We start from the raw sequence: 42,113 nt of genomic DNA, 5'->3' as shown, positions 1-42,113 counted from the left end.
CTCCAGGTTCTGATAACTATTTTTAAACAGATTAATCCAAGCTACTTGTTTTAATAATAATTTATGTCTTTCTTCTTTACTGATTTTATAATGAAACTTATCATTTTTTATATTTGCAAACATTTCTAATGTAATTGTATCCAAATTTAGCGCGTTTTTTAATTTGTCTAGCCTATTTAGTAAATTCTCTTTTTTATAAAAAAATATGTGGTCTTTATCTTCAATAACATTATGTAAATGAATATGTTTTATATTTTCTAATTTTAAAAAATTGTTAAATTCTTCTTCTGATATTTTCAATGCATGACCTACATCAAAAGTAATGTTTGAATTAGGAATATGTTTTATTAGATATTCCATTTCCTCAGCTTTATTAAAAGGCGCTTCAGAAATATTTTCAATACACAAAAGAATTTTATTATCTTTACAAATATCAGTTATTTTTGTTAAGTTTTTAATATTATTTTCTCTTAATTTATCTAAAGTTAATGTTTTATTAACAGAAGGATGAACTGTCAATTTATTTATTTTTAATTTTTTAAATATTTCTATATTTTTATTTATTTGATTAAATTTTATATTTTGTTCTGATAAATCAATTTCCCAATGCAAATGACCTAATATTTCAAAATTTCCTAATGCTTCTTTTATTTTAACAATATATTCTTGTGTATATATAAATAAATCATCTTGCAAAGTTAGTTCAAAAAAATCAAAATGTTTTTTAGCAAATTCTATTTCAGAAAATAAATCTTCTCCAAATTGGGGCATAAAACCAAATTTCATATTAAAAATAAGCAAACTTAATATTAAAAATCTTGTTTATTTAATTAATTTATAAATTAAAGGATTGAAGTGATTTTTATGTTTATGGAAAAATTAATACAGGAAGTAAAAGGCGCTAAATGTAAAATAGGTTTTCCTGAAGCAGAAGATGAACGAATATTAAAAGCTGTTAATAAAGCGCTTAAAGAAAATATGATTAAACCAATTTTAATTGGAAATGAAAATAAGATTAAACAAAAAATTAATGAATTAAATTTAAATGAATTAAAAGAAGTAGATATAATAAATACTGAAAAAGATACATTAGAAATTGCATGCAAATTATTAAATGAAAATAAAATTGAAGGTATTGTTGCTGGTGCAGTTTATACATCTAAAAAAGTTTTAATTGACACAATAAAATTAATTGGAGTAGAAGAAGGAAATAGAACCATCTCAAGCTTTTTTTTAATAAATCTTCCTAATTGGAAAGGGGGAGAAAATTCACATTTAATATTAGCAGATTGCGCAGTAAATATTAATCCAAATGAGGATAGATTATCAGATATAGCAGTATCAACTGCAAAAAGTGCTAAAGAATTATTTAACTGGGATCCAAAAATAGCTATGCTCTCATTTTCAACAAAAGGAAGTGCATCACATGAAATGATTGATAAAATAAGAAATGCAACAGAATTAGCAAAATTAAAAATGCCTGAATTAAAAATAGATGGAGAAATGCAGGCAGACAGCGCTTTAGTAATGTCAACAGCTAAAAGAAAAATGAGAAATATTGGAGATGTAGCAGGAAATGCAAATATTTTAATTTTCCCAGATTTAAATTCTGCTAATATTTCATACAAATTAATCGAAATTTTATGCCAGGGCGCTGAAGCGTATGGTCCTATTTTACAAGGAACTAAAAAACCAATAAGTGATTTATCAAGGGGCGCAACAGAAGAAGATATTTATGGAACAATTGCTGTTGTATGTAAAAAAATATTAATAAAAAGAAAAAAATAAAACAAAGATTTCTAGTCTGTATGTGTGTATTCAGAATTATCTGAAATACTAAAAATGAAATTCAAATCTTCTATACTTTTAATTTCATTTGTATTATATTGTACATTACCAGTACAGAAAAAATTTCCTTTTATTTCTATATATGAATCTTCTTTTGGGAACGAATGAATAATTAATTCAAAACTCCCCAAATCTTTCTCAAAACACATAGTAAATTTATTTAAATCATCATCTCTACACTTTCGTTTTTCTACTGAAACCATTAATTTATTTTCATCTTCATAAAAATAAATTCCCTTATTGATATGCATCTGTCTTTCTCCTGTTATTCCATAAAATTCTTCAATTGCAGTGCGAAGAAGATCATGGGATAGATCATTTAATTCAATTTTTTTGGATAAATAAAAATACGCAAATATTTTTAATAAATCAACATTATTAAAAATTGAAACTAATTCATTATTATAAATACCTAATTTTTCCCCTTCAAATAAATTTGAGTATATAATATTTATTGTTGGGTTTCTAGTGACGCTTAAAAATACTTCTAATTTATCAATTACGCTTTTTCTCAAATTTTTGGAATATTCTTCTTTACTTTTTTCCAAAACTTCTTTTTTATTATTTAATTCATCTATAAGCACCTTAACTGCTTTTAATGCAGATGTGTCTCTAATTACACTTTCATTCGCTTCCCTAGAATCAATTGTTGGAATTTGAGTTGGAACACCCCAAACAGAATTTTCATTAGTCATTTTATCACCAAATAATTAATATATAGACATGTTTTTAAAGATATTGAAACTTAGGAAAATAAAAAAATATTAAATGAAAAAGTCTTATTTAATTTGATCTTTAGCATTCTTAATAAGTAGGCTAACTGCTTCATAATTTTTCCTTGATGCCTCTTTAGCTTCTTTAAAAGTTATTTTAATATTCCAATCTCTATCTATTTTTTTATCTAATATTTTAATCGCCTCTTCAAAAGAGTCTGTTTCTTTTAGAAATATATTAAATAAATTCAAAAAACTATCAAAATGTGCCATAGCATCAGCACAAACAATAATCTCTTCTTCTAATGTTTTTGGTTCATATCCTTTAGATCTTGTATGAGATAAAATACAATTAGATACTTTTTCTATAAACTCTTCAGAATAATCAAATTGCTTTAATATTTTTCTACTTTTTTCATAACCTACAATATTATGTTCTTTTACAAAATCAAAACCTTTCCAATACTCGGCTCTTCCAATATCATGAAGATAAGCAGCAATCTCAAGTACCTCTAAATCTGCATTTAATTTTTTTCCAAGAAACAGGGCATTTTTAACAACAAGTAAAATGTGATAATTAAAATCTTCTTTTGTGTGTTCTTCTTTTACAATATCTATTATTTTTTTCTTCATACATATCCTTTTTATAGTTAAGAATAAAAATCTTGTTTAATGAATTAATGTATTGATATCTATGAAAATATTAGTTTTAAACTGCGGAAGTACATCAATTAAATACAAATTGTTTAATTTCTCAGAGAAAAAAGGCGCAGAACCTAATGTGATTGCACATGATTATATTGAAAATATTAAAAACCAATTAAGTTTTGAAACATATTTGAAAAATATTTTAAATAATCTATTAAAAAAAGGAAAAATCAAATCATTAGATGAAATAAACGCAATTGGCCATAGAGTAGTTCATGGAGGCGATTTCTCAAAATCAGTTGTAATAACTCCTAATATTCTTGAAAAAATTAAGAAAAATAGTAATTTAGCGCCTTTACATAACCCTTCAAATATAAAAGGAATAGAAATAATGAAAAAAGAATTGCCTAAAGTAAAACAAATAGCTGTTTTTGACACTGCATTTCACCAAACAATGCCTGAAAAAGCATTTATGTATGCTTTACCCTATGCTTTCTATTCAAAGCATAAAATACGAAAATACGGCTTTCATGGAACTTCACATAAATATGTTGCTTTAGAAGCTTCTAAAAAACTTAAAAAGCCGTTAAATAAACTTAATTTAATTACCTGTCATTTAGGAGGAGGTTCAAGCATTTGCGCAATAAAACAAGGAAAATCAATAGATACAAGCATGGGATTCACACCTTTAGAAGGTTTAATAATGACAACAAGATGCGGAGATATTGATCCAGCAATAATTTTCTATTTAAACAAAAATCTAAAAATATCATTAGATGATATAGAAACTTTAGTTAATAAAAAATCAGGTACTTATGGAATTTCGGGTATTTCTGCTAATTTTAAAGAAGTTTTAGATAAAGCTGAAAAAGGCCATAAGAAAAGCAGATTAGCATATGATATGTTTATTTATAGAATACAAAAGTATATCGGCGCTTATTCAGTAATTTTAGGAAAATTAGATGCAATTATTTTTACAGCAGGAATAGGAGAAAAATCTAAAAAAACAAGAAAAGAAATAATGAAAGCCTTTCCTAAAGTAAAATCTCTTGTTATCAACACAGATGAAGAAAAAATGATTGCAATTGAAACAAAAACTTTAATTTAATAATAAATTTTCAACTAGAAAGCTTTAAAAACACAAAAAGAATAAAAGGATAACATGAAAAACCAACATAATCCAAAATCGGAAATAGATACACATTTAAAGCCTAAATTAAAAAGAGAGATTAGTATTATATTAACAAGTTTAGTTTTAACAACGGGCATATTTGCTGCAAGAAATGAAAATATAGATATAATTAATAATAAACAAGACATAGAACTTAAACAACCTATAAAAAATCCAGAAACAGTATCAATAAATTTCGATAAAATAGATTTTAATAAAATAAATAAAAATATTGGAAAATATATAACTTTAAATTCTTTAGCCTGTAATGAAATAATTATTGAAAAAAATGAAAATGAAACAAGAATTAAATTTAAAATATACGCGGCAAAAGGAGAAAAAAATAATGTTGTATACTTAGATGGAACAGTAACAGAATGTGAAACAGAAAAAACAATATTAGAAATGAAAAGTTTTATTGAAAGGACTGGAAAAAATATTTTATTTTTAGAATTAGAAGGGAAAGTTATAGATAGTTCAACAATTGATATTTATTTAATAACACTAAAAACAGAAAATGAAACTCTTGTTTTAATATTTAAAAATATTGAAATAGAAATAAGTAAAAATTAATATAGTTTTTAAATGTTGCGTTTTTTTTGCTTTTATAATTACTCTAAACTAGGAAAAATTAGTGCAATAATTTTACAAGGCCTTAATTTCTACCAAACGAAAGATATTTAAATATAAACGGACATTTAGTAATGAAAATAAAAATAAGGTGATGTTTATATGGCTAAACTGATCATTGCAAAACAATTGGCAGGAAAAAGAATAGTATCTGGAGATGGAGAAGAATTAGGAAAATTAATTGACTTAACAGTAGAAGAAGCAACAGGAAAATTATCAGAATTAATGATTGAACCAAATCCTGACAGCATAACTGTAAGACAATTAAAAAGAAGTGATGGATTAGTACTAGTACCCTATTCTGCTGTATTAGCAGTAAGCGATTTTATAATTATTGATAAAAGAGCTATGGGTAATAGAGGATCCTCTTCTATTTTAGAAGGATACGATTAAATCTACTTTTTCTTTAACTTTTATCTAAAGTTATTTAAATTCCTAATGAGAATTAAATTATATGATATCTGGTTGTGATGAGGCTGGGAAGGGCTGTGTCCTAGGACCTTTAGTATTATCAATAACATTAATAAATGATAATAAACTTATTGAAAATCTTGGGCTAAAAGATTCTAAACTCCTTAATCCAAAAAAAAGAGAAGAACTTGATAAAGAAATAAGAAAATATTGTAAAATATACTCATATGCTATAACTGCACAGGAATTAAATCAATTAATGGAAAAATATAGTTTAAATGAAATTGAAGCTATGAAAATAGCACATTTAATTGAACAAGCATATAAAGAAGGCAATAAACTAAACACATTATATATAGATTCACCAGATCATATTGCATCTAATTTTTCAAAAAGAGTATATAAATATTTAAAACCAAAAATAAAAAAAGAAGTAATTCTTATTTCAGAACACAAAGCAGATTTTAAATATCCTATTGTATCTGCTGCTTCTATTATTTCAAAAGTAATGCGCGATGCTGAAATAGAGCGCATTAAACAAGAGTTAAATTATGATTTTAATTCAGGATATACAAGTGATAAAAAAACAATTGAATTTCTAGAAAATAATCATTCAAGACCAGAAGTTAAAAAATATATAAGAGAGCATTGGGAAACATATAAAAGATTAAAAGAAAGCACAAAACAGAAAAAATTAGTCTAAACAAAACCTTTTTAAACGCAAAACTATATATAATAACACAGAAGGTGATGAAATGAAAAAAGGATATGTTAAAGAACCAATTAAATCCATAAAACCAATTTTTAAATACATTAGACCACTTGTTTGTGGAGTGATTTTAATTGCATCAAGCTGTGGTACAAACAATAAAACAATTGAACATACAATAAGAGACAATAAAGGAAATATATTTGAGTTAGAAAGACCAGATTTTAGAAACTTAGGAAATTTACAAGATGACATGAATCTTGCAACAGGATTTTTAATGGATGGAGCAGATACGGTTAAAATCTCAATAGACCACCCAGATACAACAGAAAAAATAACAATTATTAAAGAAAAAATCCCAAAAAATTAAAAATTTATTTAAAAAATTAATACTTTAAAAAGTTATATTATTGTTTCTTTTACTAATTTTTCTACTTCTAAATTTTCTTCATATTCTAAAATATCACTTAATCGCGCATAAGTTTCTGGATGTTCTGAAATTAAAAAAGAACAGCATTCTTCATAAGGCAGTATTGAAATCAAATATGTTCCTATTTTATGCGCTTCTTGAATTATTTCTTTTTTATCCATACATAATAATGGCCTGCATACAAGTATTTTATTTGCTATTGGTTCTGCGCATACAAACATATTTTTCATAGTTTGAGATGCAACCTGGCCCAAGTTTTCGCCAGTACACAAACAATTTGCTTTGTGTTTTTTAGCCACTTCATAAGCTAATCTAAACATAAAACGCCTATAAATTAATAATCTATATTTAGACGAAACTTCCATTATTATTTTATCTTGTATTTGCTTAAAATTAATAGGCATAAATTCTATGTGTGGATCATATACTTTAAGTATTTCAATAAGATCATATATCTTTTTATCAATACTAGAAGTTCTATAAAAATGAACTAATGTAATTTTGCAACCTCTTTTCATCATTTTATATGCAGATACGGGAGAATCAATACCTCCAGAAAATAAACATACACATTTTCCTGAAACACCAACTGGTAATCCACCCAATCCATAATATTTTTCTGTATATAAATACGTTTTTTCTTTTTGGATATTTATATATAAATAATAATCTGGAGAATCTAATTCTGCAATTCCTCCTTTTTTTTCTAAATATTCTCCTAATTTTCTATTAAAAACTGGGGATTCATAAGGAAAAGTTTTATCAATTCTTTTTGTTTTTATTTTAAAAGTTCCTTTTTTTGATTTTATTAAAGATAATGTATTTTTTTCTATTTCTTCAACATCTGTTTTTGAAATATAACAAAAGGAAAAATTTTCTATACCAAAAATTGTTTTTAATGAATTTACTAATTCTTCTTTATTTGAAGTTTCTGTTAATTTAATTTCAAAATAACCTCGGTATTTTGTTATTTTTTCTTGTATTTTTTCTTTAATATTTTTAATCAAAATATCTTCAAAATAGGATTTATTTTTTCCTTTAAGAGCTATTTCACCATAATGAATAATTATTGAATCATACATAAAAACACCAAATTACTTTTTAGCTATTCTAAAATTGAAATCTCTATTGAAAATAGTATTATAATATTCTGTAATCTCTTTTGGCCCATTATTATCTCTAATTTTATATGAAAAATAAAGACCAGCAGAATTGCCTGTTTTTATTGTTTCTGAAATTGCATCATCTAATACTGTTTCGTTCATCCCAGAATATAAAGAATAAACAATCATGTCAAATACTCTTTGCAATTTTAGATCTTTTAAAGAATTAGACCCTATCTCTTCTAAACTGCAAAAATTTTTAGGTGATTCATAATAATATTTATATTTTTCAATTAAATTAATAGCAGACTGCGTTGCATTAACTAGTTTATTACTATCAATATTTTTAATATCTAAGGAAACACGCTCAATTGATCTATTCTTGATTAATTCATATTTTTTAATCCTTAATTCAGATTCATAATCTATTGTTGGTTTTTGAATATTTTGAATTCCCATATTAAAAATTAGAATAAAAAAATATAAAAAATAGGAGGTTTAATTTAATTCTATATATTTTAAAAATAAATCAATTACATAGGGGGCATTCCACCTGGCGGCATTCCTCCACCAGATCTACCTTTAGAACTTATAATATCATCAATTCTTAATATCATATTTGCTGCTTCTGTTGCTGCTGAAATTGCTTGTCTTTTAACTCTTGTAGGTTCTATTATCCCTTTTTTATTCATGTCTTCCACTTTTGCTGAAAAAACATCAACACCAAAAGCAGTTCCTTCGCCATTTTTGTGTTTTGACCTTAAGGAAACTAATGCATCTATTGCATCCATACCTGCTGATTCAGCTAAGGTTCTTGGTATAATTTCAAGTGCGTCAGCAAATGCCTGAATTGCTAATTGTTCTCTACCACCAATTTCTATTGCATATTCTCTTAATCTTTGAGCTAATTCAATTTCGATTGAACCCCCACCTAATACATAGGATCCATCTTCTATTGCAGAAGAAACTGCCCCTATGGCATCTACAATTGCCCTTTCTACTTCATCAACAACATGCTCTGTTCCTGCTCTTGCAAAAATAGTAACTGATTTTGCATCTTTGCAATCTTCTATAAATACCATTGCATCTCCTGCTATTTTTCTTTCTTCAACTTTACCTGCATTTCCCAAGTCTGTTTCAGATAAGTCATCTAATGAAGATGCTACTCTTGCATGTGTAGCTCTTTCTAATTTTTCTATATCAGATTTTTTAACTCTTCTAACTGCAATAATTCCTTCTTTTGCTAAAAAGTGCTGTGCTAAATCATCAATACCTTTTTGACAGAAAACAACATTAGCTCCTGTTTTTTTGATTTTAATTACCATATCTTTTAACATTTTTTCTTCTTGTGTAAGGAACTGCTGCATTTGTTCTGGAGAAGTAATTTCAATTTTTGCATCAATTTCAGTTTTATCAATCTCTAATGCTGCATCTATTAAAGCAATTTTAGCATTATTTATCAGTTTTGGCATACCTGAATGAACTATTTCTTTATCAATTAATACTCCTTGAATTAATCGTGTTGAACCTACATATTCACCAGGTTTCTTTTCTATTTTAATTAAATCATGATCTATAATATATTTTCCATCTTTTTCTTCTGCAACTTTTATTACTGCATCCACTACTAAATTTGCTAAATAATCTTGTGCATCTCCTAAACCTACGTTTTTAGAATTCATTGAGATAGTAGCAATTTCTCTTAATTTATCTTTATCTTTTATTGTAATTTTATTTCCTACTTTATTAAGTATCTCTGCTGCTTTTGTTGCTGTTAATTTATATCCCCTAGTAATTATACTTGGATGAATATTTTGGTCTAATAATTCACCTGCATTTTTTAACAAAGCACCGGCAAGCATTACTGCTGTTGTTGTTCCATCCCCAACTTCTTTATCTTGTGTTTTTGCTATTTCAATTATAATTTTAGCAGCTGGGTGGTCGATATTCATTTCTTCCAAAATAGTTGCTCCATCATTTGTAATTACTACATCACCTAATTCAGAAACAAGCATCTTATCCATGCCTCTAGGTCCTAAACTAGTTCTAACTGCATTCGCTACTGCAAATGCAACATAAATATTAATTCTTTGTGCATCTCTACCCAATACCCGATTTGAACCTTCAGGCAATAACATATTTTGTTGATTTTCTACATTTGTAGTCATATAATTCACCTCTTAAACCAAACAATAGAAGATATATATTTAATATTATATAATAAGTAAGGAAGTATTTTTAAAACATATGTAAGTTTTATACTAAGATTAAAAAACTTAGAACCTCAATTATTATTATGTTTAATTTCAGAAAAATACCCCTACCTATATTTATGACTATTATTTTTATATTATTATTCATTAGTGGATTTATGTATTATATATTAACTTATCAAAAACCAGACTTTAAAATAGAAAAACAATTCATTGAAAACCCAAATTTAGAAAAAATAGACTTACAAATAAAGGAAGGTGAAAAATATGTCTATTTGATAAATTCATTAGAAAAATTTAATGCAACATATGAAATTTTAAAACAAGAAGAGTGTTTATTCATAAAAGAGTCTTATTTAGATAAAGAAAATATTATTTGTTTGGATGAAAAAGGATTATATCCAAATAAACTTGGTTCAAATTTTATTTATGAATATCCAATTTACATTATAAAACCTTGGATGCTTGCTGTTAAAGATAATTGGACTTGGGGAATTTTGTACATTTTAAATATCAAAGATGGAACACAAATCAATGAATTCAAAGAACAAAGTTTTATTAATTTTAAAACAGTAGATACTGAAAAGGTGCTTGGTAGAGATACATATAAAGTAGAAGTAAGCACAAATAATACTAAGGAGTTCTATTGGATAGATAAAGAAAAAAGAATATTAATTAAAAAAGAAGGTTTTGAAAATATTATTTTAGTTGAAGCTCCGTTTTTAAATTCTAACAACAACTAAAGGAATTATACCTAATTCTAATTCTTTTTCAGCTATTTTTAAAGTGTTATCAAATTCTTTTACATCTATTAATGGTGGCGCACCAAATTCTAATTGTAATGCTCTTGAACCTATAATTCTTGCTCTTTCATATTTTGTTAAATCTTCCATCTTGATCACCTTTTTTTACTATTTTTTGTTTTTTTCTTAGATGCTTGTTCTGCTAATATCTTCTCGAATTCTTTAATATCCATTAAATTATTTACTTTTTTGTTTTTTTCAGATTTTTTTTGTTTTAAAGCATCTTTTATACTTTTTAATTCTGTTAAGATATCTTTTAAAATTGGTAGGGTCTCTTCATTTCCTTTTGGGTCTTTTTTTTCAGAATTTCCTTTTGCTATTTTCATTCTATTTAATAATTCTTTAATAACAGACTCAGTATCTGCTACTCCGGGAATTAACCCTTCTTTTGAATCTCCACCTGCAGTATCAATTACTACTGTACCTAATCCGAATATCCTTTCATAAAGGTGTTTTTCAACAGATACATTTTCAATTGAAGTATATGGGATATCAATTCTTTTTTTATGAATAATTCCTGTTCTTATTAAAACTTCGTTTTCTCCCATAGTATATGTAAAATTTTTGTATAAAATTTTAACCCAAACATATGCTGGAATCCCAATGAATAAAATCAAAACAAATAGAATAAATAAATAAGACACAACAGGCAATTCTGGTATTAATAAAAGGAATTTTAAATCTGGAAAAAAAACAGAATAAATTACAGATAAAATAATCCAAAGAACAAAAATTCCTATAATATACTCCATAGCCCATAATATTTTTATTTTTGGGCTTAATCTATATGTTTCTTCTTCCATATTATCACTTAATTAAACCACCAATCGCTTTTAATAATTGCGGTCTGCTAGTTAAAACTTTTGTAACTACTGGTGCAAAATTACTATCTAATAATTTTTCAATATCTTCGTCAGTTATAACTTCAATTACTTTATTTAAATCATCATCATTCAACATTTCTAAAGCTTTTCTTAATTTTAATCTCTTTTTTAATTTTGCCTCTTCTTTTTCATTCCAGTTATCTTGAAATTCCATTAATCTTTGTTTTGAATAATCTTTATCTTTTATCGCTTGCGCTGCTGTTTCTCCAGCTAAAACTCCTGCTTTCATTGCTAATGCAATTCCTCCCCCATGTATTGGATCTACTTGGTGTGCTGCTGTTCCTGCAACTATAAATCCATCTAAAACTAATTGGTCTTTCGATGCACCAACAGGAATTAAACCTCCTTTAATGGCGACTGGCTGTGCATTTTTGAATCTTTCTTTCATTGGCCCGTTTATCCAATCATCTAAATATTTTTTTGCGAATGGTGCTTCTGCTCCACCTATTCCTACTCCAACATTAGCTACATCTTTACCTTTTGGAAAAATCCACAAATATCCTCTTGGAGCATATTCTTTTGAAAAATATATTTCTATTAAATCCTCACAAGGTACATTAACCATTTCATATTCATAACCAGCATCTGAATTGTATAAATCTGAAGTAGTGTTTAATCCTGCCATTCTTGCAATTGTTGATTCTGCACCATCCATAGCTATCACTATTTTAGAATTAATTTGTATATCTCCATTTTCAGTTTCTACTATTACCCCAATTACTTTATTTTCTTCTTTCAATAATGATTTAACTTGTGATTTAACCATAATATGGGCTCCTGCTCTTCCTGCTGCAATTGCTAATTCTTTATCAAATACTTTTCTATCTAAAACATATCCTTTTGTTTGTTTTGTTCTTAAAACGACTTCATTTTTTAAATCAGGAGAAACTAATTTTGAACCTCCGATTTGAAAAGAATAAGATTTTTCTGGTATAACAACATTAATCCCTTCTAAACTAGCTAACCCAATTCCTTCACCGCATCTGACTGGCGCACCAATCTCTTTTTTTCTTTCGATTAATAAAACTTTTGCTCCATGTTCTGATGCAGTCTTTGCAGCCATTGAACCCCCAGGACCTGCACCAATTACAATAATATCATAATTAGAATTATATTTCATAAAAACACCTCATTCTTTAGATACTGCGTTTGCTGGGCATATTTTAACACATGCTCCGCATTTTATACATTTATTTTTATCAAATGTTATTCCTTCTTCGGTCAATACCAATGCTTGAACTGGACATACCCCAACACATGCTCCGCATTTTATACATTTAAAATTATTTATTTTTACCATATTATCACCAAATAAGTTAATCTTCATTTTTATCCATATCAATATATTCATTATCATTAAAAGCGTATATAAATGTTTTTGAATCAAAAATTTCTTTTTCAGAACCTGTATTAATTATTCCCTCATCACACTCCACTAAATAATTAATATTATTTAATAAATACATAATATATGGATGTTTATTTTCATCCACCAATATTTTAGAATCAATTTCTAAAGCTTTTAATAAAGAACACAACAAAAGACATTTATCCATATCGTCCCCTAATTTATATTTATTTATATCAATAAAAGAAAGCCAAAATGATACTGGCCATCTTATTGTTTCAATTGTTTTTATATAATTTATTGCTTCAGTTATTGCTAGTTCATTTGAATAATTTTCTAATTTACTTTTAATTTCTTCTATTTTTAAACGCACAAATTTATCTTCTGGATTTATTAAATACTTTAAAGCCGAAATTGATTTCTCCTCTTGTTCCTCAATTAAATCTCTGTATTTATCAATTATTATAGAGTATAGAATATTTTTTTGCTTTATTCCTTTTATTTCTTCTTCTAAATCAGTAATCTCTTCATCACATTTTTCTTTCTTTTTATCATTAACTGTTATAAAAGGAATATCAATTAGATAAATTAAAGGAAGCATACTTTTATATTAAATAGAACATTAAATAAACATTACTCACTGGTTATATTTTAAAAAAAATAGAATAATCAATATGATTGATTCTAATATTATAATCACAGAAAAAAACAAGATTATTTTATTACATTCTACTTTTTTTATTTCTTCATTTTCATGGTCTGATTCCGTAATAATTGTATCATTTAAGAGTGATATTGTTATCTCATTTGTTGCTTTTTCAAATTCATTTGATAATTTAAAAATAGTATATGCATCTTCTTTATCTCCAGATTCATAAATATATTTTGCTTGTGTTAAATAAACCTGCCCCCACAAACTTGATTTATTATTATCTTCATACATATCATCTATAGTTTTTTCAAAATTAATATTATAAAATATATCAGAAGTCGATTCTTGAAGTGCATGAGCAAATGCAACTTCATATATTGTAGAAATATATTGTTTTTTATTAAATGCTATTTGTGCTGTCCTTAAATGCCTTACTGCCTCAGAATTTATTTCTGGTTGTGTAGAAATATATTCTTGTTCTAATAATAAAGTATTTCTTGCATAAATTTCTAAATTAGATTCATTAATTTTATTCTCTTTTCCTTCAACATTTAAATCATTTGCAATTTCACACCAAGATTTTGCATATAATATTTCATATAAATATGGATATTCTTCTCCTTCTGTTCTTTTTACTGATAAAGAAGGCAATTGATCTAATTTATCCTGCGCCCAATTCAAGCGCATTTCACTTCCAGATAACCATTCCCAATTATCTATTGTTTTTTCATTTAATTCAAAAGAATCTAAACAATTTTGTGCTTCTTCTTTTTCGGTTTCTAAATTAATTTCCCCGATTTTCTTTAAAAATTCAAAATCTATTTTTTGTAAAAAAATATTATTTGCAGAAGTAAAACCATATCCTTTATTTAAAATTCCTTTTTGGATATCAATTTCTTCTTTAAAATACTCTAAAAATTCATATCTACTTGAATCAACCCCAACATAATTTATATATTCATTTATTTCATTTTCAAATTCATCAGCCATTTTATATCCGATATTTACAAACATTTCTAAATTCTTATTTTTTATAGTGGTGGTTAAATTAACAGGTATCTCTGTTTTCTCTATTAAATTAATTTTACTTTCAACTTTAGTTCCTTTTGTCTGAAAAAAAATATTATTTGCTTCTTCTAATGTTCTTACATCAATTATTTTTATATCTCTTAAATCCTCCAAAGCCGAAGCTATTAATTTATATCTAACAGAATTTAAAGGAGTTAAAAAATATTTTTTACCTGATTCTACTGCTGCTAAAGATTTCTCAGATATCCCCCCAACAGTACCTATATTACCTTCTTTATCAATAGAACCTGAAATTATAACATCATTTCTTAATTCTTTATCATTTAAAACAGATGAAACAGCAACAGCCATAGCTGCACCCGCACTTGGTCCATCAACAAATTTACTATTTAATGTATTTACTACATCAAAATAAATATTACATTCATCTAAATTTTTATTATAATAATTAAATGCAGAAATTACTGCGTTTTCTTCAGAAGATTGAGTTGAAATTCCGGTTTTTGGAAAAATAGAAGTATATATATTTCCATTTCCAGAATCAATATTAATTTTAATTGCTAAAGAGCCGCCATTTTCCCCCCCAACTACTGCTGGAACATCAATTTGTACTGACCCACTTTGACAAGTAGAGAAAATTAATATAGTTATAAATAATAAAATAAAAATTTCTTTTTTCATAAATATAATAAAACAATTAAAATTTTAAATCAGACTATATTTTTAAAAAATAATAAATGGGGATTTAACCCCAAAAACAAAAACAGAAGACGAATTAATTTATCTACTTATTTTTTCTTTTTTGCTTTTGCTTTACCTTTTGTTGCGGGTTTAGCTGCTGCTTTTTTCTTTTTTGCGGCCATTTTTTAGGCACCTCCAAAATTTAACAATTAAAATCCTACACTAATAATTAAAAAGCTATGTGTATTTTTTGCGATTATTTGTTTTCAAAATCTTTTCTTTTATCAAAAACATTTTTATCCCTACATAACAACGCAACACGAGAGGGAATGTGTTTATCCACATACATATAATTAGTCAATTCACCAATTTTTTTTGTGAAATTTTCTATTTCATCCATAGTAATCATTTGATTTAATTTTAAATTTCTTTTTGGATTTCTTGCACCACCAACAAAAACAAATGATTTAACCTCTACATAATCTGGCTGTGCTTTTTTTATTAATTTAGAATATTCTTCTTCATTACAAAAATTATAATTTTTAATTAAAGTCATTCTTAAAACAGTTCTTGTCTTACCTTTTATTTTTTTAATAAAATCTAGTGTATTTAAATACTCCTCCCATAATTTTTTGTTATTCGGTCTGCATGTTTCATTATATATTTTTTCATTTGGTGCATCAAAAGAAATATATAATTGATCAGGCAATGAATCTTCTTTTTCTAATTTTTTTAATGCATCTGGAAAAGTTCCATTAGTAACTAAAAAAGTAATCATTCCTCTTTTCTTTGCTAATAAAATTAATTCTGCTAAATATGGATATATGGTTGGTTCACCAGCTAAAGATAAAGTTAATAATTTTGGTTTAGACGCTTCTTCAAATATTTCTTTTTTTGTTTTCTTGTTTCCTTTATAACCCGAAACAAATCTTAATTGTTCTTTTAATAAACCATCTAATATTTTTTCGGGGGGATCCCATTCAAATTTATTTGAAGGAAGTTCATTAAACTTTAATCCTAATTCATCAGCCATTGATCTCCAGCAAAAAATACAAGATTGAGAACAAAACTGCAGAGAACAAGTTGATTGAACACATTGGTGAGATTTTATCCCATAAAATTTATTTTTATAACATGTTCCATTTCCAATTAAAGATTCTCTAAACCATTTACATGTTTTGACCGCAGAATGATTTCCCACTATGTGATACCTTTGTTTTTTTAATAAATCTAATATTTCCATTCAATCTCCTTTAACATATTTAGTTATTTTGCGTTGATTTTTTAAAATGATTTTAATTTGAATAATTTTTTCTGCACACAATCTTTTCATTTCAGATTCAATAATAAAATTAATAATCTCTTTTTTGATCACACTTGGAGCTTCAGAAGATAAAATATTCTTTGAATGTTTTTCCATACATAAGTTTAAGGAATTTATTTTTTCTTGTAAAGCATTCATTATATAAATTAACTCTTCAGTAGATTTTTTACTTAAATCTTTATAATGTGGAAAAAATTTTGTTTTTTCTCTTAAAAATATATTAATTCTTTTACTATTTTTAAAATAAGGAAATAAAGTTAAAATATCTTTTTTATCCATATATAAATATCTTAGATAAGCTTAATAAAGATTATTGCAAACTTCTTCTTTTTTCTTTTGGATATATTTCTAAAACCTTATATTTACCATTAGTGTGTCCACCACCTACAGTATATTCCAAAATGGTAACCAAACCAATAGAAATCCAATCTTCATCAACAAGTTCTATTGGTGTATCAAGAGGATAAACTCTATGATCTTTTTTGAAAAATTCATATATTCTATTCTCTGCTAAAGTACTCTCATCTAACCCCTGTTGTTTAGTCAATTTTAATATCCAATTAAATTCTGTTTTAAATCCCATATTTTAATTATGATAAGTAGATTTAAAAAAATAGTGGGAGGTAGATTTGAACTACCGACCTCCGGGTTTCTCTAAAATTTATCTTTATTGCTGTAAATAAAGACAAACATATGAGCCCGGCGGGCACTCCAGGCTGCCCCATCCCACTTTATAATTTTCTTTTTTCTTTATATGAAAGAGGTGTGCTACATACAGGACATCTAAATTTAAGATCTACTGCATCTTCAAATGGAATTTCTTCATCTAAACTACAGTGAGAACAAAAATATAATTCCTGATTTGATTCTTGTGTTTGTTTTTCTTCATTCATTTTTTGTTCTAATAATTCTGCAATTTTGTTTTGGTGAAAAGTCCATACATAAGAATACCACCCAGTTTCAGAATCTTTACTTCTACAATAAGTTACAATACCTTTATTATGTAATTTATTTAAAGTTGATCTTATCTCGCTTACTTTAACTTTAATTTTTCTAGATAAATCATCATCACTCATTTCATATGTAAATTCTTGTACTAATGCTAAAGCATGTTCACCAGCTAAATCTATTAAATTTTGTCTAATAACTGGGTCTTTAAGCAATTGTCTTCTAACTTCTTTTATTTTTTCTTCTTTCTTTTTACTTGGTTTTTGTCGTTTTGGTAATCTTGTTTGTGCTAATTGTTTTCTTTGTTCAGAAGACATTTTACTAATTGGAACTTCAATAACTTCTTCTTTATTATTAGTTATAATGCTTTGTTTTTTCTTTGTTAAATTAGGTTTTTTAAGTTTTAATATTTTTTTACTTAACTTTTTATTTTTAATATCTTTTTTGTTTTTATCTTTTGAAGATTTAATTTTTTTAGTAGATTTTTTTAATAAATTTTTATTAATCTTGTTTGACTTTTTAATTTTAGTCTTAACCTTTTTAGTAATATTAATTTTGGTTTTGCTTTTTTTGACTTTATTACTTTTGGTGGTTAATTTTTTCTTCATCGGTCCTTTCATAATAAAACCTCTGTTTGTTTGTAAAATAATTGGCTCTTTATTAGTTTAAAAAGCTTTTGTTTAGATTAAAAACTCTTTTCCTGCTTTACATGGCTTTATTTTTAATTTTGCATTGTTAAAATTTAAATCAAATTCTTTTGAATTAGAATATTTATCTAAAAAAATTGCTAAAGCTGCAACTTCTGAATGCGGCTGATTTGTTATACTGATATTATACGTTGCTTGTTTATAAATTTCTGATGGTACTTTCTCTCCACCAACCACAATTAATAAATTTTTGTTTTTTTGCAATTCATAAATTTTATCCTGAATTAATTCACCATACATAGTTAAATGAACTATACAAAACTCCTGTTTTATATGCTCTTTAATAACATCACTCCATTTTTTTTTATACTCGATCTCAAATTCTCCTCCCCAATTTTCATTAACTTTTTTTATTGAATTTAAAATACTAGGATCATATTCTCCAGATAAAATTATTTTATTTGCACCAAACGCTCGTGCAACTAAACAAATATGTGTAGTTATTCGTTTATCTCTTACAATTCTATGACCAAGGCGAAGTATATTAATAACCATTATTTCATTATTTGCAGCAAGGTTTTTATAATGCTTTATATAGAAATTTTAATATGGGCTCGTAACTCAGCTTGGTAGAGTGGCTGGCTCTTAACCAGTAAGCCAAGGGTTCAAGAAATTTTTTCTTTCTTGTAAGAAATAAAAACTTTCATTAAAAAGAAAGAACCAAGAAAAAAGAAAAATTTGAATAAATCCCTTCGGGCCCGTTTTTTACTTATTTATTTAAATACAAACCTTTAAAAACACAGAAAATTATTAAATATAACATAAATATAACATAAACATAACATAAACATAACATAAATAATGTAAATATAATATAAATTTAAAGGTGATTAAATGGATAATACACAAATAATAAATATTGGACAAACCGCAATACACATAATTAAATGTGGTGGAAAACAATTGTTTCTTTTGACCAATTTAATACCAATAGATTACCAAAAATAATTGGAGAATTAGATTTTAGAATGGGGATGGGAGAAATTCAAAAAGTTTCTAAAGAAAAATTAGAAGGAAAAATTCAAATACCTGTTGGATTAGATATTTTAGTTATAACTCCATACGACACAAGAGAAAAATTTGAGAATTTAGATCCATTTGAAAATTAAAGTTTTGAAATAAAGATCTCTTTTTTATTTTTACCCTTTTTAATATTATTATGGAATTAATACTAGTACCAACAGCGCATGTTTCAAAAAAAAGCATTGAACTTGTTAAAAAAACAATAAATGAAGAAAAGCCAGACCTAATTGCAGTAGAATTAGATAAACAAAGAGCAATGTCTTTATTATCAGGAAAAAAACCAGACCTCCTTACTTTATTAAAAAATCCGGGTTTTTTATTTATGTATTCTGCACAGCAGATAATTGGATTTATTTTAAAATCAACACCTGGAGAAGAGATGAAAACTGCACTTTTAGAAGCAGGAAAAAATAATATTCCTATTTTATTATCTGATTTACCTATTCAATATACTATGCAAAATTTAAAGAAAATACCATTTAGAGAAAAATTAAAACTTATAACACCTATGAAAATCAAAGGAATAGATTCAATAGAAAAATTAACAAACCCAAAGGAACTAAGGCCTTTATTAATACAAATAAAAGAGAGATATCCAAACACATATAAATATTTAATTGAGGATAGAAATAACTTTATTTTTAATAAAATAATAAATTCAAAACAAACTAAAATTGTTGGAGTCTATGGAGCAGGACATATTCCTGGACTAGAAGATTTAATAAAAGAATATAATTTAATTAATTTAGAAAATAAAATTCAGTTAAAAGTGATTGGATGAAAAACAAACCAAATATAAAAAATATTTTTATGCACATAAAACCTGTTAAAATGCTAATTTTACTTAAAGAAGAGGAAGAAACTTGGTTTTTATCAAAAATCGCTAGGCAAAGTAATTCTACTTATGTGTACACAAAACAAATAATGGATATTCTTAAAAAAGAAAATATTATAGAAATAAAAGAAGAAGGAAGAATTAAAAAATTGAATATCACACCAAAAGGTATGGAAATCGCTAATTTATTAGAAGAACTACTTAAAAAATGTGAATCAAAAGAAATTATACTGCCCTTAGAGTAACTATCTTTTTTGCTGCATTTTCAATATGCTCATAATCTCTAAAATGAGAATATACTAAGAGCCCAATTGGATAATCATTTGCAGATGTATTTGAATTTCCTTGTACTTTAAAGACAACTGTTCTTTCTTCACCTGGATTTAATTCCCCTAACTTTTTTTGTTCTGTTTTGCTTAAGCCCGGAGAACCAAAACCTAACTTATCAGGACATTTACCTACAACAGAAATTAAATTTTTCTTTGAATCATTATTTTTAACAATGACAATCAAATCAACTGTTTCATTTTTATGTGCATTTAATCTGTATGGCCTGAATTGTGTATTTATAGTTAAGGGCTTAGATCCATCACTTTCATTTTTACCTATGTTTTTTATTAAATCAAAAATTCCCATACTTTAATTTAATAGCGTTAAATATAAAAAGGATATTGTAATGATAGTAAGTATGTGTATAATTACCTTTGAAGGCAACAAAGCAGTAATGGATTGTGTAAGGTGCTCTTTAGGCTTGGGTTCCTCAACTTGTTTAAATAGCCACCTAAAAGCAATTGCTGGGCTTGAAAAAAGACCAAAAACCCATAGATATGAGGAGGAAGTGTTAGTTGAATTAAATGAAAAACAAACAAATATACTAAATGAATACATTTCATTAATAAGAGAGATAGAAAAAATAATAATTAAACAAGATATTTATGGAATTAAAGAGGATGATAATTTTTATTATAGAAAAGAAATAATTAGAAAATTTTATGAAGAAATGTTTATGGATCCTTTAATTTCTTTAAGAACATTAGAAGAATATAAAGAAGAATATCCTAAAAGACAAATGTTTATAAAAGACCATCAAAAATTTATGAATTGGAAAGACGAAATGAGTATGAATATAAAAAAAACAAAACTATATATCTTATGTAAAGAAAAAGAAGGTTTACAAAATGCATTTATGTCTTTAACAAATCTTAATACTTTTGAATATTTATCTACTTCTAATATGCCAATACCTGAAAATGCTAAAAAAATAGATTCTTATGACTTAGATTTTGGTATTAAAGTTGAAATTTATGATATTTTAGGCAAAGAAGAAAAATTATATGTTCAATCTAATTTAAGAATAGAAAAATTAGATAAAACACTCAAAAAAATATTAAATAAAAAAATAACAAGTAGATTAAAAGAATTTGCAATTGAAGGGGATTTAAGAACAATACATGAAGAGAAATTAAGAGAATTTAGAATTGAATTCATGGATGAAAGCATGATAGAAGGAAAAACAATAACAAATGAAGAAGCAACAGCAATGGGAAGAGAAACTGCAAACTGGTTAATTGGTTTGGGAGGACCAATTGAAAACATAAGTTTAGATAAGGAAATTACTGATATTTATATAGACAGCCAGAATTCTCCAATTTATATTGAACACCAAAAATATGGAGTATGCCATACCTTATGGAGATACAACGAAGAAATGCTTGAAAAAGCTTTTTTAAATGTTATATTTGAATCTGGACACTCTAGAAAATTTGATAAAAATAATCCAGTAATAGATGTAGTACTCCCTAGATTAAATATGAGATGCCATTTACAAAGACCGCCAGCAACATTTGGTGATTTACAAGCAGCTCTCAGATTAATGAGAAATCAACCATTTACTTATCCATTATATTTAGATTATAAATCTTTAACTCCTTTTTTTGCTGGTTATGATGATTTTATGGTATCAGTGGGGTCATCAGAAGCAGTAATGGGATTAAAAGCATCGGGTAAAACTTCTTTTATAAGTGCAAAAATATCTGCAATTGGAACAAAAAGGAGAATATTACCAATTCAAGATATTGAAGAAATACCAGTAGCTGCATATAGAAAAAGAGGATTTCATATAGGTGCAATAAGAGTTCAATCTTCTGAAAAAGAAGAAATGTCAAAAACAGAATTAGATTTAGTTACTATGGCAAATGTATCTTTAAGAATGGGGGATGCATGTGTAATTATTAATGAAATAAGATCTAGATTAGCTATTCAAGGAGTTATTAATTTATTAAATACTCAACCAGGGGTTTTCTTATTATACAATCTACACGCTGAATCATTACAAGATGTACAAGATAGATTAGAATTAGTGTTTGGTATGCCTTCTGCTTCTATGTTTTCAACAGATAGATATACAATATTAAAAAAAGCAAGATTTGGAAGACAAAGTAGGATTTATAGGATAATTGGAGAGCAATATGAGGTTGATCCAATAAAACATAAATTTATTGAAGTATTTTCATTTAATAAAGAAGATTCAATTGAAGAATGCAAATTAAAATGTAATTTTATAGGTAATCCAGAAGCAAGTGCTTGGGATTTAAAAGATTTAGATTTGATTAAATTAGAAAAAAATTTAAAAATTATTTTTGTGCCCCCCACACTAGCAAGAAGGAGTGAAGAAAGTGGATTAAGTATAGAACAATGCATTATGCAGGCCTTTTTCAAAGGAAAAATGTATTTTGATATATACAATATGAGTAAAAAATATAATGACCCTCAGTTATTAGAAATTGATTTTGTATTAAAAATAAATGCTCTTGCTAATAATTTATTAAAAAATAATGAAAATAAAAAAGGTGAAGTTGATTATAGCAAATTAGTTCCATTATGGGAAAAAGAGTTTGATAGATTAATAAAAGAAGATATAAATTCAAGAAAAATTGAATAAAAATTTTATATAAAAACAATTAAAAACAGAAAAAAACAAAAATAATATATGAAAAACAAACATAAATTAATTAAAATGGCAGCTTTATCAACAGCATTATTTTTAACGCCTTTAGTTTCAACTGCGTATTCTCTAAAAACAGAGTTTGGGATAATAAATAACCAAGAACAAACACAAGATTTTAACCAAATTAATAAAACCATAATAAAAAATTTAAAAAAATCAGCAAAAAAAGGCAAAAATATTAATACTATAAAAATTGAAAAAATAGAAAATATAGATTCATTTTTATTTTGCTTAAAAAATAAATTAGATTCAGAAGGTTTTGGGGTTTTATATTATACGGCATATAAACCATCTGAAATATGTAAATTTATAATAAAAACAGAAAATGGGATATATAAACTAAAAATATTCCTTAATGATAAAAACACAGATTTATCTTATTTTGAAATTAAGTTAATTTCTTTATAATCTAATATCAACCTTTTTAAATTAATAAATCATTAAATACATAATGTCTGTTCAAGATAAAATAAAAGAAATAGAAGAAGAGATGTTTAGAACACAAAAGAACAAAGCTACTGAACATCATTTAGGTTTATTAAAAGCAAAACTTGCTAAATTAAGAAAGGATTCAACTTCTTCAAAATCAGGTATTAAAGGAGGATTTGAAGTTAAAAAAACTGGAGATTCAACAGTAGTTTTTATTGGATTACCATCAACAGGTAAATCCACTTTATTAAATGCATTAACTGGTTCTAAATCAGAAACTGCTTCATATGAATTTACAACCTTAACATGTATTCCTGGCGTTTTAAAATATAATGGAGCAGATATTCAATTACTAGACCTCCCAGGTATTATTGAAGGTGCTTCAAAAGGTTCTGGAAGAGGGAGAGAAATATTAACAGTAGCAAGAAATGCTGATTTAATTTTATTAATAACTGATGTATATAAACCAAATAGAGATATTTTAATAAAAGAATTAGAAAACATTGGAATAAGAGTTGATCAAAAACCCCCAGATATCACAATTAAAAGAAAGGAAAGGGGAGGAATAGAGATTAATAAAACCGTAAAATTAACTAAAATAAGTGAAGAAATGATAAAATCCATTTTAGGAGAATATAGTATACATAATGCGCACGTAGTAATAAGAACTAACATTGATGTAGATCAATTTATTGATGTTGTTGTTGGGAATAGAAAATATATTCCTTCTTTAACTATATTAAATAAAGTTGATTTAGTAAATAAAGATTATTTTAAACAAATAACACATAAATTCATTCCTATTTCTGCACAAGAAATTGAAGGTATTGAAGAATTAAAAAAACAAATATATGAAAAGCTGGATTTAATTAGAGTATTTACAAAACCAAGAAGAGAAAAAGCTGATTTAGGAGAGCCTATGATGCTAAAAAGAGATTCAACAGTTGAAAAATTTTGTGAATATTTACATAAAGAATTATTAGAAGACTTTAGATATGCACTTATTTGGGGTCCAAGCGCAAAACACCCAGGTCAGCAAGTCGGATTAAAACACAAATTAAAAGATAAAGATATAATTTCAATAATAACCAAGACTGGAAATATATAAAAAAAATTAAAAAATATAAAAAATTAAAAAAGTGTTTAATATATTATTATTCTACAGTTAAAAAGCTCCACCAAGGATGTTCTGTTTTTATTAATTCTCCGTTTTCTGCATTTATCTGTGCTTTAACTTGCATTTTTGTTTTGAATAATCCTAATACTTTAACTTCTTTTTGTGCTTGCATTTCATAAACTGCTTTTGTTTGCTCTTGATTTCCAACTTCTTTTAGTTCTATTTGACAATCATTCTCTTCAGAACATCTATTAATATTTAAAGCGCGTATAGCATTTTCTGATGCAGTATCTGGCATTATTTTGATTTCTGATTCTTCACCATTACTTAATTTAACTTTTAATTTAATTTGTTGTTGTATTTGCTCTTGTTGTTGTGTTTGTTCTTGCATTTGTACAGGTTCATTTATTATTTCAAGGTTTGTATTTGCTGAAATATTATTTACTTGAATTTGCAATATATTATTAATTTCTTTTTGTACTTTTAATTTTTTACCAGATTCTGTTTCATACTCTCCAGCGCTTATTATATTTTCTTGATTTTGTATTTGTTCTGTTTTTATTTGTATTTCTTCTCCTTTGTTTTGTATCTGAACTTCTGAGTTTGTTTGTATTTTTTGTTGTGCAGATAAATAATTAATATTAATTAAAAAACAAATTAATAAAAGTCCAATAAAAATTTTACTTTTCATCATTTTATCACCCAAAATATTATTTATATTAAAATTTAAAGTGAATGTTTAAATATATGCTCCTTCTAAATACTATCAATGGACTTAACAAAATTTAATGATTTAACTGCTTTAAGCGGTTCACCATATTGTTGTGTCTGTTATCTACTTAAAGGCCCAGAAGGAAATTTACTTATTGATACTGGCGATGGAAGTATTTATTTTGGATTTAAACCAACAATAACTATATTGACTCACAATCATTATGACCACACACAAGGAATTGAAAAAAAATGGGATAATGTTTTTTTACATAAACATGATTTTGAAAAAACTGAGTTTTCGTATGTACCAGAAAAATTAAAAGAAATAGAATTTGAAAATATAAAATGGGGAAAATGGGATTTAGATATTATACACACACCAGGACATACAAAAGGCAGTATTTGTTTATATGATAAAAATAGAAAAGTCTTATTTTCTGGAGATACGTTATTTAAAAATGGAAAATCAAGAACAGATCTTGGTGGTAATGAAGAACTTTTAAAAAATTCATTAAAAAAATTAGAAAAATTAGAAATAGAACATTTATTCCCTGGCCATAATTATTAATTACTTTTAATTTATTAATAAATTTTAATAATATTCTTTTTTATGTAGTAGTTCTCCGCATTCTTTACAATATTTTGTGTTTTCTTCGTTCTTTACTCCACATTTTGGGCACCTAATATAAATTTTTTCTTCTATTTCTTTAACAAATTTTGTTTTTTCTATTTTTTCTTGTTTTTCAGTTATATTATAAGAAGTTACTATCCCATATACAAAATCAAGTACTCCAAACAAAATTAAAATTATTGAAATAATACCCAACCAATTTACTGTTTCTGAACAAGGTTCAAAAATTTTTAATGTTTGACAAATAGAATATGCATTAAAAAAACCACTTGGCGTTGTAGATAAATAAATAATTATTCCTAATATAAGTATAAAAATTCCTCCAATAATATGTTGTTTTTTCATGATATTTCCCTCCTAAAATATTTTTTTTGTTTGTCTTAACCATAAAACATTATTTTTGTAAAACGTACGTATGTCTGATATATTATACATCAACATCAATGGCCGTTCTAAACTTAAACCCCAAGCTAAAACAGGATATTTATTACATAAAGGTAAAGATACTTCTGGCCTAAAAATTCCTGCCCCCCCTAATTCTATCCATTCCTTTCTGTCTTCAAAATATGCTTCAACTTCAACACTGGGTTCAGTATATGGAAAATAGCCTGGTACAAATCTTATTTTTTCAAAACCTAATTTCTTGTAAAATTCTTTTAATAATCCTAATAATTGTGTGAAAGTTGCGTTTTCAGAAATCACAATACCTTCAACTTGATAAAATTCAGCCAAATGTTTGTAATCAATAGTTTCATTTCTATAATTTCTACCAATACAGAAAAACGCTTTGGGTTTTGTATCAGTTCCCTTTGTATATAAATATTTAGAACTTATAGAAGTAGTATGTGTTCTCAAAACAGACTTTTCTGCTTTTTTAATATCCCACATATATTTCCATCCTTTTTCATGTTCTTGTTTAATCTTTTTAATTAATTCTTTATCTTCTGGTAAAGGAACAATATTTTCTTCTAAATAAAAAGTATCTGCTAATTCTCTTGCTGGGTGATCTTGTGGCTGAAATAATGCATCAAAATTCCAAAAACTAGATTGAATTATATCTCCTTCCATTTCTTCAAAACCCATTTCTATAAATATTCCTTTTATTTTTTCCATAAATAAAGCTAAAATATGTCTTTTACCTGGATAAATCTCTTCAGAATCAATAGTAACATCATAGGGCAAAATATACTTTTTCTTCCATTCTCCAGATAAAATATTCTGTTGAGTTAAATTCTTTATTTCTTCTTGTTCTTTGGGAAGGTCTTTAATTGCTTTCTTTCCTTTTTCTGTTAAAATAGCAGAAATTTCCTTGTTTGTTTTTTCTATTATTAAATTTCTTTTTAACAAATGGTTTTTACTAAATTCATCTAATTTTTTGTTTTCCAATATATACTCACAAGTTTTTACTATTGATTTTTTATTTAATGCTTCTAATCCTTCTGATGTGGGGGTAATTACCCCATCTTTTATAATTATCCAATTATTTTTAATCCCCCAAGCGAGACCTATTCTTTTTTCTTCATTAGTTAATTCGTCCATTCTTTTTTTGTTTATTGCTTTTTGAATAACATTTAATTCTGGAAATCCGTTTTTTAAATAATTTTCTGCTTCCTCAGTTAGTTTTATCTCTATAGTACTTTCTTCTTTTATTTCAATTAAGTTATTTTCTGCTAACCAATAAAGGGCCCTTGTTATTTTATCTCTATTTAAATTGGTTACACTACTAATTTGATCAAGAGTATTAACAAGTTCTAAAGATTTTAATATCTGTCTTTCATAGTTTTGAAGTATCATATTATACATCTCTTTTATTTATTTTATGTAGATATATTAATGAAATTATGCCTGCAATAATAAGAAAACCATACGCAAGTCCTTCTGGGCCTTTAAAACTTTTATTAATATTCTCTTGAATAGAATTAAAAAAATCAATAATTTCTGATTCTAGTGTTCTTTCTATTTCAAATTCAAAGGTTAATTTTGGTAATATGGGTTTTGTCCATGAAATAGCAGAAGTATAAAATGGAGGGTGGCTTTCTCTTAATGTATCTGTTAATGGATATAAATTAGTTACTATTGCTCCTTCTGGAATTAAAAAATTTAATTTAGTGTTTTGGGGTAAAATTAAATCTCCGTTTTGATTTAAATTTAAAAATGCGTTTTTGTTTAAAATATATCTTGTTGTTCTTGGTTTGATATTCTCTAAAATAAATAACCCTCTATTATTCAAAGAACCATCTGCGTTTATATTTTTAGATTCTAAAATATCATAAGTAATTGAAATTCTAGTATATCCATCTTCATAAATTTTTTGAACTGGTTCTGGTAAAATAACAAAATTATCTACATCAACATACTGCCCCCCAATATGATAAACTAAATCTGGTAATTGTAATTTATAAATCCAGCTTTGAATATTATTTCTATCTAAAGTAGTTAAACTATCTTCATATAAATCAATTGATTCTTTCCCTTGAATATAAATAGAAAATTCTTCTGTTACAGAAGCACTGCCATCTTCTTGAACATAAACTCTAATATCAATAGAATTTATTGTAAAAGAGGCAAAACTAACTAATATCAAGCACAAAAGCGAAAAAACAACATATTTAAAACTTATCATCATAAAGAATTTACATAAAAATAATTTAAAAAGGTTCACATTTGGAGGTGTAGCTATGATTAAAGGCGGAAAAATAAATTCAGTAGAAGCTAAGAGAGAAAAACCAGATGCAATTAAAGGATTAAGTATAAATATTGCATTAGACAACGTAAAAGCAGATGGAAAAGAAATTACAATTTCATACACATATAACGCAAAATATGAAGATGAAGTAGGTTTCTTAAAAATTGGTGGTGAAATATTTTTAGAAGAAGATGTTAAAAAAGCAAAAGATATTGTTAAATCTTGGCAAGATAAAAAAACACTACCAGAAGAATTTGCTGAATTAGTTTTAAACAGTATTAATTATACTTGTGGAACTAATGGAACATTAGTTGTAAGAACAGTTAATTTATCCCCCCCTATGATTCCACCAAGAATTAGTTTGGCTAAAGGGGCAGGAACAGCAAAAGCTTAATCTTTTTTTTCTTTTTTTATTAAACAAAAGACTTAAATATTTAAAGTTCATATTATATTGTGCGAAATAGGATAAAAGTGGATGAATTTAATACTGTAGATATTAAAGTTAGTGAAACTCAAAAACCTCCTTTTGGATTAAAAATGGAAACATTTAATTTAGATTTTTTTGTATTCCACATAGATGAAATAATATTACAGATTTCAAAAAAAGGAGATAATACACTTGGGGGAAAGGAATATATAAAAAGTTTAGATAAAAAAAGAATGTTTGATACGTTAAGAAGAGAACAAAATGAAATTTCTGAAAAAGAAGGAAGAATAATTATAGATAAAGAACAAATAAATTTAAATATTGATTTTTTAGATTTTGAAGTATATAAAAATATTATTGGAAAATTAAGGGAAGGCGTATCATACTTTCCAATACTAATTGATCCTTTATTATATTATCCAACTATTTGTAAAAAAAGAACAAAATATACCCAACCAAATAATACAGAATTAACAAAAGAAAAATTAAAAATAATATATACTAGATTAGAACACATTTGGAATAATTTAAAGTATTTTGGAGGTAAAGGCCTTGTTTTTGATAAAAAAGATATTATTATATGTCAAAAAGATAATCCAACTGAAATAGATGTTTTTGTGATTGATTTTTTAAATTTCAAGTACTAACCCATCTTTTGAACATATTGTGTTTTTAAATACTTTTTTTGCTTCTTTTTCTAATTCCTGTGGGTTTTTATGTCTTTGACTTATATGAAATAATAATAATTTTTTGACATTAGCTTTTTTTGCTATTTCTGCTGCTTGCTTAGCTGTTGAATGAAAATTTTCTTTTGCTTCTTTTTCTAAAGAAGAAAGATATGTTGCTTCATGTATTAATAAATCTGCATCTTTACTATATTTTATGGCTGTGTCAATGGGAAGGGTGTCTGCAACAAAAACAATCTTTTTTCCTTCTTTTGTATATGAGATATCAGATAATTTTATTACTTTATTATCAATTTTTAATTTACCTTTATTTTGTATTTCTGTAAATTGCTGTCCTTTTAAACCAACTTTTTTTGCTTTTTCTTCATAAAATTTGATTTTGCTTTTTTCTTTAAATAAATAACCTAAACATAAAGGGATATTATGTTTTAATTTAAATGCAGAAATAAAATATTTTTTATTTTCAAAAATTTCTTTATTCTCATTTAGTTCAATTATTTCTGCGGATTTATATTTTCCGAAAATCTGTTGAATTCCTTGGGGTCCAAAAATTTTTATTGGTGTTTCTCGATTTATTAAATTTGCAGTTTCTAAAATACCAAAAACCCCCAAATAATGATCTAAATGCAGGTGAGAAATAAAAATTTTACTGACTTTTGAATAATTTAAATTATACTTCATCATCTGTCTTTGTGTTCCTTCACCACAATCAAACAATAAAATTTCGCTTTCATAAATTAAAGCTATGCTTGGTAAATTCCTTTGTTTCGTTGGAATTGCTCCTGAGGAACCTAAAACAACTATTTTCATAAAATCAACTTAAAATTTCTAATATTTTTTTAGAAATTATATTAGATTCAGAATATATTTCATTAATATTCGAAGCAGTATTTAAAAATAAAACTAAAATAATGTCTTTTGAAATTTCAATAAAAAATATGTTTTTATTTTCTGCTTTTATTAGTAAATATGATAATTGTCCTGTTTTTAATTCTTCACTTGTTTGTTCAAAAGTATTATATATAGTTGCTAAAGATACTGCTATATTTTTATTGATATAATCAACTTTAGATAAAAAAGCTAAAAATAATCCATCTTTTCTGATAACTAAACTAGCAAAAATGTTTGGATTATTATTTAAATCATTCAATACTTCTTCTAATTTTTCTGTTAATTCCATAATTAAATTATAAAAAAAAGATATATAAATACTCTTATAAAACTATTAATCCTTTTTCAGTTAGTTGTATCTTAATTTTTTCTGTTAATGAATCTTTATCTAAAAATAATTGTTTGTTTTCTTTTTTTAAATAAATTATTTCATCTGATAAATGTTTTAAGGTTGTGATTGTTTTTTCATCATGCATCCCCTCATCTAAAAGAAAAAGGGAGGTTGCCCCCATAGTCTTAAATTTTGCCCCAATTACTTGTAAAAACTTAAATAAAGTGTCTTTTTCAACATATAATAAAAAAGAAGATAAAGAACTTATACAAACACGTATTGGTTTATTTGGTTTTGATAAAGAAGAAACTACTTCTGATAAAGCAATTGAAAGATCATTTAATGCATTTGGTCCCTGAATAAATATGTCCTTTCTATTAATATCTATTGTTTTACCCACAGTCCAGGAATAACAATCAATAAATTTTAATAAATTTATATTTTCGTTTGATTTAAAATTCCAATTATATTTTTCTGCTATTTTTTCTATTTCTAAAGGTAGGTAATTAGTGGTAATAAATATTCCTGGCTCTCCATTTTTTAATCCTTCGTTAATAAATTGTAATCCAAATACAATTTTTTCTTCTCCTGGCGGGCTTATTATTAAATTATTAGACCTAATATTTAATCCACCTTCTAAAAAAATATCTAATTTTTTATTTCCTAAACTTAATTTTTTAATATCTGGAGAAATCGTGTATATTCCAACTTTGGGTCCCATGGGCGGTAATTCAAAAACCATAATAAAATAAAAAAGGATAAAAATAAAAATGTGGCTTATCCACAAGAGCCGGAAGAAGTTGATGTTGTTCCTCCACCAAAACCTGTTGAGGAAGGAGAAGTGGATAAAGATTGATTACACACTTCTGGGGGGTTTTCTAATAAATTACATATTCCTTGTTTGATTCCTTCTGGTGATCTTGGCCAACTAAATTGTTTTCCATTAAAAACAAACGTTGGTGAACCTTTAACATCATATAAATCATTCTCTTCTTTATTGATTAAATATAATGGATAATATCCATTTAACCATGTAGATTTATCTTCATATAAAATATACGTTTCATATTCTGTATTTAAATTATTTATACATTTTTCTAAATCATACAATGTAAGATTTATTTCATTTAAACATGATTCAGATTCTCCAGAAACAGTGAAACAATCTAAATAATCCCAAAAAACAAGTGGGTGTTCTTCTTGTAAACAATATTGTAAATTATTTTCGTCAATCTCTTTTGTACCATGCATTATATAATCTACAAATTTAATGGATAAATTTAATTCATCCCCAAATAATTCTTTAACTGGAAGAACTGCTTTTTGTGCTTGTAAACCATATGGACAATATGACATGATAAAAAGTTCTAAATTTAAATCAGTATATTTTGATCCAACATATATTTTTTCGCCGGGTAAATAAAGTACTAAATCATTATTCTTTGTTTTTTCAAAATAACCCATTAAAATAAATTGTTCTAATAAAAATTTTTGTTCTTCATCTAAATTAGCTGTGTCTGCTTGTTTTATTAATAAGAAAGGTGCTTCTGTTATTTCATTTAATTCATAAATTTGTTTTGCTTCTTCAGTATTATAATTAAGAATATTATCTGTTTGAAGTGGAAGTCCCATTATTTTAAAGAAAGAAACTGTTTCTTCATAATTTATTTCTTGTGAGTTATTTGCAACAATTATGGTTGGTGTTTCTTTTATTTGTTCTAAATTATCACAACCAGATATTGAATTATTAATTAAACAAATTGAATTAGCAAACGCAGAAGTAACTGGTGTAAAAACAAGTTCTTGTGTTCTATTGTTTATAGATAAAACAAAGGGGGAAGAAGTAATTTTTGCTTTATTAAGTAATTGCATATTTTCATTATATTTTAAATAACCAATTCCTTCTACACATATCTGTTCTGAATTTGAGGAAATATTTTCAGTATATTTTTTAATATCAATACATTTTTTTTCTATTTGTAAACCTGGAAGTTTTTCTTTTAAATTAACAGATAATTCTTCATAAATACTTAAATTCCAAGTTGGATCATAAAATATATATAAAATTGGATTGTTTTCGGTTATATTTTGGGTTTCTGTATTATTTTCTGTGCATCCGAAAAACAAGAAAGTCGAGAAAATAAATAAAGAAATTAATAATATTTTTTTCATTATAAATCACCTTAAAATTAATTTTATTTACATAATTATAATTATATATTATATTTAAAAGGTTATGTTATTGTGTAGGAATTGTGATTATTTTATTATATTGGGGTTGTGGGGGTGGGAGTGTACTGACCCCATAATTCTCATAATAAATAATAAAAATAATTATAAATATTATGTAACCATAGTTACATATGTTTATTTATTTTTATGATATAATAACAGAACCAGAAAATTATAATAAAATTAAAAGAAGATTTTATTATTATTTCAAAAAATCAGCAATTTCACATTGTAAATATTTAACTAAATCAACATTATTAATACCAGACGAATTAGAACACCAAGCAGATTTCTTTTTTAATAATTTTATTAGATATTTAAAAATTTATAAAATAAAAACAGAAGAGATAATAGAATTATAAAAATATAAAATTAAAGACAAAAAAACAAAAAATTAAGAATAGTGGAAGTGTGGGGTGGGTGGGATTTATTCTCCACCAACCTTACTTACAATCACAACATCTTCTACAGATCTTACACTTTTATAAAGAATGCTTTTTTCTTTGAGAATTCTCATAGCTTCTTCTTTTGAAACTAAAAAATTTAAGGGTTCCATTGTTAATCTAACAACTTCTCCTTTTTCCAAGTCTATTATTATATCTTGGACTCTTCCTAAAAAGCTTCCTCCGTCTGTATAAATGTCCATTCCATATATATTAGATATTTTTGACGCCATTTTCTCACCTTTGTTTTGATTTAAATCATTATTTATTAAAAAAGAAAACCTTTTATATATAACTGCTTAAAATTCAAAATATGGATATTTTAGAACTTTTAGCTCAAAGAGCTCCAGAAATTAATCAAGAAATGGAAAAAATAATACCTAGAAACGAAAAACCAGAAGAAGTTTATTCTTTAATATGGGAATTTTTAGATCTTGGAGGCAAACGATTTAGACCATTAATGACTTTATTATGCTGTAGGGCAGTTGGTAGTGATTATAAAAATATACAGAAAGCAGCAGCAGCTTTTGAATTATTTCACAATTTCACTTTAATACACGATGATATTGAAGATGATTCTCTTAAAAGAAGAGGAAAACCTTGTTTACATATTAAATATGGAATACCTCTTGCAATTAATGCAGGAGATGGTTTATTTGATTATGTTTGGAAAGCAATCGAAGACGCAAAAATCCCAGAAAATAAATTGCAAAAAACAATAAATATATATAATAAAGCATTTAAGGGGGTTTTGGATGGTCAAGGATATGAAATTGGTTGGTTCACAAATAATATTTGGAATTTAACAGAAGAAGATTATTTAATGATGGTTAAAGGAAAAACAGGTGCATTAATTGCAGGTGCTTGTGAATTGGGTGCTTTTTTAGGTAATGGAACAGAAAAAGAAATTAAAACTTTAAAAGATTTTGGCTTAGCTGTAGGAATTGCATTTCAAATACAAGATGACATTTTAGATATTGTGGGTGATAACACAAAATTCCAAAAAGTATTAAGAGGAGATATAACAGAAGGTAAAAGAACACTAATAGTTATTCATACTTTAGAAAAATGCAATTCAGAAGAAAGAAATTTTTTAACAAAAACCTTAGATGCTCACACAAAAGATGAAGAGAAAATAAATAAAGTTGTTAAATTATTTGAAAAATATAATTCAATAAATTATGCTAAACAATTTGCAAAAAAAATAGTTTTAAAAGAAAAAGAAAAATTAAAAAAAGAAGTTAAGGATTCGGATGCTAAATATAAATTAATTGCGTTGGGTGAATTTTTTATTAATAGAGAGTTTTAACTTGCATCTCCTGGGCCTTCTGGAATTTCTGGTACTAAGGAATCATGAATATAAATTATTTCAACTGAATCTTGTTTTTCATTACCTGCTTCGTCTGTACAATATAAATAAATAGTTATTTCTTCTTCTCCAAAAGCAATTCCTGAATTTGTAGTTAATTTTATTGATTTTTGGTGTGTTTGATCAACTGAAAAAGCCCCCAAATCTTTTTTATTTCCTCCTGCTTTATATTGACATTCAAGTAATTCAGATATATTATCTTCAACATAAAATTCTAAATCAATATTTATTTCATCAAATGATTCTCCTTCATATGGGTTTTCTATTTCGATATTTGGTTCTTCTGAATCTGCAACAATAGAGATAATATCACTTGTTTCAGTACCTAAATTTCCAGCACAATCAACAAGTTTAATATAATAAGAATATTCTTGCTCATTTTTTGTATTTTCATCAATCCAATAATTTGTTTCTTCTGTTTTAACTAAGGAAAAATCTCTATCTATTAATGTTCCTTTTCTATATATATTAAATTCTATATTTTCTTCGTTTAAACCAAGACCAAACCAACTTAATTTTATTTTTCCATTTTCTTCTTGTTCTCCGAATAATCTAATTTCTCCTTCTGGAGGGGTAATATCATAAATAATTGAAGTTGAAACTATTTGAGATTCACCATAATCATTTTTACATTGATAAAATATTTCATGTGTTCCTTCATTTATTTCAGAACCACCAGAGATATCCCAATTTTTTGAATTTCTATAATTTTCCCATTTTGTCCAATTAATTTCACCCTCATTTTTAAATCTACATAAATTTGCATACTCTGCAGATAAATATAATTTATTTTCAAAAGTATTTGTACATTCTTTTCCTCCATTTATTTTAATATTTAAATTTTTTGGAACGTCTTTATATGTGGTTGTGTCCCCACCATTACTAGATTTTTTATATTCTATAATATCCCAGTTAATTCCCAAACTTTTATTATTAATATCAAAACACTCAACATAAACCGTTCTTGTTCCTTCTTCATTTATTAATGTCCAATCAATTATATTATTAAAAAATTCTAAATCTGACCAAGTTCTTAATTCGTTTCTAAATCTACATTTTTCAATATTATTGACAGTAGAAGATAAATACAATTTAACATCTCTTGAATTTGTTTGTGATGAATTTTGATTAATTAAAATATTTATATATTTTGATTTATATTCTTCTTCAGTTACAAAAAATTCTTTTTCAATTATGTTTTCATTACCTGCTTCGTCTTTGCATATTAAATTTAATGTATAATTTCCAACATCTTGTTTAGCTATTGAAAACGAAAAATTAATTGGTGAAATATTATATATTTGACTTTTTTTATCAATTTCTTGAGAATTTAGCAGAACAAAACATTCAATTAAATTTTGATAATTGTCTGAAACCTGTATTTCAAAATTTATTTCATCTTCAATATTAAAGTAAGTTTCCAAATAAGTATTGAAATTAATTTCTGGTTTTGTTTTATCTAACCAAATTGATGCATTAACAATCGGGCCTAAATTTTGATTTTTATCTTGACATTGATAATACACTCTTCTTAATCCTTCTTCATTTATTAATTCCCATTCTTTAACTAAAGTATATAAACTAAAATCAGACCAATCTAGATTTTCGTTTTTATATCTACACATATCACTATCTAAAGATTCAACATATAATTTTATTCTATTATTGTTTGTGTATTTCTCTCCTTGGTTAATTTGTATTTTTGTTTTTGTTGGGGGGAGAGTATCATAATAATATGAATTTTGTAAAAAACCAGTATCTTCAATACCAACTTGATTTACTGCTTTTATTAAATAAAAATAAGTGCCATCTTCTATTAGTGAAGAATCAATATATTCTGTTGTATTTATGGGTTCTAAATTTAATTTTTCTCCTATTGCTCCAACTTGTTTGCTTCTATATATATTATAACCAAGAAGATCTGGAGAAATAGATTTTAACCAAGTTATTTTTATGGTATTTGATATTTGTATTATATTTATATTTTTTGGTGCTTCTGGTGCAGAGGAAGGCCTTATTATACCTGCAAAATAAAGTGCTGAAATTATTAAGATTGCTCCAATAAAAACAATAGCTAATAACCAATAGTGACTTCCTTCTTCTTCAAACATATTAAAGATTAGACAACAATCCTTTTTATATTTTTCCTTTTTGAATATATTTGGGATTTAAATGCCAGAGATAAGGCAAAAAGAAAAGAAGAGCAATAAAAAAGAAGAATTTTCTGAATCTTTAGAGGAATCCACACAGATTTTTGATAAACATTTTTTTGAAGAAATAACATATTTAGAACCTTTAAAAGAAAACGAAAAAATATTAAATAAATTAAGACAAAATTCTTCAGAAAAAACAATAACTTCAAAAATAAAACATAAAATTCTAATGGTTATTTTGCATATCTTATCTATAATTAGGGGGAGTCCGTCAAAGAATTTATCTCCAAAAGCAAGAGCAGTTTTAAAACAGCTTAAAGATTTAGCTATTTTGTATGAATTGGGATGTGTAGATGACGAGGAATATATTTTTTATAAAATGGAATTAGGTAATAAATATTTTGAAATAATCGATTTTGCTAAAAAAGTAGATTTTAATCAAGAAAACGAAGATTTTTATGTTTCTAAAATAAAAGATATGATATATAAATTGGAAAAATAATATGTGATTAAATGAATTATATTAATCATCTAATTGTTGGATTTTGTTTATGTTTAATTATTGCTTATTTTTTATTTCCTGAATATATAAAAAATATAAACCAATTAATTATTTTTTTAATTATTGGAACCGTTAGTGCTTTAATTCCAGATTTAGATCATCCAAAAAGTAAAGGAACAAATTTATTGAATGGTGCTATTTTTATTTTATTAATTCTGTTTTCTTTTAATCTTTTTTTAAAGGATTTTTCATTATCTTCTATAATTAGTTTTGTATTTTTTTCTGCTGTTTTTTGTTTTGCTTGGTTAGGTTTAAGTGCGTTTATAAGGCCAAAACACAGAGGTATTACGCATACTTTTTTTGCAATTGGAGTTTACGCAGTTATCTTATATTTTGTATTTGATTTTATATTTTTATTAGCTGGTTTAGTTGGTTATTTTTCCCATCTCCTAGCAGATAGATGTTTCAAACTTATTTAATTCATATAAAATTCGGCAAGGAAACCAACACCTTTAGGTGTTGGAGGATTAACATTTTCTTTTGAAAATGTTAAGTTTTGACATTAAAAATGTCAAAGGAATTGCCGAATTTGATATATTTACAACAATGTTCAAAACTAAAGGTTTTGGACATATGTTGAGCATAGCTCAACACGAATGAACTATACCTTTGCCTTTAGGCAAAGGAAGTTCTTCGTTGTAAATCATTATTTTTTAAAAATTCTAGTTTTCCCATTTTCATCTTGTACTTCATAACCCATTTTAATTAATTGATCACGTATTTTATCTGAAGTAGTCCAATCTTTTTCTGTACGTGCTTTATCTCTTTGATTTACTAATATTTCAATTTCATTAGAAAGTTCAGGTAATTTAAATTCCATTATTCCCAAAACAGAATCTATTTCTTTTAAGAAATCCAAAACCTTTGTGAAATCCTGTTTTTTCATTGAATTAATTTTTGAATTAATTTTATTCATAAATCCAAAAACAAATGGGAGTGCCTGTGATATTTGTAGATCATTATCCATTGCTTCTTCAAAACCTTTCTTTGCTTCATCAATAAAAATATTAATTTCCCTAGTTTCTCCTTCCTCAACTTCTTTTTCTTTTAGCATACTTCTTTGAATGAAAAGATCAATATTTTGTACTGTTTCTTTTGCACTTTTCAGCGAGTCAAACGTGAAGTTAAGCTGTTCTCGGTAATGTGTTGAAAGCAGGAGCCACCTTATTGCTCTTGGATCATATCCTTTATCAAACAGGTCACGAAGTGTATAAAAATTACCTGCTGATTTACTCATTTTTTTTCCTTCAACAATCAAATGTTCAGAGTGCATCCAATAATTAACAAATTTTTCATCATTTGCTGCCTCGCTTTGTGCAATCTCGTTTTCATGGTGAGGAAACATATTATCAACTCCCCCACAATGAATATCAAAATGATTGCCGAGGTACTTTGAGCTCATGGCAGAGCATTCAATGTGCCAGCCCGGTCTTCCTTTTCCAAGTTCTGTTTCCCAATAAACATTTCCATCTTTTTCATCCCATGCCTTCCAAAGTGCAAAATCTGCGACTTGCTCTTTTTCATATTCGTCTTGGTTAACACGTGCCCCTGCTTTGAGTTCGTTTATATTTATGTGTGCTAATTTTCCATATTCCTTAAATTTTTCAACTGAAAAATACCAGCATTTGTCTTCTCCTTGATATGCATATCCTTTTTCAATAAGTTTTTTTATTATTTCTACCATTTCTGGAATGGTTTCTGTTGCACATGGATAATAATCTGCAAGTAGAATGTTAAGTGTTTTAATATCTTTAAAAAAAGCCTCAGTATATTTAGTTGTGAATTCTTCAAGTGAAATGCCTTCTTTTTGTGAATCTCTTATTGTTTTATCATCAACATCTGTAATGTTCATAATATGAAGTATTTCATACCCTTTGTAAATTAACCATCTTTTTAACAAATCTTCAAAAATATAAGTTCTCATGTTTCCAATATGCGCAAAATTATAAACTGTTGGGCCGCATGTGTAAATTCCAACCTTTTTTTCATTAATTGGTTTGAATTCTTCAATTTTTCTTGTTAAGGTATTATATATTTTAAACATTAAAAATCACAAATATCTCTTATTAGTTTATCTATTTAAATATTTGTATAGTAAATAAATATATGGTAACAAAAGAACAAGTAATTGAAAAATTAAAAACAGTTTTTGATCCACACATTCCAATTAGTGTTTATGATTTAGGTTTGATTTTAGATATTAAAATTCAAAATGAATTTAATGTATATATTAAAATGACTTTTACAACACATGCCTGTCCAATGAAACAACTTATTGCTCAAAAAATTGAAGAGAATATAAAAGAAATTAAAGGAGTTAAAGAAGTTGTAATAGATATATCATATGATGTAAAATGGACACCAAATATGATAAATTCAGAATTCAGGAAAAATATGGAAGTTTAACAGTAATTTCTATTTAATTCTCTCACTCTTTGTCTTAACTTATTTATTTGTTCTTGATTATCCCCCAAAAGTTTTGAATGAGTATAAGGGGTTAAAAATAAGATACTAAGATCTTGGACCATATCTGTGTATTCTTCTTTCCAATGATTTCCTGAGCCTTTTTTTTCTAATATATTTATTTGTTTTTCAATTAAATTTTTTATTAATTCACAGGACCTTATGTTTATATTTAAGTTTTCTGCTTCAATAACACAAGTTTCTATTGTTTTTATATCATATTTTCCTGGGCCCTTTGATATTTCTGAAATAAATTTTTTTACCAATTCTTCACTTTTTACTAACTCTTCTTTATTTGGTTGATCCTTTGGTTTTTCTTCTAATACCTTCTCTTTTTCTTCTTTTAATTGCTCTTTTATTTCATATTTTATATTTTTTTCTATTGTTTTTTTATTTATTTCTTTTTTTTCTATTGGTTTTGTTATTATTTCCTCACAAACAATCTTTTCTGGTTTAGTTGTTTCAATGATTTCTGTATTATCAAATTCATATGGAGATTTAATATTATTTAATATCCATAATGCATCATTTTCAGATTTAACTTTAAGTTTTGGTAAATTCTTTGTTTTTATTTTATTTTTTGTTATTAAATTTTTTAATGATTCAAATAAGTTCATTATGTTATTTAAACAGAAACATTATTTAAACATTTAAGTTTAAATTAGGTTATGAAATATGAGAAAGCTTTAGATATTCAGCAAATTGCAGAACAGTTATTAGATAATCTTCCTTTTGGGCATATTAATGAGTCAAGAATAATTTGTATGCGTTCTTATGGTTCTCAAGCTAATGCTTATGCGCGTATTTGGAATTTTCCTACTATATGGCAGGAAGCACTTGAAGTTAAGCCATTTTATGTTATTGAAGTATTATCTGAGCATTTTGATAAATTATCTGATGAAGAAAAGGAAAAAGTTATTTTACATGAAATTTTACATATCCCTCTTACTTTCTCAGGCGCTTTAAGAAATCATAAATATAATGGCGGGCGCGTAGATGATAGGACGGTTAATAAAATATACAAAGAATATCAAAAGCGCATAAAAGAAAGAATCCAGTTTTTAGATTAATTTATTTTTTATTTCTTGGACGCGCCTTAATCCTTCATATTTTTCCCCATTTATAATTATTGTTGGGTATTCTGATATTTCAAATTCTTTTTTAAGCGCCCTTATAACTGCGCTTTCATTGTAATCTCCATCATATGTGTATGTGCGCACGTTTGTTTGATTATTTATATTAACCTGTTTTTTTAATTTGTCAAGTTCAAAACCTTGTTCTTTACACAAAGAACAATTTGTATTTGAATAAAAGTACAAAATAATTGATTGATTTATATCACAAGCGCCTATCATTTTTTGTGAAATCAGATAATCTCTTGTTTCTAATTCAAAATAATTCATTTTTAATTCTCTATCTTCAATTCCTTGATGTTGCTCCATATATTCTAAATTTGCCCCAAAATTTGAGGTTTCAGTATCAAAGTTATTTACATATTCTGAATATAATTCACAAGACATAGAGGAGTTATCTAATAAAAATAATAATTCATAAGAATTCATTTTAAGATTTAAAGTTTCCATCTCTTTGCTAAAATCAATTAGAAATAATTCATTTAATTTTACACCAATATAAACACCGATTAAGAATAAAAGTAATGTAATTACAAAAACAGAAGCATATACATTCCAACTGAATTTTCTCCCCATTTTATTACCCCCTTATCTAGTTTCCCAAGATTTTTCTGCAAAAGTTAATTCTTTATAAAAAGCAATTAACCAAGAAAATACCATAATATATCCATAAGCAAATATAAATAATATGATGCCTATTAAATCCCAGCCAACCCTAGTCCCTTCTTC

General features: G+C 25.8%; 53 protein-coding genes and 2 tRNA genes. 23 read left to right on the top strand and 32 right to left on the bottom strand.

The window, feature by feature from the left end; all coding sequences use genetic code 11:
* Positions 1 to 786: TIM barrel protein (locus WC356_01025; GenBank protein ID MFA5381720.1), on the bottom strand; the 786-nt coding region annotated here is incomplete at its 3' end.
* An 84-nt stretch (positions 787 to 870) separates the two neighbouring features.
* Here WC356_01025 and WC356_01020 point away from each other — a divergent pair.
* Positions 871 to 1,788 carry a phosphate acyltransferase gene (locus WC356_01020; protein MFA5381719.1) on the top strand — a complete coding sequence of 306 codons (918 nt, stop codon included), beginning with the start codon at positions 871 to 873 and terminating at the stop codon, positions 1,786 to 1,788.
* An 11-nt stretch (positions 1,789 to 1,799) separates the two neighbouring features.
* Here the strand turns inward: WC356_01020 and WC356_01015 are convergent, their stop codons facing one another.
* Entirely contained in the window at positions 1,800 to 2,543 is a 744-nt protein-coding gene (locus tag WC356_01015) for a hypothetical protein (protein ID MFA5381718.1), read from the bottom strand.
* 84 nt (positions 2,544 to 2,627) lie between these two features.
* Entirely contained in the window at positions 2,628 to 3,194 is a 567-nt protein-coding gene (locus WC356_01010; protein MFA5381717.1) for an HD domain-containing protein, read from the bottom strand.
* A gap of 61 nt (positions 3,195 to 3,255) precedes the next feature.
* Between WC356_01010 and WC356_01005 the strand changes: the two genes are divergently transcribed.
* The 5 genes from WC356_01005 (at position 3,256) to WC356_00985 (ending at position 6,500) form a co-directional block, all read left to right on the top strand.
* Entirely contained in the window at positions 3,256 to 4,317 is a 1,062-nt protein-coding gene (locus WC356_01005; GenBank protein ID MFA5381716.1) for an acetate kinase, read from the top strand.
* 54 nt (positions 4,318 to 4,371) lie between these two features.
* Entirely contained in the window at positions 4,372 to 4,953 is a 582-nt protein-coding gene (locus tag WC356_01000; protein ID MFA5381715.1) for a hypothetical protein, read from the top strand.
* Positions 4,954 to 5,112: 159 nt separating this feature from the next.
* Positions 5,113 to 5,403, top strand: coding sequence for a PRC-barrel domain-containing protein (locus WC356_00995; protein ID MFA5381714.1), 291 nt, complete (start codon positions 5,113 to 5,115; stop codon positions 5,401 to 5,403).
* A 61-nt stretch (positions 5,404 to 5,464) separates the two neighbouring features.
* Complete coding sequence (gene rnhB / locus WC356_00990) at positions 5,465 to 6,124, top strand: ribonuclease HII (GenBank protein ID MFA5381713.1); 660 nt, start codon at positions 5,465 to 5,467, stop codon at positions 6,122 to 6,124.
* Between the two features lie 52 nt (positions 6,125 to 6,176).
* Positions 6,177 to 6,500 (top strand): hypothetical protein, encoded by a 324-nt coding sequence (locus WC356_00985; GenBank protein MFA5381712.1) that lies wholly within the window; start codon positions 6,177 to 6,179, stop codon positions 6,498 to 6,500.
* Between the two features lie 32 nt (positions 6,501 to 6,532).
* Here the strand turns inward: WC356_00985 and thiI are convergent, their stop codons facing one another.
* The 3 genes from thiI to thsB form a co-directional block, all read right to left on the bottom strand.
* Entirely contained in the window at positions 6,533 to 7,642 is a 1,110-nt protein-coding gene (gene thiI / locus WC356_00980; GenBank protein MFA5381711.1) for a tRNA uracil 4-sulfurtransferase ThiI, read from the bottom strand.
* Positions 7,643 to 7,654: 12 nt separating this feature from the next.
* The gene (locus tag WC356_00975; protein MFA5381710.1) at positions 7,655 to 8,122 is read right to left on the bottom strand and encodes a hypothetical protein; all 468 of its coding nucleotides are present in this window, start codon (positions 8,120 to 8,122) and stop codon (positions 7,655 to 7,657) included.
* 74 nt (positions 8,123 to 8,196) lie between these two features.
* On the bottom strand, positions 8,197 to 9,831 hold the full coding sequence (gene thsB, locus WC356_00970) for a thermosome subunit beta (protein ID MFA5381709.1): 1,635 nt from the start codon (positions 9,829 to 9,831) through the stop codon (positions 8,197 to 8,199).
* Positions 9,832 to 10,034: 203 nt separating this feature from the next.
* Between thsB and WC356_00965 the strand changes: the two genes are divergently transcribed.
* Positions 10,035 to 10,619 carry a hypothetical protein gene (locus WC356_00965; protein MFA5381708.1) on the top strand — a complete coding sequence of 195 codons (585 nt, stop codon included), beginning with the start codon at positions 10,035 to 10,037 and terminating at the stop codon, positions 10,617 to 10,619.
* Here WC356_00965 and WC356_00960 read toward each other — a convergent pair.
* The 12 genes from WC356_00960 to WC356_00905 all read right to left on the bottom strand — a co-directional run bounded on the left by WC356_00960 (position 10,599) and on the right by WC356_00905 (position 18,747).
* Complete coding sequence (locus tag WC356_00960; protein ID MFA5381707.1) at positions 10,599 to 10,769, bottom strand: DNA-directed RNA polymerase subunit K; 171 nt, start codon at positions 10,767 to 10,769, stop codon at positions 10,599 to 10,601. The two genes, WC356_00965 and WC356_00960, sit on opposite strands and share 21 nt — an antisense overlap.
* A gap of 5 nt (positions 10,770 to 10,774) precedes the next feature.
* Positions 10,775 to 11,482 carry a PH domain-containing protein gene (locus tag WC356_00955; GenBank protein ID MFA5381706.1) on the bottom strand — a complete coding sequence of 236 codons (708 nt, stop codon included), beginning with the start codon at positions 11,480 to 11,482 and terminating at the stop codon, positions 10,775 to 10,777.
* Positions 11,483 to 11,486: 4 nt separating this feature from the next.
* Positions 11,487 to 12,683: an NAD(P)/FAD-dependent oxidoreductase gene (locus WC356_00950; protein ID MFA5381705.1), complete on the bottom strand. Its 1,197-nt coding sequence runs from the start codon at positions 12,681 to 12,683 to the stop codon at positions 11,487 to 11,489.
* A gap of 9 nt (positions 12,684 to 12,692) precedes the next feature.
* The gene (locus WC356_00945; protein ID MFA5381704.1) at positions 12,693 to 12,863 is read right to left on the bottom strand and encodes a 4Fe-4S binding protein; all 171 of its coding nucleotides are present in this window, start codon (positions 12,861 to 12,863) and stop codon (positions 12,693 to 12,695) included.
* 16 nt (positions 12,864 to 12,879) lie between these two features.
* Positions 12,880 to 13,512 carry a hypothetical protein gene (locus WC356_00940; GenBank protein ID MFA5381703.1) on the bottom strand — a complete coding sequence of 211 codons (633 nt, stop codon included), beginning with the start codon at positions 13,510 to 13,512 and terminating at the stop codon, positions 12,880 to 12,882.
* Between the two features lie 36 nt (positions 13,513 to 13,548).
* On the bottom strand, positions 13,549 to 15,273 hold the full coding sequence (locus WC356_00935; GenBank protein MFA5381702.1) for a S16 family serine protease: 1,725 nt from the start codon (positions 15,271 to 15,273) through the stop codon (positions 13,549 to 13,551).
* A gap of 256 nt (positions 15,274 to 15,529) precedes the next feature.
* On the bottom strand, positions 15,530 to 16,516 hold the full coding sequence (gene twy1, locus WC356_00930) for a 4-demethylwyosine synthase TYW1 (GenBank protein ID MFA5381701.1): 987 nt from the start codon (positions 16,514 to 16,516) through the stop codon (positions 15,530 to 15,532).
* Positions 16,517 to 16,876 (bottom strand): hypothetical protein, encoded by a 360-nt coding sequence (locus tag WC356_00925; GenBank protein ID MFA5381700.1) that lies wholly within the window; start codon positions 16,874 to 16,876, stop codon positions 16,517 to 16,519. It lies immediately after the preceding gene.
* 31 nt (positions 16,877 to 16,907) lie between these two features.
* The gene (locus tag WC356_00920) at positions 16,908 to 17,180 is read right to left on the bottom strand and encodes a DUF2584 family protein (GenBank protein MFA5381699.1); all 273 of its coding nucleotides are present in this window, start codon (positions 17,178 to 17,180) and stop codon (positions 16,908 to 16,910) included.
* A 31-nt stretch (positions 17,181 to 17,211) separates the two neighbouring features.
* A tRNA-Met gene (locus WC356_00915) sits at positions 17,212 to 17,328 on the bottom strand.
* Entirely contained in the window at positions 17,329 to 18,165 is an 837-nt protein-coding gene (locus tag WC356_00910; GenBank protein ID MFA5381698.1) for a hypothetical protein, read from the bottom strand. It abuts the tRNA gene before it with no gap.
* Between the two features lie 60 nt (positions 18,166 to 18,225).
* On the bottom strand, positions 18,226 to 18,747 hold the full coding sequence (locus WC356_00905) for a tRNA (cytidine(56)-2'-O)-methyltransferase (GenBank protein MFA5381697.1): 522 nt from the start codon (positions 18,745 to 18,747) through the stop codon (positions 18,226 to 18,228).
* Positions 18,748 to 18,802: 55 nt separating this feature from the next.
* Between WC356_00905 and WC356_00900 the strand changes: the two genes are divergently transcribed.
* The 4 genes from WC356_00900 to WC356_00885 all read left to right on the top strand — a co-directional run bounded on the left by WC356_00900 (position 18,803) and on the right by WC356_00885 (position 20,355).
* A tRNA-Lys gene (locus WC356_00900) sits at positions 18,803 to 18,953 on the top strand.
* A gap of 186 nt (positions 18,954 to 19,139) precedes the next feature.
* Positions 19,140 to 19,361: a hypothetical protein gene (locus WC356_00895; protein ID MFA5381696.1), complete on the top strand. Its 222-nt coding sequence runs from the start codon at positions 19,140 to 19,142 to the stop codon at positions 19,359 to 19,361.
* Positions 19,362 to 19,411: 50 nt separating this feature from the next.
* Positions 19,412 to 20,056, top strand: a complete 645-nt coding sequence (locus WC356_00890) for a TraB/GumN family protein (protein ID MFA5381695.1) — start codon at positions 19,412 to 19,414, stop codon at positions 20,054 to 20,056.
* Positions 20,053 to 20,355, top strand: coding sequence for a hypothetical protein (locus tag WC356_00885; GenBank protein ID MFA5381694.1), 303 nt, complete (start codon positions 20,053 to 20,055; stop codon positions 20,353 to 20,355). Before WC356_00890 ends, WC356_00885 begins: the two co-directional genes overlap by 4 nt.
* Here the strand turns inward: WC356_00885 and WC356_00880 are convergent.
* Positions 20,336 to 20,746 (bottom strand): hypothetical protein, encoded by a 411-nt coding sequence (locus WC356_00880; protein ID MFA5381693.1) that lies wholly within the window; start codon positions 20,744 to 20,746, stop codon positions 20,336 to 20,338. The genes WC356_00885 and WC356_00880 overlap by 20 nt on opposite strands.
* 52 nt (positions 20,747 to 20,798) lie before the next feature.
* Here WC356_00880 and WC356_00875 point away from each other — a divergent pair, with 52 nt between their 5' ends.
* From WC356_00875 to WC356_00865, 3 genes are read left to right on the top strand one after another with little or no spacing between them, the layout of a single operon-like run.
* A complete protein-coding gene (locus tag WC356_00875) occupies positions 20,799 to 23,051 on the top strand; it encodes an ATPase, T2SS/T4P/T4SS family (GenBank protein MFA5381692.1) in 2,253 nt (750 codons plus the stop codon).
* 48 nt (positions 23,052 to 23,099) lie between these two features.
* Positions 23,100 to 23,525: a hypothetical protein gene (locus WC356_00870; protein ID MFA5381691.1), complete on the top strand. Its 426-nt coding sequence runs from the start codon at positions 23,100 to 23,102 to the stop codon at positions 23,523 to 23,525.
* Between the two features lie 43 nt (positions 23,526 to 23,568).
* The gene (locus WC356_00865; protein ID MFA5381690.1) at positions 23,569 to 24,654 is read left to right on the top strand and encodes a GTP-binding protein; all 1,086 of its coding nucleotides are present in this window, start codon (positions 23,569 to 23,571) and stop codon (positions 24,652 to 24,654) included.
* A 46-nt stretch (positions 24,655 to 24,700) separates the two neighbouring features.
* Here WC356_00865 and WC356_00860 read toward each other — a convergent pair whose 3' ends face one another.
* Positions 24,701 to 25,357 carry a hypothetical protein gene (locus WC356_00860; GenBank protein ID MFA5381689.1) on the bottom strand — a complete coding sequence of 219 codons (657 nt, stop codon included), beginning with the start codon at positions 25,355 to 25,357 and terminating at the stop codon, positions 24,701 to 24,703.
* A gap of 75 nt (positions 25,358 to 25,432) precedes the next feature.
* On the opposite strand from WC356_00860, the gene WC356_00855 reads away from it, so the two are divergent.
* Entirely contained in the window at positions 25,433 to 25,945 is a 513-nt protein-coding gene (locus WC356_00855) for an MBL fold metallo-hydrolase (GenBank protein MFA5381688.1), read from the top strand.
* A 24-nt stretch (positions 25,946 to 25,969) separates the two neighbouring features.
* Here the strand turns inward: WC356_00855 and WC356_00850 are convergent, their stop codons facing one another.
* The 3 genes from WC356_00850 to WC356_00840 are packed head-to-tail and all read right to left on the bottom strand — an operon-like array spanning position 25,970 to position 28,634.
* Complete coding sequence (locus WC356_00850; protein ID MFA5381687.1) at positions 25,970 to 26,353, bottom strand: zinc-ribbon domain-containing protein; 384 nt, start codon at positions 26,351 to 26,353, stop codon at positions 25,970 to 25,972.
* Between the two features lie 12 nt (positions 26,354 to 26,365).
* Positions 26,366 to 27,802: a phenylalanine--tRNA ligase subunit alpha gene (locus WC356_00845; GenBank protein ID MFA5381686.1), complete on the bottom strand. Its 1,437-nt coding sequence runs from the start codon at positions 27,800 to 27,802 to the stop codon at positions 26,366 to 26,368.
* Position 27,803: 1 nt separating this feature from the next.
* Positions 27,804 to 28,634, bottom strand: a complete 831-nt coding sequence (locus WC356_00840) for a hypothetical protein (GenBank protein ID MFA5381685.1) — start codon at positions 28,632 to 28,634, stop codon at positions 27,804 to 27,806.
* A 52-nt stretch (positions 28,635 to 28,686) separates the two neighbouring features.
* Between WC356_00840 and WC356_00835 the strand changes: the two genes are divergently transcribed.
* Entirely contained in the window at positions 28,687 to 29,088 is a 402-nt protein-coding gene (locus WC356_00835) for a hypothetical protein (GenBank protein ID MFA5381684.1), read from the top strand.
* A 59-nt stretch (positions 29,089 to 29,147) separates the two neighbouring features.
* Entirely contained in the window at positions 29,148 to 29,768 is a 621-nt protein-coding gene (locus WC356_00830) for a hypothetical protein (GenBank protein ID MFA5381683.1), read from the top strand.
* Here WC356_00830 and WC356_00825 read toward each other — a convergent pair.
* The 4 genes from WC356_00825 to WC356_00810 are packed head-to-tail and all read right to left on the bottom strand — an operon-like array spanning position 29,751 to position 33,201.
* Positions 29,751 to 30,617 carry a ribonuclease Z gene (locus WC356_00825; GenBank protein ID MFA5381682.1) on the bottom strand — a complete coding sequence of 289 codons (867 nt, stop codon included), beginning with the start codon at positions 30,615 to 30,617 and terminating at the stop codon, positions 29,751 to 29,753. The two genes, WC356_00830 and WC356_00825, sit on opposite strands and share 18 nt — an antisense overlap.
* 4 nt (positions 30,618 to 30,621) lie before the next feature.
* Positions 30,622 to 30,987, bottom strand: a complete 366-nt coding sequence (locus WC356_00820) for a roadblock/LC7 domain-containing protein (GenBank protein ID MFA5381681.1) — start codon at positions 30,985 to 30,987, stop codon at positions 30,622 to 30,624.
* Between the two features lie 34 nt (positions 30,988 to 31,021).
* Positions 31,022 to 31,771 (bottom strand): RAD55 family ATPase, encoded by a 750-nt coding sequence (locus tag WC356_00815; GenBank protein MFA5381680.1) that lies wholly within the window; start codon positions 31,769 to 31,771, stop codon positions 31,022 to 31,024.
* 35 nt (positions 31,772 to 31,806) lie between these two features.
* On the bottom strand, positions 31,807 to 33,201 hold the full coding sequence (locus WC356_00810; GenBank protein MFA5381679.1) for a hypothetical protein: 1,395 nt from the start codon (positions 33,199 to 33,201) through the stop codon (positions 31,807 to 31,809).
* A gap of 191 nt (positions 33,202 to 33,392) precedes the next feature.
* Here WC356_00810 and WC356_00805 point away from each other — a divergent pair, with 191 nt between their 5' ends.
* Positions 33,393 to 33,623 (top strand): hypothetical protein, encoded by a 231-nt coding sequence (locus tag WC356_00805; protein ID MFA5381678.1) that lies wholly within the window; start codon positions 33,393 to 33,395, stop codon positions 33,621 to 33,623.
* 65 nt (positions 33,624 to 33,688) lie between these two features.
* Here the strand turns inward: WC356_00805 and WC356_00800 are convergent, their stop codons facing one another.
* Positions 33,689 to 33,937: a PRC-barrel domain-containing protein gene (locus WC356_00800; protein MFA5381677.1), complete on the bottom strand. Its 249-nt coding sequence runs from the start codon at positions 33,935 to 33,937 to the stop codon at positions 33,689 to 33,691.
* A gap of 80 nt (positions 33,938 to 34,017) precedes the next feature.
* Between WC356_00800 and WC356_00795 the strand changes: the two genes are divergently transcribed.
* Positions 34,018 to 35,013, top strand: a complete 996-nt coding sequence (locus WC356_00795) for a polyprenyl synthetase family protein (GenBank protein ID MFA5381676.1) — start codon at positions 34,018 to 34,020, stop codon at positions 35,011 to 35,013.
* Here WC356_00795 and WC356_00790 read toward each other — a convergent pair.
* Entirely contained in the window at positions 35,010 to 37,184 is a 2,175-nt protein-coding gene (locus WC356_00790) for a fibronectin type III domain-containing protein (GenBank protein MFA5381675.1), read from the bottom strand. The two genes, WC356_00795 and WC356_00790, sit on opposite strands and share 4 nt — an antisense overlap.
* Positions 37,185 to 37,245: 61 nt before the next feature.
* Here WC356_00790 and WC356_00785 point away from each other — a divergent pair, with 61 nt between their 5' ends.
* Both WC356_00785 and WC356_00780 read left to right on the top strand, forming a co-directional pair.
* Positions 37,246 to 37,728 (top strand): hypothetical protein, encoded by a 483-nt coding sequence (locus WC356_00785; protein ID MFA5381674.1) that lies wholly within the window; start codon positions 37,246 to 37,248, stop codon positions 37,726 to 37,728.
* A gap of 11 nt (positions 37,729 to 37,739) precedes the next feature.
* Positions 37,740 to 38,207, top strand: a complete 468-nt coding sequence (locus tag WC356_00780) for a metal-dependent hydrolase (GenBank protein MFA5381673.1) — start codon at positions 37,740 to 37,742, stop codon at positions 38,205 to 38,207.
* A gap of 227 nt (positions 38,208 to 38,434) precedes the next feature.
* Here WC356_00780 and cysS read toward each other — a convergent pair whose 3' ends face one another.
* On the bottom strand, positions 38,435 to 39,832 hold the full coding sequence (cysS, locus tag WC356_00775; GenBank protein MFA5381672.1) for a cysteine--tRNA ligase: 1,398 nt from the start codon (positions 39,830 to 39,832) through the stop codon (positions 38,435 to 38,437).
* A 62-nt stretch (positions 39,833 to 39,894) separates the two neighbouring features.
* Here cysS and WC356_00770 point away from each other — a divergent pair, with 62 nt between their 5' ends.
* Entirely contained in the window at positions 39,895 to 40,194 is a 300-nt protein-coding gene (locus WC356_00770) for a metal-sulfur cluster assembly factor (protein MFA5381671.1), read from the top strand.
* Here the strand turns inward: WC356_00770 and WC356_00765 are convergent.
* Positions 40,191 to 40,868 carry a hypothetical protein gene (locus WC356_00765; protein ID MFA5381670.1) on the bottom strand — a complete coding sequence of 226 codons (678 nt, stop codon included), beginning with the start codon at positions 40,866 to 40,868 and terminating at the stop codon, positions 40,191 to 40,193. The two genes, WC356_00770 and WC356_00765, sit on opposite strands and share 4 nt — an antisense overlap.
* Before the next feature lie 51 nt (positions 40,869 to 40,919).
* Here WC356_00765 and WC356_00760 point away from each other — a divergent pair, with 51 nt between their 5' ends.
* Positions 40,920 to 41,321, top strand: a complete 402-nt coding sequence (locus WC356_00760) for a putative metallopeptidase (protein ID MFA5381669.1) — start codon at positions 40,920 to 40,922, stop codon at positions 41,319 to 41,321.
* Here WC356_00760 and WC356_00755 read toward each other — a convergent pair.
* Positions 41,313 to 41,960, bottom strand: a complete 648-nt coding sequence (locus WC356_00755; GenBank protein MFA5381668.1) for a hypothetical protein — start codon at positions 41,958 to 41,960, stop codon at positions 41,313 to 41,315. The two genes, WC356_00760 and WC356_00755, sit on opposite strands and share 9 nt — an antisense overlap.
* Between the last annotated feature and the right edge of the window lie 153 nt (positions 41,961 to 42,113).

The sequence above is a fragment of the Candidatus Micrarchaeia archaeon genome (assembly GCA_041653315.1).
GTDB lineage: Archaea > Micrarchaeota > Micrarchaeia > Anstonellales > JAHKLY01 > JAHKLY01.
This window is presented reverse-complemented; position numbering and strand designations above follow the sequence as displayed.

Excerpts from the sequence above, each read along its gene's own strand:
- WC356_01020 (MFA5381719.1), top strand. The coding sequence starts at position 871 with ATGGAAAAATTAATACAGGAAGTAAAAGGCGCTAAATGTAAAATAGGT.
- WC356_01015 (MFA5381718.1), bottom strand. The coding sequence starts at position 2,543 with ATGACTAATGAAAATTCTGTTTGGGGTGTTCCAACTCAAATTCCAACA.
- WC356_01010 (MFA5381717.1), bottom strand. The coding sequence starts at position 3,194 with ATGAAGAAAAAAATAATAGATATTGTAAAAGAAGAACACACAAAAGAA.
- WC356_01005 (MFA5381716.1), top strand. The coding sequence starts at position 3,256 with ATGAAAATATTAGTTTTAAACTGCGGAAGTACATCAATTAAATACAAA.
- WC356_01000 (MFA5381715.1), top strand. The coding sequence starts at position 4,372 with ATGAAAAACCAACATAATCCAAAATCGGAAATAGATACACATTTAAAG.
- WC356_00995 (MFA5381714.1), top strand. The coding sequence starts at position 5,113 with ATGGCTAAACTGATCATTGCAAAACAATTGGCAGGAAAAAGAATAGTA.
- rnhB (MFA5381713.1), top strand. The coding sequence starts at position 5,465 with ATGATATCTGGTTGTGATGAGGCTGGGAAGGGCTGTGTCCTAGGACCT.
- WC356_00985 (MFA5381712.1), top strand. The coding sequence starts at position 6,177 with ATGAAAAAAGGATATGTTAAAGAACCAATTAAATCCATAAAACCAATT.
- thiI (MFA5381711.1), bottom strand. The coding sequence starts at position 7,642 with ATGTATGATTCAATAATTATTCATTATGGTGAAATAGCTCTTAAAGGA.
- WC356_00975 (MFA5381710.1), bottom strand. The coding sequence starts at position 8,122 with ATGGGAATTCAAAATATTCAAAAACCAACAATAGATTATGAATCTGAA.
- thsB (MFA5381709.1), bottom strand. The coding sequence starts at position 9,831 with ATGACTACAAATGTAGAAAATCAACAAAATATGTTATTGCCTGAAGGT.
- WC356_00965 (MFA5381708.1), top strand. The coding sequence starts at position 10,035 with ATGTATTATATATTAACTTATCAAAAACCAGACTTTAAAATAGAAAAA.
- WC356_00960 (MFA5381707.1), bottom strand. The coding sequence starts at position 10,769 with ATGGAAGATTTAACAAAATATGAAAGAGCAAGAATTATAGGTTCAAGA.
- WC356_00955 (MFA5381706.1), bottom strand. The coding sequence starts at position 11,482 with ATGGAAGAAGAAACATATAGATTAAGCCCAAAAATAAAAATATTATGG.
- WC356_00950 (MFA5381705.1), bottom strand. The coding sequence starts at position 12,683 with ATGAAATATAATTCTAATTATGATATTATTGTAATTGGTGCAGGTCCT.
- WC356_00945 (MFA5381704.1), bottom strand. The coding sequence starts at position 12,863 with ATGGTAAAAATAAATAATTTTAAATGTATAAAATGCGGAGCATGTGTT.
- WC356_00940 (MFA5381703.1), bottom strand. The coding sequence starts at position 13,512 with ATGCTTCCTTTAATTTATCTAATTGATATTCCTTTTATAACAGTTAAT.
- WC356_00935 (MFA5381702.1), bottom strand. The coding sequence starts at position 15,273 with ATGAAAAAAGAAATTTTTATTTTATTATTTATAACTATATTAATTTTC.
- twy1 (MFA5381701.1), bottom strand. The coding sequence starts at position 16,516 with ATGGAAATATTAGATTTATTAAAAAAACAAAGGTATCACATAGTGGGA.
- WC356_00925 (MFA5381700.1), bottom strand. The coding sequence starts at position 16,876 with ATGGATAAAAAAGATATTTTAACTTTATTTCCTTATTTTAAAAATAGT.
- WC356_00920 (MFA5381699.1), bottom strand. The coding sequence starts at position 17,180 with ATGGGATTTAAAACAGAATTTAATTGGATATTAAAATTGACTAAACAA.
- WC356_00910 (MFA5381698.1), bottom strand. The coding sequence starts at position 18,165 with ATGAAAGGACCGATGAAGAAAAAATTAACCACCAAAAGTAATAAAGTC.
- WC356_00905 (MFA5381697.1), bottom strand. The coding sequence starts at position 18,747 with ATGGTTATTAATATACTTCGCCTTGGTCATAGAATTGTAAGAGATAAA.
- WC356_00895 (MFA5381696.1), top strand. The coding sequence starts at position 19,140 with ATGTGGTGGAAAACAATTGTTTCTTTTGACCAATTTAATACCAATAGA.
- WC356_00890 (MFA5381695.1), top strand. The coding sequence starts at position 19,412 with ATGGAATTAATACTAGTACCAACAGCGCATGTTTCAAAAAAAAGCATT.
- WC356_00885 (MFA5381694.1), top strand. The coding sequence starts at position 20,053 with ATGAAAAACAAACCAAATATAAAAAATATTTTTATGCACATAAAACCT.
- WC356_00880 (MFA5381693.1), bottom strand. The coding sequence starts at position 20,746 with ATGGGAATTTTTGATTTAATAAAAAACATAGGTAAAAATGAAAGTGAT.
- WC356_00875 (MFA5381692.1), top strand. The coding sequence starts at position 20,799 with ATGTGTATAATTACCTTTGAAGGCAACAAAGCAGTAATGGATTGTGTA.
- WC356_00870 (MFA5381691.1), top strand. The coding sequence starts at position 23,100 with ATGAAAAACAAACATAAATTAATTAAAATGGCAGCTTTATCAACAGCA.
- WC356_00865 (MFA5381690.1), top strand. The coding sequence starts at position 23,569 with ATGTCTGTTCAAGATAAAATAAAAGAAATAGAAGAAGAGATGTTTAGA.
- WC356_00860 (MFA5381689.1), bottom strand. The coding sequence starts at position 25,357 with ATGATGAAAAGTAAAATTTTTATTGGACTTTTATTAATTTGTTTTTTA.
- WC356_00855 (MFA5381688.1), top strand. The coding sequence starts at position 25,433 with ATGGACTTAACAAAATTTAATGATTTAACTGCTTTAAGCGGTTCACCA.
- WC356_00850 (MFA5381687.1), bottom strand. The coding sequence starts at position 26,353 with ATGAAAAAACAACATATTATTGGAGGAATTTTTATACTTATATTAGGA.
- WC356_00845 (MFA5381686.1), bottom strand. The coding sequence starts at position 27,802 with ATGATACTTCAAAACTATGAAAGACAGATATTAAAATCTTTAGAACTT.
- WC356_00840 (MFA5381685.1), bottom strand. The coding sequence starts at position 28,634 with ATGATGATAAGTTTTAAATATGTTGTTTTTTCGCTTTTGTGCTTGATA.
- WC356_00835 (MFA5381684.1), top strand. The coding sequence starts at position 28,687 with ATGATTAAAGGCGGAAAAATAAATTCAGTAGAAGCTAAGAGAGAAAAA.
- WC356_00825 (MFA5381682.1), bottom strand. The coding sequence starts at position 30,617 with ATGAAAATAGTTGTTTTAGGTTCCTCAGGAGCAATTCCAACGAAACAA.
- WC356_00820 (MFA5381681.1), bottom strand. The coding sequence starts at position 30,987 with ATGGAATTAACAGAAAAATTAGAAGAAGTATTGAATGATTTAAATAAT.
- WC356_00815 (MFA5381680.1), bottom strand. The coding sequence starts at position 31,771 with ATGGTTTTTGAATTACCGCCCATGGGACCCAAAGTTGGAATATACACG.
- WC356_00810 (MFA5381679.1), bottom strand. The coding sequence starts at position 33,201 with ATGAAAAAAATATTATTAATTTCTTTATTTATTTTCTCGACTTTCTTG.
- WC356_00805 (MFA5381678.1), top strand. The coding sequence starts at position 33,393 with ATGTTTATTTATTTTTATGATATAATAACAGAACCAGAAAATTATAAT.
- WC356_00800 (MFA5381677.1), bottom strand. The coding sequence starts at position 33,937 with ATGGCGTCAAAAATATCTAATATATATGGAATGGACATTTATACAGAC.
- WC356_00795 (MFA5381676.1), top strand. The coding sequence starts at position 34,018 with ATGGATATTTTAGAACTTTTAGCTCAAAGAGCTCCAGAAATTAATCAA.
- WC356_00790 (MFA5381675.1), bottom strand. The coding sequence starts at position 37,184 with ATGTTTGAAGAAGAAGGAAGTCACTATTGGTTATTAGCTATTGTTTTT.
- WC356_00785 (MFA5381674.1), top strand. The coding sequence starts at position 37,246 with ATGCCAGAGATAAGGCAAAAAGAAAAGAAGAGCAATAAAAAAGAAGAA.
- WC356_00780 (MFA5381673.1), top strand. The coding sequence starts at position 37,740 with ATGAATTATATTAATCATCTAATTGTTGGATTTTGTTTATGTTTAATT.
- cysS (MFA5381672.1), bottom strand. The coding sequence starts at position 39,832 with ATGTTTAAAATATATAATACCTTAACAAGAAAAATTGAAGAATTCAAA.
- WC356_00770 (MFA5381671.1), top strand. The coding sequence starts at position 39,895 with ATGGTAACAAAAGAACAAGTAATTGAAAAATTAAAAACAGTTTTTGAT.
- WC356_00765 (MFA5381670.1), bottom strand. The coding sequence starts at position 40,868 with ATGAACTTATTTGAATCATTAAAAAATTTAATAACAAAAAATAAAATA.
- WC356_00760 (MFA5381669.1), top strand. The coding sequence starts at position 40,920 with ATGAAATATGAGAAAGCTTTAGATATTCAGCAAATTGCAGAACAGTTA.
- WC356_00755 (MFA5381668.1), bottom strand. The coding sequence starts at position 41,960 with ATGGGGAGAAAATTCAGTTGGAATGTATATGCTTCTGTTTTTGTAATT.